This window comes from Ilumatobacter sp. (assembly GCF_039969435.1).
GTDB lineage: Bacteria > Actinomycetota > Acidimicrobiia > Acidimicrobiales > Ilumatobacteraceae > Ilumatobacter_A.
Genome location: NZ_JBDVNU010000021.1, coordinates 1 through 55,929 on the forward strand (window position 1 = coordinate 1; position 55,929 = coordinate 55,929).

General features: G+C 68.2%; 57 protein-coding genes, 1 tRNA gene and 2 pseudogenes (1 of these 60 only partly in view). 21 read left to right on the forward strand and 39 right to left on the reverse strand.

Annotated elements, in window-relative coordinates:
* Positions 1–5 precede the first annotated feature (5 nt).
* The 6 genes from queG to ABJK40_RS11785 all read right to left on the reverse strand — a co-directional run bounded on the left by queG (position 6) and on the right by ABJK40_RS11785 (position 7,398).
* Complete coding sequence (gene queG / locus ABJK40_RS11760; RefSeq protein ID WP_348481488.1) at positions 6–1,082, reverse strand: tRNA epoxyqueuosine(34) reductase QueG; 1,077 nt, start codon at positions 1,080–1,082, stop codon at positions 6–8.
* A gap of 3 nt (positions 1,083–1,085) precedes the next feature.
* The gene (locus ABJK40_RS11765) at positions 1,086–2,150 is read right to left on the reverse strand and encodes a hypothetical protein (RefSeq protein ID WP_348481486.1); all 1,065 of its coding nucleotides are present in this window, start codon (positions 2,148–2,150) and stop codon (positions 1,086–1,088) included.
* Positions 2,151–2,174: 24 nt separating this feature from the next.
* Entirely contained in the window at positions 2,175–2,438 is a 264-nt protein-coding gene (locus tag ABJK40_RS11770) for a hypothetical protein (RefSeq protein ID WP_348481484.1), read from the reverse strand.
* 48 nt (positions 2,439–2,486) lie between these two features.
* On the reverse strand, positions 2,487–3,791 hold the full coding sequence (gene rpoD, locus ABJK40_RS11775; RefSeq protein WP_348481483.1) for an RNA polymerase sigma factor RpoD: 1,305 nt from the start codon (positions 3,789–3,791) through the stop codon (positions 2,487–2,489).
* Positions 3,792–3,797: 6 nt separating this feature from the next.
* Positions 3,798–5,600 carry a DNA primase gene (dnaG, locus tag ABJK40_RS11780; protein WP_348481481.1) on the reverse strand — a complete coding sequence of 601 codons (1,803 nt, stop codon included), beginning with the start codon at positions 5,598–5,600 and terminating at the stop codon, positions 3,798–3,800.
* Between the two features lie 169 nt (positions 5,601–5,769).
* Positions 5,770–7,398, reverse strand: coding sequence for a putative PEP-binding protein (locus ABJK40_RS11785; protein ID WP_348481479.1), 1,629 nt, complete (start codon positions 7,396–7,398; stop codon positions 5,770–5,772).
* An 82-nt stretch (positions 7,399–7,480) separates the two neighbouring features.
* Between ABJK40_RS11785 and ABJK40_RS11790 the strand changes: the two genes are divergently transcribed.
* On the forward strand, positions 7,481–8,611 hold the full coding sequence (locus tag ABJK40_RS11790) for a site-2 protease family protein (protein WP_348481477.1): 1,131 nt from the start codon (positions 7,481–7,483) through the stop codon (positions 8,609–8,611).
* Here ABJK40_RS11790 and ABJK40_RS11795 read toward each other — a convergent pair.
* The gene (locus tag ABJK40_RS11795) at positions 8,565–9,257 is read right to left on the reverse strand and encodes a hypothetical protein (RefSeq protein WP_348481475.1); all 693 of its coding nucleotides are present in this window, start codon (positions 9,255–9,257) and stop codon (positions 8,565–8,567) included. The genes ABJK40_RS11790 and ABJK40_RS11795 overlap by 47 nt on opposite strands.
* A gap of 33 nt (positions 9,258–9,290) precedes the next feature.
* On the opposite strand from ABJK40_RS11795, the gene ABJK40_RS11800 reads away from it, so the two are divergent.
* Positions 9,291–9,998: a hypothetical protein gene (locus ABJK40_RS11800; protein WP_348481474.1), complete on the forward strand. Its 708-nt coding sequence runs from the start codon at positions 9,291–9,293 to the stop codon at positions 9,996–9,998.
* Between the two features lie 80 nt (positions 9,999–10,078).
* Here ABJK40_RS11800 and trpE read toward each other — a convergent pair whose 3' ends face one another.
* From trpE to ABJK40_RS11820, 4 genes are all read right to left on the reverse strand, one after another.
* Positions 10,079–11,605: an anthranilate synthase component I gene (gene trpE, locus ABJK40_RS11805; protein ID WP_348481472.1), complete on the reverse strand. Its 1,527-nt coding sequence runs from the start codon at positions 11,603–11,605 to the stop codon at positions 10,079–10,081.
* Between the two features lie 15 nt (positions 11,606–11,620).
* The gene (gene hisI, locus ABJK40_RS11810) at positions 11,621–11,977 is read right to left on the reverse strand and encodes a phosphoribosyl-AMP cyclohydrolase (protein ID WP_348481470.1); all 357 of its coding nucleotides are present in this window, start codon (positions 11,975–11,977) and stop codon (positions 11,621–11,623) included.
* A gap of 36 nt (positions 11,978–12,013) precedes the next feature.
* Positions 12,014–13,015 carry a glutathione S-transferase C-terminal domain-containing protein gene (locus tag ABJK40_RS11815; RefSeq protein WP_348481468.1) on the reverse strand — a complete coding sequence of 334 codons (1,002 nt, stop codon included), beginning with the start codon at positions 13,013–13,015 and terminating at the stop codon, positions 12,014–12,016.
* Between the two features lie 119 nt (positions 13,016–13,134).
* On the reverse strand, positions 13,135–13,455 hold the full coding sequence (locus ABJK40_RS11820) for a co-chaperone GroES (protein WP_348481466.1): 321 nt from the start codon (positions 13,453–13,455) through the stop codon (positions 13,135–13,137).
* A 124-nt stretch (positions 13,456–13,579) separates the two neighbouring features.
* On the opposite strand from ABJK40_RS11820, the gene ABJK40_RS11825 reads away from it, so the two are divergent.
* Positions 13,580–14,062 carry a hypothetical protein gene (locus ABJK40_RS11825; protein ID WP_348481464.1) on the forward strand — a complete coding sequence of 161 codons (483 nt, stop codon included), beginning with the start codon at positions 13,580–13,582 and terminating at the stop codon, positions 14,060–14,062.
* Between the two features lie 48 nt (positions 14,063–14,110).
* Here the strand turns inward: ABJK40_RS11825 and ABJK40_RS11830 are convergent, their stop codons facing one another.
* The 7 genes from ABJK40_RS11830 to hisC form a co-directional block, all read right to left on the reverse strand.
* Positions 14,111–15,076, reverse strand: a complete 966-nt coding sequence (locus tag ABJK40_RS11830) for an aldo/keto reductase (RefSeq protein WP_348481491.1) — start codon at positions 15,074–15,076, stop codon at positions 14,111–14,113.
* 96 nt (positions 15,077–15,172) lie between these two features.
* Positions 15,173–15,889, reverse strand: a complete 717-nt coding sequence (locus ABJK40_RS11835) for a crotonase/enoyl-CoA hydratase family protein (protein ID WP_348481463.1) — start codon at positions 15,887–15,889, stop codon at positions 15,173–15,175.
* A gap of 380 nt (positions 15,890–16,269) precedes the next feature.
* Positions 16,270–17,070, reverse strand: a complete 801-nt coding sequence (hisF, locus tag ABJK40_RS11840; RefSeq protein WP_348481461.1) for an imidazole glycerol phosphate synthase subunit HisF — start codon at positions 17,068–17,070, stop codon at positions 16,270–16,272.
* 61 nt (positions 17,071–17,131) lie between these two features.
* On the reverse strand, positions 17,132–17,848 hold the full coding sequence (locus tag ABJK40_RS11845) for a HisA/HisF-related TIM barrel protein (RefSeq protein ID WP_348481459.1): 717 nt from the start codon (positions 17,846–17,848) through the stop codon (positions 17,132–17,134).
* Entirely contained in the window at positions 17,845–18,486 is a 642-nt protein-coding gene (gene hisH / locus ABJK40_RS11850; protein WP_348481457.1) for an imidazole glycerol phosphate synthase subunit HisH, read from the reverse strand. The genes ABJK40_RS11845 and hisH overlap by 4 nt, the downstream gene beginning before the upstream one ends.
* Positions 18,487–18,511: 25 nt before the next feature.
* On the reverse strand, positions 18,512–19,111 hold the full coding sequence (gene hisB, locus ABJK40_RS11855) for an imidazoleglycerol-phosphate dehydratase HisB (protein WP_348481455.1): 600 nt from the start codon (positions 19,109–19,111) through the stop codon (positions 18,512–18,514).
* Between the two features lie 7 nt (positions 19,112–19,118).
* Positions 19,119–20,177: a histidinol-phosphate transaminase gene (hisC, locus tag ABJK40_RS11860; RefSeq protein ID WP_348481453.1), complete on the reverse strand. Its 1,059-nt coding sequence runs from the start codon at positions 20,175–20,177 to the stop codon at positions 19,119–19,121.
* Positions 20,178–20,233: 56 nt separating this feature from the next.
* Here hisC and ABJK40_RS11865 point away from each other — a divergent pair, with 56 nt between their 5' ends.
* The 4 genes from ABJK40_RS11865 (at position 20,234) to rlmN (ending at position 24,634) form a co-directional block, all read left to right on the forward strand.
* Entirely contained in the window at positions 20,234–20,434 is a 201-nt protein-coding gene (locus ABJK40_RS11865; RefSeq protein ID WP_348481451.1) for a hypothetical protein, read from the forward strand.
* 260 nt (positions 20,435–20,694) lie between these two features.
* A complete protein-coding gene (gene mshD / locus ABJK40_RS11870) occupies positions 20,695–21,690 on the forward strand; it encodes a mycothiol synthase (RefSeq protein WP_348481449.1) in 996 nt (331 codons plus the stop codon).
* Positions 21,690–23,540: a M3 family oligoendopeptidase gene (locus ABJK40_RS11875; protein WP_348481447.1), complete on the forward strand. Its 1,851-nt coding sequence runs from the start codon at positions 21,690–21,692 to the stop codon at positions 23,538–23,540. The genes mshD and ABJK40_RS11875 overlap by 1 nt, the downstream gene beginning before the upstream one ends.
* Positions 23,537–24,634 (forward strand): 23S rRNA (adenine(2503)-C(2))-methyltransferase RlmN, encoded by a 1,098-nt coding sequence (rlmN, locus tag ABJK40_RS11880; RefSeq protein WP_348481445.1) that lies wholly within the window; start codon positions 23,537–23,539, stop codon positions 24,632–24,634. The genes ABJK40_RS11875 and rlmN overlap by 4 nt, the downstream gene beginning before the upstream one ends.
* A gap of 95 nt (positions 24,635–24,729) precedes the next feature.
* Here the strand turns inward: rlmN and ABJK40_RS11885 are convergent, their stop codons facing one another.
* The 5 genes from ABJK40_RS11885 to ABJK40_RS11905 all read right to left on the reverse strand — a co-directional run bounded on the left by ABJK40_RS11885 (position 24,730) and on the right by ABJK40_RS11905 (position 28,793).
* Positions 24,730–25,068, reverse strand: a complete 339-nt coding sequence (locus tag ABJK40_RS11885) for a DUF6285 domain-containing protein (protein WP_348481443.1) — start codon at positions 25,066–25,068, stop codon at positions 24,730–24,732.
* Entirely contained in the window at positions 25,065–26,006 is a 942-nt protein-coding gene (locus tag ABJK40_RS11890) for a phosphotransferase family protein (RefSeq protein ID WP_348481441.1), read from the reverse strand. Before ABJK40_RS11890 ends, ABJK40_RS11885 begins: the two co-directional genes overlap by 4 nt.
* Positions 26,007–26,025: 19 nt before the next feature.
* The gene (locus tag ABJK40_RS11895) at positions 26,026–27,387 is read right to left on the reverse strand and encodes a peptidoglycan DD-metalloendopeptidase family protein (protein ID WP_348481440.1); all 1,362 of its coding nucleotides are present in this window, start codon (positions 27,385–27,387) and stop codon (positions 26,026–26,028) included.
* A 245-nt stretch (positions 27,388–27,632) separates the two neighbouring features.
* On the reverse strand, positions 27,633–28,076 hold the full coding sequence (locus ABJK40_RS11900; RefSeq protein ID WP_348481438.1) for an SRPBCC family protein: 444 nt from the start codon (positions 28,074–28,076) through the stop codon (positions 27,633–27,635).
* Positions 28,077–28,079: 3 nt separating this feature from the next.
* A complete protein-coding gene (locus ABJK40_RS11905) occupies positions 28,080–28,793 on the reverse strand; it encodes a hypothetical protein (RefSeq protein ID WP_348481436.1) in 714 nt (237 codons plus the stop codon).
* Between the two features lie 122 nt (positions 28,794–28,915).
* On the opposite strand from ABJK40_RS11905, the gene ABJK40_RS11910 reads away from it, so the two are divergent.
* Both ABJK40_RS11910 and ABJK40_RS11915 read left to right on the forward strand, forming a co-directional pair.
* Entirely contained in the window at positions 28,916–29,275 is a 360-nt protein-coding gene (locus ABJK40_RS11910) for a WhiB family transcriptional regulator (protein ID WP_348481434.1), read from the forward strand.
* Positions 29,276–29,338: 63 nt separating this feature from the next.
* Positions 29,339–29,412 (forward strand) — tRNA-Val (locus ABJK40_RS11915).
* A gap of 117 nt (positions 29,413–29,529) precedes the next feature.
* Here ABJK40_RS11915 and ABJK40_RS11920 read toward each other — a convergent pair.
* The 4 genes and pseudogenes from ABJK40_RS11920 to ABJK40_RS11935 all read right to left on the reverse strand — a co-directional run.
* Positions 29,530–29,676 (reverse strand): annotated as a pseudogene (locus ABJK40_RS11920) (nuclease); the annotation flags it as partial.
* Between the two features lie 320 nt (positions 29,677–29,996).
* Positions 29,997–31,451 (reverse strand): DUF222 domain-containing protein, encoded by a 1,455-nt coding sequence (locus ABJK40_RS11925; protein ID WP_348481433.1) that lies wholly within the window; start codon positions 31,449–31,451, stop codon positions 29,997–29,999.
* A 237-nt stretch (positions 31,452–31,688) separates the two neighbouring features.
* A complete protein-coding gene (locus ABJK40_RS11930; RefSeq protein WP_348481431.1) occupies positions 31,689–32,309 on the reverse strand; it encodes a J domain-containing protein in 621 nt (206 codons plus the stop codon).
* A 40-nt stretch (positions 32,310–32,349) separates the two neighbouring features.
* Positions 32,350–32,790: an Lrp/AsnC family transcriptional regulator gene (locus ABJK40_RS11935; protein ID WP_348481429.1), complete on the reverse strand. Its 441-nt coding sequence runs from the start codon at positions 32,788–32,790 to the stop codon at positions 32,350–32,352.
* Between the two features lie 67 nt (positions 32,791–32,857).
* Here ABJK40_RS11935 and ald point away from each other — a divergent pair, with 67 nt between their 5' ends.
* Both ald and ABJK40_RS11945 read left to right on the forward strand, forming a co-directional pair.
* On the forward strand, positions 32,858–33,988 hold the full coding sequence (ald, locus tag ABJK40_RS11940; RefSeq protein ID WP_348481427.1) for an alanine dehydrogenase: 1,131 nt from the start codon (positions 32,858–32,860) through the stop codon (positions 33,986–33,988).
* Positions 33,989–34,062: 74 nt separating this feature from the next.
* Complete coding sequence (locus tag ABJK40_RS11945) at positions 34,063–35,343, forward strand: cytochrome P450 (protein ID WP_348481426.1); 1,281 nt, start codon at positions 34,063–34,065, stop codon at positions 35,341–35,343.
* 39 nt (positions 35,344–35,382) lie between these two features.
* Here the strand turns inward: ABJK40_RS11945 and arfB are convergent, their stop codons facing one another.
* On the reverse strand, positions 35,383–35,805 hold the full coding sequence (arfB, locus tag ABJK40_RS11950) for an alternative ribosome rescue aminoacyl-tRNA hydrolase ArfB (protein ID WP_348481424.1): 423 nt from the start codon (positions 35,803–35,805) through the stop codon (positions 35,383–35,385).
* A gap of 53 nt (positions 35,806–35,858) precedes the next feature.
* Between arfB and ABJK40_RS11955 the strand changes: the two genes are divergently transcribed.
* Positions 35,859–36,887 carry an LLM class F420-dependent oxidoreductase gene (locus ABJK40_RS11955; RefSeq protein WP_348481490.1) on the forward strand — a complete coding sequence of 343 codons (1,029 nt, stop codon included), beginning with the start codon at positions 35,859–35,861 and terminating at the stop codon, positions 36,885–36,887.
* A 139-nt stretch (positions 36,888–37,026) separates the two neighbouring features.
* Here the strand turns inward: ABJK40_RS11955 and ABJK40_RS11960 are convergent, their stop codons facing one another.
* Complete coding sequence (locus tag ABJK40_RS11960) at positions 37,027–37,377, reverse strand: DUF971 domain-containing protein (protein ID WP_348481422.1); 351 nt, start codon at positions 37,375–37,377, stop codon at positions 37,027–37,029.
* Positions 37,378–37,406: 29 nt separating this feature from the next.
* On the opposite strand from ABJK40_RS11960, the gene ABJK40_RS11965 reads away from it, so the two are divergent.
* Positions 37,407–38,165, forward strand: a complete 759-nt coding sequence (locus ABJK40_RS11965) for a DUF2071 domain-containing protein (RefSeq protein ID WP_348481420.1) — start codon at positions 37,407–37,409, stop codon at positions 38,163–38,165.
* An 11-nt stretch (positions 38,166–38,176) separates the two neighbouring features.
* On the opposite strand, the gene ABJK40_RS11970 is transcribed toward ABJK40_RS11965, so the two are convergent.
* The 3 genes from ABJK40_RS11970 to ABJK40_RS11980 are packed head-to-tail and all read right to left on the reverse strand — an operon-like array spanning position 38,177 to position 43,672.
* Positions 38,177–40,006 carry an acyclic terpene utilization AtuA family protein gene (locus ABJK40_RS11970; protein ID WP_348481418.1) on the reverse strand — a complete coding sequence of 610 codons (1,830 nt, stop codon included), beginning with the start codon at positions 40,004–40,006 and terminating at the stop codon, positions 38,177–38,179.
* A complete protein-coding gene (locus tag ABJK40_RS11975) occupies positions 39,999–42,131 on the reverse strand; it encodes a biotin carboxylase N-terminal domain-containing protein (protein ID WP_348510273.1) in 2,133 nt (710 codons plus the stop codon). Before ABJK40_RS11975 ends, ABJK40_RS11970 begins: the two co-directional genes overlap by 8 nt.
* An 8-nt stretch (positions 42,132–42,139) precedes the next feature.
* On the reverse strand, positions 42,140–43,672 hold the full coding sequence (locus ABJK40_RS11980) for a carboxyl transferase domain-containing protein (protein WP_348478834.1): 1,533 nt from the start codon (positions 43,670–43,672) through the stop codon (positions 42,140–42,142).
* Between the two features lie 142 nt (positions 43,673–43,814).
* On the opposite strand from ABJK40_RS11980, the gene ABJK40_RS11985 reads away from it, so the two are divergent.
* The 6 genes and pseudogenes from ABJK40_RS11985 (at position 43,815) to ABJK40_RS12010 (ending at position 49,345) form a co-directional block, all read left to right on the forward strand.
* Positions 43,815–44,615, forward strand: a complete 801-nt coding sequence (locus ABJK40_RS11985; RefSeq protein ID WP_348478833.1) for a TIGR03084 family metal-binding protein — start codon at positions 43,815–43,817, stop codon at positions 44,613–44,615.
* A 102-nt stretch (positions 44,616–44,717) separates the two neighbouring features.
* On the forward strand, positions 44,718–45,014 hold the full coding sequence (locus ABJK40_RS11990) for a hypothetical protein (RefSeq protein ID WP_348478836.1): 297 nt from the start codon (positions 44,718–44,720) through the stop codon (positions 45,012–45,014).
* 82 nt (positions 45,015–45,096) lie between these two features.
* Positions 45,097–45,468, forward strand: a pseudogene (locus ABJK40_RS11995) (diguanylate cyclase); the annotation flags it as partial.
* Positions 45,465–46,658, forward strand: a complete 1,194-nt coding sequence (locus tag ABJK40_RS12000; RefSeq protein ID WP_348510274.1) for an epoxide hydrolase family protein — start codon at positions 45,465–45,467, stop codon at positions 46,656–46,658. The pseudogene ABJK40_RS11995 and the gene ABJK40_RS12000, both read left to right, overlap by 4 nt.
* Positions 46,659–46,751: 93 nt before the next feature.
* Positions 46,752–48,074: an MFS transporter gene (locus ABJK40_RS12005; protein WP_348480725.1), complete on the forward strand. Its 1,323-nt coding sequence runs from the start codon at positions 46,752–46,754 to the stop codon at positions 48,072–48,074.
* Positions 48,075–48,148: 74 nt separating this feature from the next.
* Positions 48,149–49,345 (forward strand): NAD(P)/FAD-dependent oxidoreductase, encoded by a 1,197-nt coding sequence (locus tag ABJK40_RS12010; protein WP_348480726.1) that lies wholly within the window; start codon positions 48,149–48,151, stop codon positions 49,343–49,345.
* 41 nt (positions 49,346–49,386) lie between these two features.
* Here the strand turns inward: ABJK40_RS12010 and ABJK40_RS12015 are convergent, their stop codons facing one another.
* The 3 genes from ABJK40_RS12015 to ABJK40_RS12025 are packed head-to-tail and all read right to left on the reverse strand — an operon-like array spanning position 49,387 to position 52,101.
* Positions 49,387–50,268, reverse strand: coding sequence for an ABC transporter permease (locus ABJK40_RS12015; RefSeq protein WP_348480727.1), 882 nt, complete (start codon positions 50,266–50,268; stop codon positions 49,387–49,389).
* The gene (locus ABJK40_RS12020) at positions 50,255–50,998 is read right to left on the reverse strand and encodes an ABC transporter ATP-binding protein (protein ID WP_348480728.1); all 744 of its coding nucleotides are present in this window, start codon (positions 50,996–50,998) and stop codon (positions 50,255–50,257) included. Before ABJK40_RS12020 ends, ABJK40_RS12015 begins: the two co-directional genes overlap by 14 nt.
* Positions 50,995–52,101 carry an ABC transporter substrate-binding protein gene (locus tag ABJK40_RS12025; RefSeq protein ID WP_348480729.1) on the reverse strand — a complete coding sequence of 369 codons (1,107 nt, stop codon included), beginning with the start codon at positions 52,099–52,101 and terminating at the stop codon, positions 50,995–50,997. The genes ABJK40_RS12020 and ABJK40_RS12025 overlap by 4 nt, the downstream gene beginning before the upstream one ends.
* 102 nt (positions 52,102–52,203) lie before the next feature.
* On the opposite strand from ABJK40_RS12025, the gene ABJK40_RS12030 reads away from it, so the two are divergent.
* Positions 52,204–52,983: an IclR family transcriptional regulator gene (locus ABJK40_RS12030; RefSeq protein ID WP_348480730.1), complete on the forward strand. Its 780-nt coding sequence runs from the start codon at positions 52,204–52,206 to the stop codon at positions 52,981–52,983.
* A 62-nt stretch (positions 52,984–53,045) separates the two neighbouring features.
* On the opposite strand, the gene ABJK40_RS12035 is transcribed toward ABJK40_RS12030, so the two are convergent.
* Entirely contained in the window at positions 53,046–53,438 is a 393-nt protein-coding gene (locus tag ABJK40_RS12035) for a VOC family protein (RefSeq protein ID WP_348480731.1), read from the reverse strand.
* Positions 53,439–53,552: 114 nt separating this feature from the next.
* Between ABJK40_RS12035 and ABJK40_RS12040 the strand changes: the two genes are divergently transcribed.
* Positions 53,553–54,476 carry a VOC family protein gene (locus ABJK40_RS12040; RefSeq protein ID WP_348480732.1) on the forward strand — a complete coding sequence of 308 codons (924 nt, stop codon included), beginning with the start codon at positions 53,553–53,555 and terminating at the stop codon, positions 54,474–54,476.
* On the opposite strand, the gene ABJK40_RS12045 is transcribed toward ABJK40_RS12040, so the two are convergent.
* The 3 genes in view from ABJK40_RS12045 to ABJK40_RS12055 are tightly spaced (at most 38 nt apart) and all read right to left on the reverse strand, a layout consistent with a single transcriptional unit that may run on beyond the window.
* Positions 54,368–55,033: a dihydrofolate reductase family protein gene (locus ABJK40_RS12045; protein ID WP_348480751.1), complete on the reverse strand. Its 666-nt coding sequence runs from the start codon at positions 55,031–55,033 to the stop codon at positions 54,368–54,370. The genes ABJK40_RS12040 and ABJK40_RS12045 overlap by 109 nt on opposite strands.
* Positions 55,034–55,071: 38 nt before the next feature.
* Positions 55,072–55,611: an SRPBCC domain-containing protein gene (locus tag ABJK40_RS12050; protein WP_348480733.1), complete on the reverse strand. Its 540-nt coding sequence runs from the start codon at positions 55,609–55,611 to the stop codon at positions 55,072–55,074.
* On the reverse strand, positions 55,608–55,929 hold the 3' portion of the coding sequence (locus ABJK40_RS12055; protein WP_348480734.1) for a metalloregulator ArsR/SmtB family transcription factor. 53 nt of this gene lie beyond the right edge of the window; the window shows 322 of its 375 coding nt (coding positions 54–375); the start codon falls outside the window, past its right edge; it ends in the stop codon at positions 55,608–55,610. Before ABJK40_RS12055 ends, ABJK40_RS12050 begins: the two co-directional genes overlap by 4 nt.

Here is a 55,929-nt window from a genome sequence, read left to right on the forward strand (position 1 = left end):
CGGGTTCAGGGGTGTCGGGTCGGGTGGCGGGTGTCGATGCGGTCCGCCGCCCAGGCGGCGTGCTCGGCGAGAATCGGGTCCGGGTCGGCACGGTACCGGTCGAGCGTCGCCCGGACACGTCGACCGACGGCGTCGGTGCCCGGGCCGGCCACGTTGCCGATCACGATCAGCGCATTGCGGCGCAGCCACCGCATCTCGCGTCCGGCGATCCACCACCGTCCGTACCGCGCCTCGATGGTCGCGTCGTCGGCGTCGAGCAGATCGAGCACGTCGACATGGCTCTGCACGTCCGCACCGGCGCCCACCTCGACGGTGTTGCGGTCGGGGTCGCGCCGGCCGAGTCGTACGGTGATCGGGCAGACGTCCTGGCAGTCGTCGCACCCGTAGATCCGGTCGCCCACCGCTTCACGGTGGGCCGGGTCGATCGACCCGGGCTTCTGGAGGATCCAGCTCAGGCAGCGGGCTCCGTCGATCACACCGGGCGCGATGATCGCCTGGGTCGGGCAGTCGTCGAGGCAACGCACGCACGAGCCGCACCCGTCGGGCGCCGGGCGTTGCGCCGGCTCGTACACGGCGTTCGTGACGATGCACCCGAGTACGAAGAAGCTGCCTGCACCGGGAAGCAGGAGGTTCGCGTTCTTGCCGAACCAGCCCAGGCCGGCGCGATGAGCCACGGCCCGGTCCACGATCGAGTTGTCGTCGGCGAACACCTGCGCTCGGTGACCGTGTCGCTTCAGTTCCTCCGCGATCGCTCGCAGCGCGACCCGCAGCGGCCCGTAGTGATCGACCCAGGCGTAGCGACCCACTCGGGCCGGGAGCCCCCCGATCGGCGGCGCCGGGTCGTCACGGAGCAGATACGGGCGGGCGGCGACGATCACCGACTGCGCATCGGGCACCGCACGTCGCGGATCCGTCGACCGATCCGGGTTGCGGTAGGTGAACTGCATCCCGTCGTTCAGCCCCGCATCCTTGCGTTCGTGCAGGATCTGCCGCGTCGTCTCGAGCACGTCGGCGTCGGTGACCCCGACGTGGTGGATGCCGTGGTCGGCGAGCATCGCTCGGATCTGCTCGATCGACGGCACGGTTCAGAGCCGGTCGGACGGCACGCAGGTGCGGGCATCGGCTTCGGTGACGTCGTTGCCGATGTCGATGGTGATGTCGAGGTCGTTCGCTCCCTCGCTCACCACACCGGAGGCCGAGGTGTTGTCGCCGTTGCGGATGATGAACGCCGGAGCGGCCGAGCGCATGGTCGATTCGTCGCGGTCCACGAACACGATCTCGCCCAGTTCACCGCCTGGCTGGAGGATCTCGAAGCGGGCGCCCTCCGATGTGAGCCCGACGATGGGTGTGCTGGTTCCGCTGGTCCGGTCGATGCAGACGTCGAGGATGATCCGGGTGTGCGTCTCGGTGAACTGGCCCGGTTCGTTCGTGACGAGGCGGTCGCCGCACTGCTCTGCGCTGTCGGTCGCCGGGTTGACGACCACCTCGAATCGATTGCCGTCGACGTCGTCGAAGGTGGCGGCGAACGCTCCGGCGTCCCCGATGTCGTCGAGTTCGACGAATGCCGAATCGTCGAGCAGCTGCGCCTGCTCCGACTCGCCGTCGAAGATCCGGTCGATCAGCATCCGTTCCCGGCCGGGGCCGAAGAAGAAGTAGCTGGACACCTGGTAGTCGGTGTCGGACGGGTCGAACGGCAACTGCACCTCGCACCGCGCCACGATGGGTGAGGCCACACCGTCGAACAGCAGCGTGCCCGCCGCGGGGAGGTCCTCGAGGCGAGGATCCAGCGTGACCGGAACGTCGACGTCGGTGGCGGACGCTGCCTGCGTCGTGTCGGCTGCCCCCGGCTCACGGCCGGCACCGTCAGTACCGTCGGCGTCGGCAGCGACGACCGACGCCGACGACGCGGATGCCGCGTCCTGCTCGGCCGCCAGGCGGTCCGACGTACGGTCCTGGTTGATGGTTGCCAGCAATCCGATGAAGAACACGGCCACGGCGCACAGACCCGGAACGAACCACCACGGCGTCTGATCACCGGGTCGTTCGATCTGGCCCGTCGACCCCGTCGACTCCGTCGGGTAGGCGAGCAACGGATCCACTCCGGCTCGCCCCGTCGGTACGGTCGGATCGTCCGCATCGGAGTGGGGCATGATCGCTCATCGTACGACGCAGGGTCAGGCGAGCTGCGGAATCACCCCCGATTCGAACTCGGACCAGGCGACGAACTGCGGGACCTCGTCGAGCAGGCCGGCCTTGTCGAACAGTTCGACCGCTCGGGCCGTTTCACTCACGATCGGCACCCGCTGCGGGTTCGGCAGGAATCGGATCGGCCCGGCGTCGTTGGCGAGCAGGTGGTGGACCACGCAATCACCACACGCCGTGGTGTTGGCCGCCACACAGGTGCTGCAGTCCAGGGCGAAATCGATGTCGTTCCTCATGTGGACCATTCAAGCGAAGGGGTACTCCAGGGTTTCCCGGATCCCTCGCTACTCGGCTTCGAGGAACTCGCGAAGACGCTGGCTGCGCTGGGGGTGACGCAGCTTGGCGAGGGTCTTGGCCTCGATCTGGCGGATCCGTTCGCGGGTCACACCGAACTCCTTGCCGACCTCCTCGAGCGTGCGGGCCTGGCCGCCGTCGAGACCGAAGCGGAGCCGCACGATGTCCTGCTCGCGTTCGGACAGTTCGCCGAGCACCTCGCCCACCGCATTCGACAGCATCGCCTTGGTGGCCGCATCCGCCGGACTGTCGGCCGATTCGTCCTGGATGAAGTCACCGAGGTTCGACTCGTCCTCCTCGCCCACCGGCGAGTCGAGCGACAACGGATCCTGTGAGTACCGGAGCAACTCACGGACCTTGTCGGGCTCCAGCTGCACACGCTGCGCGAGTTCGTCGATGGTGGGCTCGCGTTCGAGTTCCTGATGCATCGTGCGTTTCGCACGGGTGACCCGGTTCATGTGCTCGACCATGTGCACGGGGATGCGGATGGTGCGCGCCTGGTCCGCGATCGATCGGGTGATCGCCTGACGGATCCACCACGTCGCGTACGTCGAGAACTTGAAGCCCTTGGTGTAGTCGAACTTGTCGACCGCGCGCATCAACCCGAGGTTGCCCTCCTGCACGAGGTCGAGCAACTGCATGCCACGACCGGAGTACCGCTTCGCGATGCTCACCACGAGGCGCAGGTTGGCCTGCGTGAGCTCCGACTTCGCCCGTTCGCCGCGCTTGACCGCACGCAGCAGCATGCGTTCCTCGATGCTCTCGAGCGGCGACCCGGACTCGTCGGCCGTGTCGATCTTCGCCGCCGCGATCTTGCCCTCCTCGATCAACTGCGCGAGTCGCCGTTCGTCGTCGATCGTGAGCAGGTCGACCTGGCCGATCTCGCGCAGATACATCCGCACCGCGTCCGCCGAGCCGCCTTCGGCCTTCGGACCACCCTTCTTGGTGCGGCGCTGACGCCGACGGCTCAGCAGGGCCTCGTCGGCGTCGTCCTCTCCCGACGGCCCCGACTCGATGTTCTCCAGCAGCACTTCCCGGCGCGTCCCCACCGGAGTGTCGTCGTCGTCGCTGTCGTGGGAGTCCTCGTCGAGCTTGTCGTCGATCGCGATGCCCGCACCGGCCATGACCTCGTGGACGTCGGTGAGCACGGTCTCGCTCAGTTCCACGTGGCGCAACACGTGACTCACCTGATCGGCGTGGACCTCACCGGTGGTGCGACCACGCTCCACCAGCTTGTCCCACTCGGCTTCGTCGACACCTGGCACCGGCGACGCGATGGGTTGGTCGGTGCTCATGTTCCGTCAGCCGACCCGAGGTTGGTCGTGGGGCTGCGGCTCTCGGGAGCGTTCTTCGGTGCGTCGATGGAGCCAACCTAGCAACGACGCCGCGGCGCCGAGGGCACGCGTCTGGTCGGACTCCGACAGGGCCATCAGGTCCAGCCGGGCGGCACGGTCCTCCTCGAGCGACGCGGCGTCGACGAGGCCACCCGCGCGTCGCTGCGCATCTCGTTGGCGGATCTCCCGATTCGTCGCCGCAGCGATCAACGATCTGGCCTCGACCGCTGCGTCCAATTCGAGATCGGCCACGGCGGCGCGTTCGAGCACGTCGCGTGCGTCGGGCGCAGCGACCTCGAGTGCTCCGGTGAGTCCGCCGCCTTCCGCGAGCGCGAGGAACGCCATGCGGTTGGCGTCGTCCTCGAACAAGGCCTCGATCAACCACTCAGCGATCGAGTCCCACGCCTGGACGAGCAGCACCAGAGCACAGAACTCCGCGTTCTCCATGGGTGCCCGGCGACGCGCCTGCGTGGGGATCTCGATCGGGCGTTGCCTGCGTTCCCGGGCGCGCCGGGTGAACTCCTCGACCGACAGCCCGACGTGCGCTGCGATCTCGCCTGCGTAGATGGCGCGGACGTCGGGGTTCGGGTGCTCGTTCACCACTTCGAGCGCACGGTTCGCGTACCGCACCTTGTGCTCGGCGGAATCTCGCGGCAGGCGGCTGGTCTCCCGGTTCAGGCGGAAGCGCAGGAACGGCACGGGGTCGTCGACCGCGGCAGCCAGCGCCGCAGGGTTGGTGCGCGCCAGGTCGCCCGGATCCTTGCCCGGCGGGAGTCGTGCGACCGACACCTCGACCTGGTGCTTCTCCTCCCACTCGTAGAACCGCTCGGCGGCGCCCTGACCGGCGGCATCGGCATCGAAGGACAGCACGACCCGACTGGCGTAGCGCTTGAGCAGGCGCACGTGCTCCTCGGTGAGCGCCGTTCCACACGTGGCGACGGCTCGGGGAACTCCGGCCTGATGGAATCCGATCACGTCGGTGTATCCCTCGCACACGACGATCTGGTCGACCTTGGAGGCGTCGGCCTTCGCCCAGTTCAGCCCGTAGAGCGTGCGGGACTTCGTGTAGATCGGCGTCTCGGAGCTGTTCTTGTACTTCGCCGGATCGTCGGACCCGGGCAGGATCCGACCGCCGAACGCGAGGGCCTCACCCGCCTCGGACATGATCGGGAACATCACCCGGGCGCGAAACGCGTCCTGCATCCGGTTGCGCTTGTTGCGGAACGCCAGCCCGACGGCGTGCAGGACCTCGGCCGGCTGGCCGAGTTCACGCGAGAGACGGTCCCAGTCGTCGGGAGCCCACCCGAGCTTGAACTGGCGTGCGATGTCGCCGCCGAGGCCTCGCTCGCGCAGGTAGTCACGCGCCGCACGTGCGCCGGGGTCGGTGAGGAGCCGCTGGTGGTACCACTCGACGGCATCGCCCATGGCAGCGGTGAGGCGCTTGCGCTGCGCCCGCTCCTTGGACTGACCCGTCGACGTGTAGTTCAGCGAGATCCCGGCCTTGGCGGCCAAGAGCTCGACCGCCCCGGGGAAGTCGGTGTGTTCGATCTCCTGGATGAAGGTGAAGACGTCGCCGCCCTTGTCGCAGCCGAAGCACTTGAAGAACGCCATCTCCTCGCTCACGTTGAACGAGCCCGACTTCTCGGCGTGGAACGGGCACAGTCCGACCCAGTTCCGGCCCCGTTTCCTCAACGCCACGTACCCCTGCACGACGTCGACGATCGACACCGTCGAGCGGATCTTGTCGATGTCGTCGTCCGCGATCCCCATGGCCTGCTCACACTACGCCCTGGCCGCAGCGTCGCTCCCTGTGTCCGACACCAGCGAGGTGATCGGTGTCAGACGTCGTTCACCCGGCCCCGTCCTCGACGCATCGAGGCGGTGAACGACGTCTGACACCGATCACCTCCGTGATGCGGTGAACGACGTCTGACACCGATCACTGTGAGCCGTTCCGGATGATGGCCTGGGCGGCTGCCAGGCGTGCGATGGGCACCCGGTACGGGCTGCACGAGACGTAGTCGAGTCCGGCGCGGTGGAAGAAGTCGATCGACTCGGGGTCGCCACCCTGTTCACCGCACACGCCCAGCTTCAGACCCGGTCGGGTTTCGCGCCCGAGCCAGGCGCCCTGTTCGACGAGGCGACCGACGCCTTCGGTGTCGATCGTCTCGAACGGGTTACGTGCCAGGAGTCCCTGCGCGAGATAGGCGGGCATCATCTTCGCTTCGACGTCGTCGCGACTGAACCCGAACGTGAGCTGGGTGAGGTCGTTCGTGCCGAAGCTGAAGAAGTCGGCTTCCTCGGCGAGTTGACCGGCGCACAGTGCAGCCCGCGGCGTCTCGATCATCGTGCCGATCGTGATGGTCCCCGCCGGCACCGCCGACTCGTCGAGTTCGGCCTGTACCCACGACCGGGCGAGCGCGAGTTCCTCGCGGGTGACGGTGAGCGGCACCATGATCTCGACGATCGGACTCCCACCGTCGGCACGTCGGGCAGCGGCGGCATCGAGCAGAGCCCGCACCTGCATCGCGTACAGTCCCGGTTTGATCACACCGAGCCGCACGCCACGGGTGCCGATCATCGGGTTGTGTTCCGCCCACGTCTCGGCCGCTGCGAGTTCACGGGCACGCTCGTCGCTCAGACCCGTCGTCGCCGCTTCGATCCGGAGTTCGGTCACCGACGGGAGGAACTCGTGCAGCGGCGGGTCGAGCAGCCGCACCGTGACGGGCAACCCGTCCATCGCTGCGAGGACCGCCTCGAAATCGGACTGCTGAGCGACGCGCAGCTTCTCGAGGGCCACGCCTTCGGCATCGGCGGAGTCGGCGAGGATCATCTCCCGCACGATCGGGAGTCGGTCGGGCGCCAGGAACATGTGCTCGGTCCGACAGAGGCCGATCCCCTCGGCGCCCAACCGACGTGCGACCTCGGCGTCCTCGGCGGTGTCGGCGTTGGCGCGCACGCCGAGCACGCCGACGCGGACGTCGTCGGCCCACGCGAGCAGGGTGTCGAATGCTTCCGGCCGATGCGACGACGACGTCGTCAACTCACCGATCACCACGGTGCCGGTCGCACCGTCCATCGAGATGACGTCACCCTCGGCCACGATCACGTCGCCGACACGGAACGAACGGTCGCCGATCACGATCGCCTCGGCACCGACGATGGCGGGTGTTCCCCACCCCCGCGCCACGAGCGCGGCATGACTGGCCAGTCCTCCTCGCGTCGTGACGATCCCCTGGGACACCTGCATCCCCATCACGTCGGCGGGGGTGGTCTCGTTGCGCACGAGGATCACGTCCTCGCCCCGGTCGTCGGCATCGAGGGCGTCGTCCGACGTGAAGTACACGCGCCCGACCGCAGCGCCGGGCGACGCCGGGATGCCGGTCGTGAGGACCTCGCCACCCGCATCGAACTGGGCGTGCAGGACGGCGTCGAGATCCTGGGCCTCGGCCAGCATCAGCGCCTCCGCGCGGGTCAGCGACCCCGACTCGACGCGCGAGATCAGGGCGGTCAGCGCGTCCCGCGGCTTGGATGCCACGAGGTCGGATGTCGCTGGATCGCGTGTCACGCATGTCACACTATGGCCGGCGGGGCCGGCGCTTCGACCCAGGCGAACGGGCGGCCGACGGCATGGCCCCTAACCTGGAGAGATGTTCCGGTTGCTGGGTTTCGACGTCAGGGTCCAGTCCGGGTTCGTCGTCTTCATGGCCTTGATCGTGTTCCTCTACCGCGACGAGTTCGGACTGTGGCTCGCCGGTGCGATCGCCGTGCTCACGCTCGTCCACGAACTCGGCCACGCCCTTGCCGCACGCCGCACCGGTGCGCACGCCGAGATCTCGCTCGGCTTCCTCGCCGGGTACGCCTCGTACCGTCCCAGTCGCCCGTTGAAGCGGCGGGAGCAGGCATGGATCTCCTTCGCCGGACCGTTCGTCCACATCAGCACGGCGGTGGTCGTGCTGCTCGCGATCGGCGTGAACCCGCTCGACCTGGACCAGGTGCGGGACTCGCCCGCCTCCGCCGCCATCTTCTGGGCCGGACCGGTGATCGGAGCGATGAACCTGATCCCGGTGCTGCCACTCGACGGCGGGAACATCGTCACCTACGGCCTCGATGCGATCGTGCCGGGACGGGCCCGGCGGATCATGCTGTACGCATCGATCGGCATCACGGTCGCCTCGGCGCTCCTCCTGATCCTCACCGGCAACCGTGGTTTCGTGCTGTTCATCGGGTTCCTGTTGATCACCCAGATGCAGATGCTGAGTGCCGACAAGCCGGCGAGGCCGCGTTCGTCCGTGTGGGACGATGCGGCGGCGTCACTCGACGCCGGCAAGCACGGCAAGGCCCAACGCACGCTGCTCGCCGCCCTGAGTCACCCTCAGCCCACTCCCCCGGCGTCGGAGATCCGCATCACCGCGGCGCAGGCCGGAGCCCTGATCGACCTGCTCCCGAATCCCCTGCCCCACGGCGATCCTGGCAACGAGTTCGTACTCGCCAACCTGTTGCTGTCGACGCATCGCTACGACGAGGCCGCGCACTACGCCGCCGGTTCGTATCAGCGCCATCCGAACACCCTCAGTGCGCTGATCGTGGCGCGAGCCGCCGGGGCACTCCACGACCAGGCGACCGCGGTGGGCTGGCTACGGTCCGCGGCCGAGGCGAACACCTCACCGAACGCACTCGCCTCGGCGATCGACACCGCACCCGAACTGGGCGCCGTGCGCCATCACCCCGACGTCACTGCTGTGCGAGCGGGGATCGGCCCAGATCGACCCCGCGCTTGACGTAGGCGAGTCCGATCCCGCCGTCGCCGCTCACGCTGGTGATCGTGCCGACCTCGTTGCCGTCGTCGTCGTGGACCGCCGAACCGACCGAGGCGCCCTCGTCGAGATCGATGATCCGCAAGCTGCGGGGAGCGTCGGCGCCGCGTGAGTCCATCCGCTCCACCAGTTCCTGGCCCGGATAGCAGCCCTTCTGGAAGTTCACGGCGAGCGTCACCACACCCGTGGTCGCCGGGATCGTGGATCCGGGCTCGATCTCGGCACCCATCCGCGGCCAGCCCGCAGCGATGCGTGCGAGTTCGTGGTCGAGGTCGGGCGATGCGTTCGTCGCGAGGTCGAGGCGGGTCTGGGCGTCGACGCGGATCTTGAACCGGTCGATGCGGGCCAGCAGCGTCTCGCCGAACCCGGCATCGGTGTCGAGGACGAACACGTCGTCACCCGTGCGCTGGATGCGCGCGAGCACGTCGACCTTGCCACTCGGATCGAGGACGAACGTCCAGCGGGCGGCGCCGACCGCGAGGTCGCGGATCTCCTGTGCGATCTGACCCTGGAGATAGGTGGACGCGTCGGCGCCGGACACCGTCACGCGGTCGCGTGCAGCCTGGTCGATGAATGGTTCGGTGATGGCCACGGCGTCGTCGGTGTTCACCCGACCAGTCTGGCGTGGCACACTCGGACTCCCATGGCACGTGACGAGACCAACGCCGACGAGTCCGAGCCGACATCCGGGTCGCGCTCCGACTTCGACGAGGCGATCCTGCCCGACGACGTGATCCGGCCCGACGGTGCCACGGCCGGTGGGACGAGCGGTCGACACGCCCGGAGCACGGGCCGCGGCGCCGCCGCCCCCGGTCCGGACGACATCGCCGAGCGTGCGGTCGACGTGTTGCTCGGACTGCTCGGCCGGGCCAGTGCGCTCGCCAGGGGCGTCCTGGTCTTCGCGGTCCTGGCCTGCGTCACCGGGTACGTGCTCGGCATCGCTGCGCTGGGTGGCGGGCTCCGGACGCTGTGGATCGTGGTCGGCGGCGCGGCAGCGATCTGGGCGATCGGCTCGGTCGTCCTGGCGATGTGGCGTCTCCGTGTGGTTCGCACGGGAAGCGCGATGTTGGTCGACGAGGTCCGGTCACTGATCGGTGACCGCGACTCCGAACGGACGGTGATCGAGACCGTCGAGGCCACCGAGGGTTCCGACGGCGACGGGATCGTCGCACTGTCGCGTCAGTTCTTCTCGCTGCGCGGCGTCGTCGACGACCACCGCTCGAACTTCGCTCAACTGTCGAAGGCACTCGCCTCGATCACGACGTTGCCCGCGGCGATGGCCCTCGCCACGGTCATCGGCTTCGGCTTCGCGGGTCTCTCCGTGATCTTCGCCCTCGCCCTGTTGCTCTGAGGTGTGGCAGGGGTCTGACCCACTCCACACCCGTGAGGTGTGGCAGGGGTCTGACCCACTCCACACCCGTGACCGCCGGCTCAGGCGGTGGTGCCGGCGTCGCGGCGGGCTCTCGTCATGCGGCGAGCGGCGGGGATCGCGGCGAGGAGCGCGGCGGCCTTGTTCCGACACTCGAGGTCCTCGTCGTCGGGGACCGAGTCGGCCACGATGCCCGCCCCGGCCTGGAGGCTGGCGGTCTTCCCGTCGCCGGTGACGAACATCGTGCGGATCGCGATGGCGGTGTCGAGGTTGCCCGAGAAGTCGACGTATCCGACCACGCCGCCGTACGGGCCGCGTTTGACCGGTTCGAGATCGTCGATGATCTCCATCGCTCGAACCTTCGGGGCACCCGACAGCGTTCCGGCCGGGAGTGTCGCCCGGAGCACGTCGATCGGGCCGAGGTCGTCGTTCAGTTCGCCGGCGACCTGGGACGTGAGGTGCATCACGTGGCTGTACAACTCGAGGGTCATCAGTTCCTCGACCTCGACCGTGCCGAACTTCGACACGCGGCCCACGTCGTTGCGGGCGAGGTCGACGAGCATCACGTGCTCGGCGCGTTCCTTCGGATGTTCCGACAGTTCGGCGGCCATCCGACGGTCGTCCTCGGCCGTGCGACCGCGGCGGCGTGTGCCTGCGATCGGGCGTGAGACGATCCGGCGGCCCTGCAACTGCACCATCGGTTCGGGCGACGACCCGACGATCGTCAACTCCGGATGCTTCACGAAGTACATGTACGGCGACGGGTTCACCTGTCGCAACACGCGATAGACGTCGAACGGGTCGGCGTCGAGCTCGAGGTCGTAGCGCTGCGCGAGGACGACCTGGAAGACGTCGCCGGCCACGACGTGCTCCTTCGCGACCTCGACGGCGCGCTGGTACGAGCCACCGCCCATCGTCGACGCGAGGTGTGGCAGTTCGTCGTCGGACGACGGTGGGGTGACGGGTGTGTACCGGAGGGGCTGGGCGAGGTCGTCGACCGCCTGCTCGACCCGGACGACCGCTGCGTCGTACGCGGCATCGATCTCGTCGGCGCTGAGTCCGAGAGTGGCGACGCTCTCGATCAGGTACACCCGCTGGCGCCAGTGGTCGAACGCCGCGAGCGAGCCGATCACCGACATGACTGCGTCGGGGTACAGGCGATCGTCGGGTGGCGTGTTCGGCAGCTTCTCGACTTCGCGGACGACGTCGTAGCCGAGGTAGCCCATGATCCCGCCGTGCAACGGAGGCAGGTCCTCGAACGTCGGACTGGTGTACCGAGCGAGCAGGGCGTCCATCGCAGCGAGGATTCCGTCGCCGGTCGGGATGCCGTCGGGAAGGGCACCGTGCAACTCGACCTCGCCGTCGCGGAGGACGAGGGTGGCCGACGGGTTGCGTCCGACGAAGGAGAACCGCGCCCAGCGCTCGGCGCCCTCCACCGACTCGAGCAGGAACCCCGGGCCGTCACCGACCAGTTTGACGTACGCGGCGACCGGCGTCTCGAGGTCGGCGAGCAGTTCCGTCCAGACCGGGACGACCGTGTGTTCGGAGGCGTGCGCGTGGAACTCCTCGCGCGTGGGTTGGAACCTCATCGTCGGATCAGGTGCTCAACTGCCGAATGCGGAGAAGAAGCACGATCGGTTGCCGGTGTGGCATGCCCCGCCACCCTCCTGCTCGACCTTGAACAGCAGCGCGTCCCGGTCGCAGTCGAAGTACGCCTCACGGACGAACTGTCGGTCGCCCGAGGTGTCGCCCTTCCGCCACAGTTCCTGGCGGCTGCGCGACCAGTAGACCATCCGGCCTTCGTCGAACGTCATCTTCAACGACTCGGCGTTCATCCAGGCGAGCATCAGTACCTCGCCGTTCTCGACGTCCTGCGCGATGGCCGTGACGAGCCCGTCGCTGTTGTACTTGACGCCCGCCAACTGCTCGTCGGTGGCCTCGATGATCGTCGTGTCCGGCATGGTTCCTCCTTCAGAACAGGAGCATCCTACGGAACGTCAGGCAGCCCCGTCGGAGAGGTATCCGAAGCGCTCGCGCTCGCCGGGCAGGCCAGGTGGCGTCCCGTCGCCGAACGGTCGACCGCCGAGAGAATCCCGACCGTGTGGCGTCGCCAGGCCACGGAGATCGGGGCCGGCCGGGATCACCTGCGTCGGGTTGATCGACGTGTGAACCACGTAGTAGTGCTCCTTGGCCTGCTCGAAGTTGACCGTGTCGCCGAATCCCGGGGTCTGGAACAGGTCACGCAGGTACCCCCACAGCGCCGGCATCTCGCTGATCTTGTTGCGGTTGCACTTGAAGTGGTTGTGGTAGACCGCGTCGAAGCGGACGAGCGTGGTGAACAGGCGGACGTCGGCCTCGGTGATCGTCTCGCCGACCAGGAACCGCTGCGTCGAGAGTCGTTCCTCGAGCCAGTCGAGGCGGTCGAACAGAGCCGAGTAGGCCTCCTCGTACGCCCCCCGGTCGCCGGAGAACCCGGTGCGGTACACGCCGTTGTTCACGTCCTGGTAGACCAGTTCGGCGACCTCGTCGATCTCGTCGCGCAGACGATCCGGATACAGGTCCGGCGCGCCGTCGCGATGGTGGGCCACCCACTGCGTCGAGAAGTCGAGCGTGATCTGCGGGAAGTCGTTGGTCACGACCTCACCGGTCGGGATGTCGACGATCGCCGGAACGGTGATGCCCTTCGAGTAGTCCGGGAAACGCTTCAGGTAGGCCTCCTGGATGCGTTCGATCCCGAGCACCGGGTCGACGCCGCCCTCGTCCAGGTCGAACTGCCAACTCCGTTCATCGTGGGTGGGTCCGGCGAAGGCGAGTGAGATCGCGTCCTCGAGTCCGAGCAGTCGCCGGACGATCGTCGTCCGGTTCGCCCAGGGACACGCCGCGGCGGCTGCGAGCCGGTACCGCCCGGCTTCGACCGGCCACGCGGCGGACGGATCGTCCAGGATCCGGTCGGTGATGTAGTCGGTGTCGCGCTCGAATGCTCCGTCTGAAGTGGCCATGGTGCGGGCGTGCCCAGACCGGAGTGATTGTGAACGCAACTTCTCGAACGACTCGGGAGAGCGCGGTGCGAGAGTTCGGGATCCGGACGATCAGCGGCGGGCGACGAGACCTCGCGACGTCAGAGGTAGAGGCCGGTGGATCCCTCGACCCGGGCGGCGGCGACCGCGTGAAGTTCGCGTTCACGCAGCATGATGTAGTCGTTGCCCTGGACCTCGACCTCGTAGCGGTCGTCGGGGCTGAACAGGACCTTGTCGCCGACTTCGCACGATCGGACGTTCTGGCCCTGGGCGACGACGGTCGCCCACACGAGGCGCTTGGCCAACTCGGCGGTCGCCGGGATCAGGATCCCGCCCGACGACTTGCGTTCACCCTCGTCGGCCTCGACCAGCACGCGGTCGTTGAGCATCTTGATCGGCAACTTGTCGTCGAGCCCGGACATGCGCGGCAGGGTATCAACGGCGCGATCCTCCGTCGCCACGGCCGATGCGTACGGTGTGTGTCGTGGTCCTCCACCCTCCGCATCCGTCCGCACGAGCGTCGAGTACCGCCGGGGGCCGTCGATCGTGACGGGGCGCATCGGCAGATACCTGCGGTGGAAGGACCTGATGCCGTCCACCCGCTACTCGCGCTCGACCGATCGCACCGAGTCGGGCACCGTCGTACCACCGTGGCCGGCGACGATCGCACGTCCCGCCGCCGAGATCACGTGCGGGGCGCCGGCCGCCGACGTCGTGGCAGCGGTCGGTGCGGGCCTCCATCGTGCCGGCTTCAAGGTGCGTCACACCGCGGACGGCTTCCGGGCCACGTTCGTCCCCTGGCTGGACGTGGTGACACTCCAGACGTGGGGACGAACCATCGTGACGGCAGATGTCCGCCGAGCGGACACACCACCCGCGACCACCGTTGCGCTGACGGTCGTGCTGGGAGTCGAACACAGCGCGGCGAAGCACCGTTGCGTCGACGGTCTGAATCAGGCCGTCGGCGAACTCCGACGGAACGGCGTCGCGGTGTCGGTCACGGACTGGTCGCCGACGGCACGTCCCTGACCGCGCCGACGTCCGTCCGGCGAACCGGTGCGGGAGCGCTGCGGCCGGTCACTTGGCGATCGCAGCGTCGATCTCGTCCATCACTTCGTCGGTGAGGAGCGGGATCACGTCGAGCGCCTCGAAGTTCTGCACGACCTGCTCGACCTTGGACGCTCCCGTGATGACCGAGGAGACCATCTCGTGCTTGGTCGCCCACGCGAGGGAGAGTTGCGCCATCGAGCAGTCGAGACGTTCCGAGATCGGACGGAGCTTCTCGACCCGGGCGATCACCTCGTCGTCGGACAGTCGACCCTGGAGCCACTCGTAGCCGGACAGTGCGCCACGCGAGTCCTCGGGGATGCCGTCCTTGTACTTGCCGGTGAGCAGACCGGAGGCGAGCGGGCTCCAGATCGTGTTGCCGTACCCGAAGTCGGCGGTGATCCGTGCGAACTCCTTCTCGACCTTGCGGCGTTCGAGCAGGTTGTACTGGCTCTGCTCGGTGACGGGCTTGTGCAGGCCGTACCTGTCGGCGATGTCGATCGCCGAACGCACCTCGTCCGCCGTCCACTCGCTGGTGCCCCAGTAGTGCGCCTTCTTGTGCGAGATGATCTCGCTCATCGCGTGGACGATCTCCTCCATCGGGGTCTCCGGGTCGCAGCGGTGGCAGTACAGCACGTCGACGAAGTCGTCCTGGAACCGCTCGAGCGAACCGTCGATGGCCTGCATCAGGTACTTACGGTTGAGCGTGTTGCTCATGTTGGGCGTGTTGCCGTGGATGCCCCAGAAGATCTTGGTGGTGAGCACGTACGACCAGCGCGGCCAGGCCAACTCGCGAAAGGCGTTGCCCATGATCTCCTCCGACTTGCCGGCGGCGTACGCCTCGGCGTTGTCGAAGAAGTTGCAACCCGCGTCGCCGGCGGCGGCGATGCACTCGATCGCCATGTCGTTGTCGACCTGCGTGTCGAAGGTGACCCAACTCCCGAGGCTCAACACACTCACCTTGAGGCCCGAGTTGCCGAGGCGCCGGTATTCCATCTTGTCGTTGACTGCAGGTTGTGCCATGGCGGCGAACCTACCCGTTGGTTGCGTCGGCAAACGGTCCGAGCGAACGGCGGCGGGCGTCCCGAGGGGTCACGCCGTCGGGATCGCGCCGGAGGCTCGATCGGCGGCGACCTGTGCGTGCATCGCATCGAGTGTGTCGCCGCGCAGTGCGCGGACCGTTCCGCGGTACGCCTTCGGATCGAGCGCCGCCAGTTCAGCAGCCCGCGCCACGGCGACGTCGAGAACGTCGGCGACCGGGACCACTTCGTCGAGGTACCCGATGTCGGTTGCCTCGGACGCTCCCGTGACCCGTGCGTTCGCGACGGAGCGTTGGAGGTGGCGGTTGCTCAGGCGGGCGCGGGCGATCGTGAACGCCCAGTCGGGCAGCACCATGCCGATCGCCACCTCGTTGAGCCCGATCTTGCAGTCGACGTCGGCACCGATGCGCACGTCGCAACCGAGCAGGAGGAGCGCTCCGGCGGCGAGCGCATGACCGGTCGACGCCGCGACGACGGGGATGTCCGCGCCGTAGAGACGAGCGACGAGTTCGCCTCCGCTCGCGACGAGTTCGGACATCGCCGCGAGGTCGCCCGATCGCATGACCGTGAGGTCGAAACCGGCGGAGAACTTGCCCTCGCGGCCGTGCAGGACCATCGAGGTCACCTCGGCGTCCTGCTCGGCCTCGTCGACGGCCGCGCTCACCGCCGCGATGATGTCCATCGACAAGGCGTTGGCCTTGCCGTCGTCGATGTGGCAGACGAGCACCCCGCCGTCGCGTCGTTCGGTCGAGACTTGATCGGTGGTCATTCCCCGACCGTATTGCGACGGGGACCCCGCCTCGCAATGGGCGCGAGCGGACGTCGGCGAATCGTCTCACCCGATCACCTCGGCCACGTCGATGAATCGTCTCACCGGGTCATTCCGATCACGTCGGCGAATCGTCTCACCAGCACGCAGTCCGTGCGTTCCGAACCGTCACGCCGCGTCCGAACACGAGCGATCCGTTCCGTCCCGCCGGACCGGATCGCGCACGAAGCACGAGCTCACGGGCACTGTCACGCACGGTGCGACGATTCGGAACGCACGCCATCCCGAGACCCGAGACGATTCGGAACGGGCGCCATCTCGAGACCCGAGACGATTCGGAACGCACGCCCAGCCTTGGTGCGAGACGATTCGGCGACCCGTCAGGCCGGGCGGACGATGATGCCCGCCTCGGACATCACCTGCTTCGCCTCGGCGACCGTGTGCTCGCGGAAGTGGAAGATCGAAGCGGCCAGCACGGCGTCGGCACCCCCCTCGAGGATTCCGTCGACCAGGTGGCCGAGCGTGCCCACCCCGCCGCTCGCGATGACGGGAACCGACACGGCGTCGGCGACGGCGCGAGTCAACTCGTGGTCGAAGCCTTCGCGCGTCCCGTCTCGATCCATCGACGTGAGCAGGATCTCGCCGGCTCCGAGTTCGACCGCTCGTCCGGCCCACTCGACCGCATCGATCCCGGTCGGCGTGCGCCCACCGTGCAGGTAGACCTCCCACCCCTCGGCCGGGAACTCCGGCGCCGGGCCGCCGACCTCGCCGTCCGGACGCCGTCGACGAGCGTCGATCGCGCACACGACGCACTGGCTCCCGAAGACCGCGGCGATCTCGGCGATCAGCTCGGGGCGCTGGACGGCGGCGGTGTTGACGCTGACCTTGTCCGCACCGGCCTGCAACATCGTGCGGGCGTCCTCCAGCGTGCGGATGCCACCGCCGACCGTGAACGGGATGTACACCTGCTCGGCGACCGAGCGGACCATGTCGATCGTGGTCTCCCGGTTGTCGCTCGATGCGGTGATGTCGAGGAACACCAACTCGTCGGCACCTTCGAGGTCGTATCGGGCAGCGAGTTCGACGGGGTCGCCGGCATCGCGCAGATCGACGAAGTTGGTGCCCTTGACGACTCGACCCTCGGTCACGTCGAGACACGGGATGACACGGGCGACCCTCACGGCCGGCACCCCGGCACGAGTGACGTCGAGGGAGAAACCGCGCGACCGGAGCCGACGACGCTCATCGCAGCACCTCGAGTGCCTCTGCGACGGTGAAACGACCTTCGTAGAGCGCCTTGCCGGTGATCACCCCGCCGAGTCCGGGGATCTCGGCGAGCCGTGCGATGTCGGCCAGCGACGACACGCCGCCGCTGGCGATCACGGGATGTCCGGCGACCTCGGCCGAACGGGTCAGACCGTCGACGTCGGGCCCTTCGAGCATGCCGTCGCGTCCGATGTCGGTGATCACGAAGACGTCGGCGGTCGGGAAGAGCCCGTACGCGTCGTCGAGACGCAGGCCGCTGCCTCGGGTCCACCCGTGCACGGCGATCTCGCCGTCACGGTGGTCGAGGCCCACCGCCACCCTCACCACGTCGGAGGCGGCGGCGACCGAGGACGGGTCGGCGACGGCGGCCGACCCCATCACGACCCTGGCCACTCCGGCCTCGGCGAGTTGTCGTGCGTCGTCGACGGTCCGGACCCCTCCCCCGGTCTGCACGTGGGCGCGACCGGCAACGGACGCAGCGACGGCCTGGATGATCGGCCGGTTGACGGGGTCACCGGACTTCGCAGCGTCGAGGTCGACGATGTGAATCCAGGTGCTCCCGGCCGCGGCGAATCCCACCGCGACGGCGACCGGGTCGTCGCCGTACACCGTCTCGTCGGCGTAGTCACCCTGGCGGAGGCGCACCACCCGGCCTCCACGCAGGTCGATCGCCGGGTACAGCTCGGGTGTCATGCCGCACACTCCCGGACGAAGTTCGTGAGCAGTGCGAGACCCGGCTTGCTCGACTTCTCGGGGTGGAACTGGGCAGCGAACACGTTGCCACGCCGGAAGGCGGCGTTGACCGTGATCCCGTAGTCGACCGTGGCCGCGACCATCGAGGCGTCGTCGGGCACGCCGTGCAACGAGTGCACGAAGTACAGCCACGGCTCGTCACCCAGACCCACCAGCATCGGGTCGATCGCGCCGTCGTCGTCGGCGACGAGATCGAGCCGGTTCCACTGCATCTGGGGGATCTTGATGCCGGCGGTTCGTGGGATCCACCGGACGACGCCGGGGATCACGTCGAGTCCGCGTGACTCGGCGTTCTCCTCCGACGACGTGAACAACATCTGCATCCCGACGCAGATGCCGAGGAACGGGCGCCCGGACCCGACGGCATCGAGCGTCGGCTGTTCGACGCCCGTCGACCGCAGTGCGTCCATGCACGCTCCGAACGCTCCCACGCCGGGAAGGACCACACCGTCGGCGGAGGCGATCACGTCGGGGTCGGCGGTCAGTCGCGCATCGGCACCGCACACCTCGAGGGACTTCTGTGCCGAGTGGAGGTTGCCGATTCCGTAGTCGATGACCGCGATGACCGGTCGAGTCATCGCCGGCCCCTCGCGCGTCGGTCCCTCACAACACGCCCTTGGTCGACGGCACACCCGCCGAATCCTCGACCCGCACGGCGTCGCGCAGTGCCCGGGCCAGACCCTTGAAGGTCGCCTCGATCACGTGGTGGGTGTTGCGACCACGAACCATCTCGACGTGCAGCGTGATCCCCGCAGCCGTGGCGAACGAGGTCACGACGTGTTCGGCCAGCTGCGGGTCGAATGCCGGCGACCCCAGTGCGAGCGACTCGGGCATCTCCACGTGCCACTCGACGTGAGGTCGGCCCGACAGGTCGAGTGCGACGTCGATCAGGGCCTCGTCGAGCGGGTACCGACCGCTCGCGAAGCGGCGCACGCCGGCCTTGTCGCCCAGAGCCTCGGCGAACACCTCGCCGAGGGTGATGGCGACGTCCTCGACGGTGTGGTGGGTGTCGATGTGGAGGTCGCCCTCGGCCTTGACGGTGAGGTCGAAGCCACCGTGGCGTCCGATCTGATCGAGCATGTGGTCGTAGAACGGGATCCCGGTCGAGATGTCGGTCGTACCGCTCCCGTCGAGGTCGATCGAGATCTCGATCGAGGTCTCCTTGGTCGTGCGCGATCGGGATGCGGTGCGGGTCCGGGTCATGGGAACGTCAGGCTTTCAGGATGTCGGCGATGGCGGTGAGGAATCGGTCGTTCTCGTCGGGCGTCCCGATGGTGACTCGAAGGCAGTTCTCGAGTCGCGGCCAGCCGGAGCAGTCGCGCACGAGGATGCTGCGATCGACGAGCTGTTGCCAGACCGTGCCTCCTGCGACATCGGTCGGACGGAACAGCACGAAGTTGGCCCCGGAGTCGAACACGTCGATCGGCAGCGCACGGAGACCGGCGCTGATGCGATCGCGCTCGGAGACGAGCAACGCGACCCGTTCGTTCATGTCGTCGGCGAAGCGCAGGGCGATCCGGCCGGACAACTGCTTGACCGCGTCGAGGTGGTACGGCAGCACCACCTTGTCCAGTTCCGCGACGAGCCAGGTCGGCCCGACCAGGTATCCGAGGCGGGCTCCGGCCATCGACCACGTCTTGGAGAAGGTGCGCGTGACGACGAGGGGACGCGACTCGTCGACCATGTCGAGCGCCGACCAGTCGGAGAACTGCGCGTAGGCCTCGTCGACGACGACCAGACCCGGCGCCGATGCGAGGAGTTGCTCGACGCGCTCGCGTGGCTCGACCAGACCGGTGGGGTTGTTCGGCGAGGTGAGGAACACGACGTGCGGCCGGTGAACGGTGAGGACTCGGTCGACCTCGGCGGGGTCGAGTGTGAAGTCGAGTCCACGTTCGCCTTCGACCACGGTGGCACCGGTGACGCGGGCGATCTGAGCGTGCATCTGGTAGGTCGGCTCGAACGTCGCGACGGTCCGACCCGGGCCGGCGTAGGCGAGCAGGACGGTCTGGAGCACTTCGTTGGATCCGTTGGCGACGAAGACCTGTGCCGGGTCGACGCCGTGCATGTCGGCGATGTCGGTCCGCAGGGCCAGTGCGGCACGATCGGGGTACCGGTTCCAGTCGATCCGGCTGATCTCGGACGCGACGGCGTCGGCGAACCCGGCGGGAGGCGGGAACGGCGATTCGTTGGTGTTCAACCGCACCTCGACGTCGACCTGGGCGGAGTGGTACCCGTCGAGCGCTCGGAGGTCGTCGCGGACGGGGATCACGACGGACGATGCTAGCGATGGGGTGTGCCGGACCCGCGGGGCGTTACCGTCGCCCCATGGCCGCCTCGACGGAGTCCACCGCAGCCGAACTCGCCACGATCGCCGACAACATCGGCGAGTACCGCGCCCGGATCACCGCTCTCGCCGAGGCCCACATGGGGACGGACCGAGACGATCTGGTCGGGGCGATCCACGAAGCCGAGCGCCAGATCCGTGTGGCCGAGCGGGGCATCCTGCGGGCCGTGAAGCTGGCCTGACGCGGCAACGACCCTCCCGGAGGAGGGCCGTTGCACGGCGCGATGTCGGGCGGCGGATCCCAACAGTCGCGCATCACCAGGTTGGCGGGAACCTGGTGCGGGGAGGTTAGTGGCTCGAGCTCGACCACGCAATGTCGTACTTCGTCACGCAGTGCGACATATTTCGTGCTCGATCGGCGACCGTCGACAAGCTGCGGGAGTCGCAGCGCAGCGCACGTCGAAGGGCGCCCGCGATCGGTCGTGGGCGATACCGTGACGATGTGCGCAGCCTCGAGATCAAGCGCGACATGGGCGACGACGACATCGCCCAGGTGACCCATCTCCTCGACGCGGCGGCACGGGCGGACGGGCGCAGACCCCTGTCCGACCACCTCTACCTCGACCTGGTGAGCGGCGGGCTCGACGGGTTCGCCGGTCTGCTCGCCTTCGAACCCGGCCACGACCATCCCGTCGCCTACGCACAGGTCTCCAAGGGCAACGCGAGCCATGCCTTCGAACTCGTCGTGCACCCGCACCACCGCTACGAGATGGCCACGATCGGTCCCGAACTGATGGATGCCGCACTCGACGTGGTCCGCGGCGAGGGCGGTGGACTGGTGAACTGGTGGGTGTTCGAACCCACCTCAGCGCACAGCGAACTGGCTCGATCGGCGGCGATGGAACAGACCAGGACGCTCTACCAGATGCGCCGGACTCTGCCCTCGGAACGTCACGCCACGATCACGACCAGGGCCTTCGTGGCGGGTGCCGACGACGAGGCGTGGCTGCACGTGAACAATCGGGCGTTCGCCGACCACGACGAACAGGGCGGTTGGACCGCCGAGACGTTCGGGCAACGCCAGCACGAGGACTGGTTCGACCCCGCCGGCTTTCACATGTACGAGCGCGACGGTCGCCTCGCCGGCTTCTGTTGGACCAAGGTGCACCGTGCCGGACACAGCGCCTCCGATCCGTCCCGCGAGGGCGACGACGGCGAGATCTACGTGATCGCCGTGGATCCCGACTTCCATGGTCTCGGACTCGGCTCGGAACTCACGCTCGCCGGACTCGACCACCTCGCTGCGAGCGGCATCACGTCGGCGTTGCTCTACGTCGACGCCGCCAACGAGGGGGCCGTGGCGATGTACCGCAAGCTCGGCTTCGAGGTCGCCGCCACCAACGCCGCCTTCACCGCCGACGTCGCGCCACGCCCCGGCCTGACGGCAGCAGCGTCGACAACCGCAGCAGCAACCGCAACCGAACGAGGAGACACCTGATGACCGACATCGACCTGCCCCGCTGGAGCGTCTCGGACGTCCACGAAAGCCTCGACGCCCGATCGTTCCTCGACGCCCAGGAGCAGGCGGGTGCCGAGGTCGACCGGCTGATCGCACTGTTCGACGAACACGCGATCCGCGGGGCGAGTCGCCACGGCGACGACCGGACCGAGCAGCGCTCCGCCACCTCAGCCGACGGTGCCGCCGCCGATGCGGTGATCGCCGGGTTCAACCGGGTGTCGGCCGAACTCGACCTGCTCGGCGCCTACGTCTACTCCTCGGTGTCGACCGATTCGCGCAACGCCGCCGCCCAGGCCGCGATGAGTGAACTGGAGCCGGTGGAGTCGAAGCTCAGTCCGCTGCTGTCCCGGCTCGCCGACTGGGTCGCCTCGTTCGACCTGGACGAACTGGCCGCGGTCAGCTCCGAGGCGGCGGAGCACCTCGGTCCACTGCAACGGCTCCACGAGCGTGCCACGCATCAGATGTCGGAGAGCGAAGAGCATCTCTTCGCCGAGTTGTCGAACACCGGCTCGGGTGCCTGGGGGCGCCTGCAGCGCGAGATCACCTCGCAGCTGTCCGCCGACGTCGACCTTCCCGACGGCTCACAGCGCCTTCCGATCAATGCCGTGCGTGGCATGGCGACGGACCCCGACGCAGCCGTGCGGCGGGGCGCGTACGACGCCGAACTGGTGGCCTGGCCGACGATCGAGGTGCCCGTTGCGGCCGCGATGAACGCGATCAAGGGCGAGGCGAACGTCGTCAACCGACGCCGCAACTGGACATCGCCGCTCGATGCGTCACTGTTCGCCAACAGCGTCAGTCGAGCCACGTTCGATGCGATGCAGTCCGCGGTGTCGGCGTCGCTGCCCGACTTCCGTCGCTGGATGCAGGCCAAGGCCCGGCTCCACGGACACGACGTCGACGGCGGAGGAGTGCTCCCCTGGTGGGACCTCGTCGCCCCGGCACCCGTGTCGTCGGGAGGTGTCACGTGGGACGAGGGACTCGACGTCGTGCGCGGCGCCTTCGGGGCGTTCAGCGCGAACCTCGGTGGGCTCGTCGACCGAGCGGTGAACGAGCAGTGGATCGACGCCGAGCCGCGTGACGGCAAGACCGGTGGGGCGTTCTGCATGTCGTTCAAGGACGACCGCTCGCTCGTGCTGCTCAACTGGTCGGGCTCCGCGGAGTCGACGCAGACCACGGCCCACGAGCTGGGTCACGCCTACCACAACACCACGCTCGCTCAGCGCACGGCGCTGCAGAAGCGGTTGCCGATGGCGCTCGCCGAGACGGCGTCGATCTTCTGCGAGACGCTGGTCGTCGAGGCGGGCCTCGAGCGCCTGAGCGGGCCGGAGCACGATACCGAGCGCCTGGCGCTGCTCGACGTCGACCTGCAGGGCTCGAACCAGGTCGTGGTCGACATCCGGTCGCGCTTCACGTTCGAGACCGAGGTCTTCGCCCGCCGTCAGCGGCGCACGCTCTCGGCGTCGGAACTGTGCGAGATGATGACCGAGGCCCAGGCCGACGCCTACGGCACCGGGCTCGACCAGTCCACGGCACATCCCTACATGTGGCTGCTCAAGCCGCACTACTACGGCTCGCACTTCTACAACTGGCCCTACACGTACGGCCTACTGTTCGGCCTGGGCTTGTTCGCCCGCTACCGCGAGGATCCCGAGCACTTCCGCAGCGGCTACGACACGCTGCTGTCACGGGCGGGCATGGACTCCGCCGAGCAACTCGGAGCCGCATTCGACCTGGACGTGACCGACGAGGCGTTCTGGACCGCATCGCTCGACGTGATCCGCGACCGCATCGACCAGTACGAGACGCTCGCCGATCGGTTCCGATGACGGACACCGTCGATGTGACACCAGTGGAGAGCGCGTCGGGGCCGACGCGTTACGACCTGACGCGTGCGGAGTTCGGAGCGCTGCTCGACGGCGAACCGCGCTATCGCCTCGACCAGGTGTGGTCGGGGCTCTACGAGCAACTCGCCGACCCCGCCGACATCACCAATCTTCCCAAGAAGCTGCGCCAGCGTCTGGACGACGAGTTGCCCCTGGCACTCGAACTCGTGACCGAATCGGTGTCCGATGCGGGCGACACGGTCAAGTTCCTGTGGGAGATCGGTGGCCGCAGCGGCGGCGAGAGGAGCCGGATCGAGACGGTGCTGATGCTCTACCCGGACCGGGCGACGGTGTGTGTGAGCAGCCAGGCGGGCTGTGCGATGGGCTGCGGATTCTGCGCCACCGGGCAGGCCGGGTTCACCCGTCACCTCACGACCGGCGAGATCGTCGAACAGGTCGTGCGAGCGTCTCAGACTGCCAAGGCGTCGGGTCGACGGGTCAGCAACATCGTGTTCATGGGGATGGGCGAACCGATGGCGAACCTGGACAGGGTCTGGGGTGCGACGGAGCGGATCCACGGCGACATCGGCCTGTCGGCGCGTCACATCACGATCTCCACGGTCGGCGTCGTCCCGGGAATCCGTGCGCTCAAAGACCTGCCGTTGCCGGTGAACCTGGCGGTGTCGCTGCACGCCGCGAACGATGCGTTGCGCAACGAGATGGTGCCCATCAACAAGCGCTATCCGATCGACGATCTGCTCGACGCCTGCGCCGACTACCTCGAGGTGAAGAACCGGCGGGTCAGCTTCGAGTGGGCCATGATCGACGGAGTGAACGATCGCGACAGCGACGCTCGGGAACTCGCCGAGCTGTGCTGGAAGTTGCGCCCCAGCGCGCACGTCAACCTGATCCCGCTCAACCCGACGCCGGGGTATCCGACGAAGGGCACCGCGCTGAAGAAGGTGTACGCCTTCCGGGACCGCCTCGAGGAGTTGGGGGCCAACGCCACGGTTCGACGCAACCGAGGCACCGACATCGACGCAGCCTGCGGTCAACTCGCCGCCGGCCAGCCGGTGACCCTCTCCAAGAAGCGCTGAGTTGGTCCTTCTGGTTCTGAACCAGAAGGACCAACTGGGTTTCGATGTGGAACGGAGTTGGTCCGATCCGTTCAGAACCAGAAGGACCAACTGGGTCAGGTGAGGTACTTGGGGTTGGCGACGGCGAGCTTGGCGTCGATGTCGGCACGGAGCACGGCTCGGACGTCGTCGAGGCGGTCGTCGAGATCGCCGTTGCGGACGGCACGAGCGAACTCGGCGTCGTCGGCGAGTCCCAGCGAGGCCAGTCGGTCGGCGTGGTCGGCCTCCTGCCGCTCCCCCATCTCCAACTCACGCTCGACCATGGCGAGCACGTTGATCGCCACCCGGGAGTGGAACTTGAGCCGCCCTTCGGTGGACGTGAGCACGTCGCGTTCGATCCATTCGCGAACGGCCTCGATCAGTTCGGCCGACGTGGGGGCACCGTGCAGGCTCACCAGCGACCCTCCAGCGCGAGGAACAGGTCGTGTTCGTTCTCACAGACCCGGCGGCCGATCGCTGCGAGTTCGTGGCTCCGTGCCCGTCCGGAGAGATGGACGTCGGCCTGCAGGATGCACATGATCGCCCACTTCCAGGTGCCGAGCACCTCCCACCATCGCACGGCGTCCGGGTCGATCGACCGGCCACCGGCAGCTTCGTAGGCGGCGAACAGGTCGTCGTACTCTCCGAGTCCCGCCACGGGCGGCGCCTGGCCGAAGCGCCACGCCTTGACACACAGCCAGCCGAGGTCCTCCATCGGGTCGGCGAGGTGGGCGAGTTCCCAGTCGATCACGGAGCGCAGACCGTCGGGTCCGATGATCATGTTCCCGAGGCGGAAGTCGCCGTGCACCACGCACGGCTCACCGCTCGGTGGTGTGTGGTCGATCAGCCAGCGCCGGACGAGTTCGAGCATCGGGTAGGGCTTGTCGAGCGTGTCGAGCACGTCGGTGTAGTACGCGATCGGGTCGGGCTGCTCGAGCGCGGGGACGGCGTTCACATCGATCCGGTGGATCGCAGCAAGGGCTGCTCCGAACTGGCCGGCGAGCAGCGGTCGCGCCGCTGCGTACTCGTCGTCGCGTTGGATCTTGCGGGCGATCGTCTCACCCTCGATCGCCTCGACGATCATCGAGGCGATGCCATCGGTACCGGCGTCGCCGGGGTCGGCGCACAGGAGTGCGGGAACGGGCACCCCGGAAGCTGCGGCGGCGGCGAGGACGGCGGCCTCGACCATCATGTCCCGCTCGTCGCCCGCACGTTGGCACTGCACGATCCGATCGACCCCATCGGCTCGGAAGCGCCAGGTCTCGCGGGACGCTCCACCCGACAATCGGGTGAGGTCGGCGATGTCGGCTCCGTCGAGCAGGGAGCTCAGGCGTGCTTGCAGGTCGCTCGGCATCGATGCCGAGCCTGACAGATCAGCAGCCGGCAGCGCGAACCGTGGGGTACGGGTTGACGGCTTGTCCTCCGCCCGGGTGCACCTGGAAGTGCAGGTGCGGGGTGGAGAACTTCGCGTTCCCGGTGTCGCCGTTGTACCCGATGAGTTCGCCCTGGAAGACACGGCGGCTCCCGCCGACGTAGCTGTCGAGGTGTGCGTAGTAGTAGCGGTTGCCGTTGTCGCCGACGAGCGAGACGGCGTTGCCACCGAGCCGGTTCGACTTGAAGGTCACGACGCCACCGATCACCGCGTAGATCGGCAGACCGCGCGGGGCGATCATGTCGACCCCCTCGTGTCGACGGCCACCGGAGCGGGCCGCGCCCCACGTGTCTCCGTACGCGGAACCCGGCATCGGGCAGACGATCTGATCGACGTAGGTACCGCCGGTGTCGATCGCGCCGGGGCCGTTGCCACCTCCACCGCCGCCCGTGCGACCGCCGCTGGTGCCACCCGAGCCACCGGTGTTCTCGGGGATGGTGGTCTCGGGCGGAACGGTGACGGGCAGATCGGTCGACGGCGGCGGTGCGGGCTCGGTGACCGGAACCGCGTCACCGTTGGCGTCGGTGGGAACGGGAGCGTTCGGGTCGATCGTGGTGGTCGTGGTCTCCGCCGGTGCCTCGGTCGACGGCGGCACGACGAGGCCGGGGTTCGGTTGGGCGCGGGCGGCGGCTTCCGCATCGAGGCGCGCCCGTTCTTCGACCTCGGCGCGTTCCGCGGCGAGACGCGCCTCCAGCGCCCGTTGCACCGCTTCGTCCTGCAGGCGCTCCTGCTCGATCTCGCGCAGTCGCTCGACCTCGCCGAGCGCTGCCTCCTCGAGATCGGCGAACTCCTCGCGCTGGGCTTCCACCTCGTCCTGGCGATCGGCCACCTCGTCCTGCTTCTCGAGCAGGGCCTTCTCGGCCGCGTCGTACTCGTCGAGCGCGTCGGCACCGGTGTTGGTGAGGACGTCGGTGAACACGTCGGCCTGGATCTGGTCCTGAGGCTCCGACACGTCGGTCAGGAGCGGGATCCCCTCGGTGCCACTGGCGATGTAGCGACCGAGCGCAACGACTTCGACCTGAGCGCGCAGTTCGTCGACCGTCTCCTGCAACCGACCTTCCTCCACGATCAACGAGGCCAGATCGTCCTCGAGTTGATCGAGCGTGGATTCCGCCTGGAAATAGGCGTCGGCAGCGGCGTTGGCCTGGTCGCGCGCCTCCTGGATCTCACGGGCGGCCCTGTCGGCGGGACTCTCGTCCTGAGCGGCGACGGAACCTGGGAGAACGGTGCTCGCCGTGGCGATCACGAGCAGCATCGCCGTCACCAACCGCATGCGGGGGCCCTGGTTCCCAACGATGCGCATCGGGGAGAACCTAGCTCTCGTTGCAGTTTGGTGACGGTCAACCATCGACTGTTTCTCGGCACGTTCGCGCCACGCTTGAGGGTCCCATGACACACCCGATCCCGGCGCAGGAAATCAGCGACATCGTCCTGCGCCGTGACGCGCCGAGAATCTGCGTGGGGTGTCGTTGCGCATCGAGGCCACCGGACGAACCCCGAGACGACGGACGGTTCTCCGCCTGGGGACGCTGACCACCGAGACGGTGGTCAGGTGACGAGTTCGAGGAGTCGGTCGCTGCCGCGACGGACCTGGTCGTCGAGTACACGCTCCAGGATCGGTCCGGCCCACAGCGACCCGTCGTAGGACATGGTCATCGTCAACACGGTCCTGCCGGATTCTTCGACGGCGAGGTCGGCACGCAGGATCCACTCCGAGTGCTGGCGGCCGTCGGCCTCGCGTCGCTCGAACACCGCGACCCGGTCCTGCACCAGTTCGGTTCGCTCCATGCGGAGCCGTTTGGACCGGGCGAACGGACCGACCTGTGCACGCAGTTCCACCAGCCACGCCGGTGAGTCGCTCGTCGGATCGTCCGGGAGGCGCTCGACGTCGTGGACCAGCGGCATCCATGCCCGGTAGTCGGCGATGTCTTCGACGTGGACGAACAGGTCGTGCGGTTCCACGTCAGCCGTGAGGCTGCGGACGATCTCCACCGCTCAACCCCGCCCGCCGCGGAAGGCGCGGGACAACAGCGGGCTGCTGGCGGCGAGCAGCCCGTCGAGGTCGTCGCCGTCGTCGAACGCCGGCTTCCAGTTCAATTCCACGGGCAGTTCGCGCTCCTCGCCGCCGGCGGCATCGGGCGGTACCTCCGCCACATCGATCCCCTCCGCGGGTTCGCTCACCGGGTCGAGCTCGGTCGGGACGGCGACCTCGGTCGGGACGGCGGACTCGGTCGGAACAGCGGGCTCGGTCGGGACGGCGGACTCGGTCGGGGGCGAGACCGCCGCCGACGGCTCGACGGGGTCGCTCGACTCAACGGACACCGATCCCGCATCACCGACGGGTTCGGGCACACCGACGGTGTCGGCACCTTCGGTGGACTCGGGTTCGTCGATCTCCTCGACGAGGCCTCCGAGTGCCAACTGGCCGGTGTCGTCGTTGGTGCGGCGGCGCGGCCGGTTGCGTCGAGTGGCCGGACCGTCGGGTCGAGGTGGCGGGCGGAAGAGGTGCAGATCGGGATCGCGGAGATCGTCGAGGGTCCATCCACGAGGCACGGTCATCGTGTCGCCGTGACGCAGGCAGAGGACCCCGACCTCGGCCGCCACGCCCTCGCGGAGCAGGTCGATCCAGAAGACGAGATCTTCGGGACGCATGCCGTAGGTGAGGGCGGCGTTCTCGGAACAACCCGGTCGCTCGCACAGCCTGCCCATCGGCACCGATGGTAGTTCGCGTTCCCCCGTCACGCAGGGACGATGGCGGTGTTCGGGCCGCGAGCAAACGGGGCGTGCCCGTGAATCACGCCTGGCTCACGCGCCATCCGTACGTTGACATCGTGCTCACCGAACCTCACACAACGAGCTGCACCGACCACGTCCACCACCAGACCCCGGCGTTCACCCCGCTGATCGGTCGGGCCCGATGTTCCGACGGTCGGGGCACCCTCGCCCACCTCTTCTTCTCCGACGAGGACCTCGACATCGCCCGGGCCAAGGCGATCTGCCGGACGTGTTCTCTCCAGGTCACCTGCCTCGAACGCGCCATCACATTCCACGAGGCCTATGGCGTGTGGGGTGGGACGCTGTTGATCGACGGCGAGCCGGCACGATTCCCCCAGCGACGGGGCCGCCCACCATCGGAGCGCATCGAGACCGTGGCCGACGAGGTCCCGATTCCCGATCATCTCGTCGCCTGATTCCCACGTGGAAGCCCGCTCGACCCGTTATCCTCGGGCGTCCCGACCGGCAAGCGCCGTCACGGGCGCATAGCTCAGTTGGTTAGAGCGCTGCCTTCACACGGCAGAGGTCAGGGGTTCGAATCCCTTTGCGCCCACTGGTGACCGAGAGGAAACCAACGGGCGGGTGCACTTCGTCGAGGGCCGACGCGCCTCTCCACACTCGATGAGACAGACACCTGTTGATTCTCGGAGATCGGCGGCGCTGCAACCGATCAACTCTCGCAGCCGACGCCGTCCCGGTCGGAGTCGAATCGATGTGGGTCGGGCTGGAGCACGGTGAACCTGCGGAATGGAATGTCGTCGCAGTCGAGGTCCGGTGGAGGCGGAGGAAGGCACACCGTCGGATAGGACCGATCGCAGTTCGCGGGCGGCGGCTGGGTCGTCGGTGGTTGAGTCGTGGGCGGCTGAGTCGATGGTGGTTGCGGTGCGGTGGGCGGTGGCGGTGGCTGCTGCGTCGCGGTCTGGTTGCCGATGCGGGTGGCTGTTTGGCCGGCCCTGCCTGGCTCACCGAGTGTGTCGACGACTGCCCCGACCGAGGCGTCGACGACGAAGGTCGAACTGATGACGACGCATGTGAACGCCAGGGTCTTGATCAAACGCATGAAACGTGAACAGTAGTGTCGCAGCTCGGCCAGCAGTGCGAATCGAGAAACTCGCGGAATGCCTCGAACGAATCGGGTCAGGAGTATTCGATCATGTCGGTCAGGCCTTGGCGCTCGAGCTCCGCGACGAGTTCGTCCCATTCCAGGTCTTCGAGACATCGTCGACCTGCCTCGAGCGGCGGGTCGTCGTCGAACACCGGTTGTCGGGCGCCGATCGGCAGCATGACCGTGCCGTCCTCGCGGATCGTGTAGGTCTTGCCGTTGGTGGCTCGTTTGGTTCGCCATTTGTGTCGCGTCTTGGCACGGTTGTCCGGGTTGCACCGGATGCCACTGTTGGCCTGGTCGGTCGGACCATCGTCACGATCCCACTCCTCGGCGTGATCGACATCGCAGAACTTCGTGGGCAGCAGGCACCCCGGATGCTCGCACCGTTTGACCAACAACTTCGCCGCATCACGCGCCGAACCGGTGTACAGCCGGCTCTTTCGACCCTTGTCGATCACCACGCCCTTCGAGTCGACCACGACCCGACGAACGTGACCCGAGAGGGCCGCCTGGAGTACATCGTGAGCGTGGACCGGAACCCCGGCGTCGGTCTCGCAACGCCGATCGAGCAGCGACGCCGGGTCGCTCAGCAGTTCGTCGATCAGGTCGGCGGGGCGGGTGAGTCCGGTGAACGGGTCGACCGGCTCACCAGCGAGATTCGTATCGGTCGCCAGCCCGGCGGCGTGGGAGACCTTGGCGAATGTCTTGGCGTCGACGACGATGTTCAGCACCAACCGAGCCGCCCTGGCCGATCCGTCCGACGCCGCTGCGGCCCGGAACATCGCCATCAGCGCATCGAAACGGCGTTGCCGGGCGGTGCGGGCCAGATCGTGGAACTCGGCGTTGACCCCATGACGCTCGGCGCGAGCGGCGACGTCCCTGCGGAACTCCGCTTCGACGAAGCCGTCGAAGATCTCGATCATCTCGGCAGCTTCGAGGGGCGAACCACCCGACGCGTTGATCACCACGCCGTCACCCACGGCCGACACGTGCGCGTTCCGGTGCTCGATGGAATCGTCACGACCATCGTGCGCGCCGTCCTCGTCGAGGCACCGGATGGTCTCGTCGATCAGCTCTGCGAAGGAGGGTGAGTCACACACCTCGGCCTGTTCGACCAGCATCGGCACGAGCGGCCCGAGCCGATCGCTGATCCGACGGTTGGCACGGGCACGATCCAGTTGCTTCACCTGGGACCGCCCGATCCGACCCGACATCCACGCCTCGCCGACCCCTGCCAACTGGTCGACCGTTCGCCCCAGCGCCCGCACCTCTGCCGCCTCGTTCTTCGAGCAGTTCAGCTCGGCACGCAGGAAACCGTTGATCGTGCGGTGGCCCTCGCACTGGGCGATCGACCGCGCATCGATCGCCGCCACCAGGATCGCCTGCTCGGCGTCGATGTGACGACGACGCAGTTCGAGGTCACGGAACCGCTCGAGGATCTGGTCGGCGGTCATCTCGACCAGTCCGTCGATCACCTCGGAGAACATGTGACCATCGTATCGAACACGCGCGCGGTTGCAAGCCGCTGACCAGGCACTCCGCAACGAACGCACCGCGGACGTGACCACTCGAGCAGGGGCAGCACACACCGCATCACCGCACGTTCTGGGGCCCGATTTCCTCAACGACTCGATCGATCCAGCGGCCTCCGCGACCACTGCGCACGCGAGCACCCAGCGGGGTCTCAGGGCAACGAGAAATCCCGAAAATTCTTTCCGAGGCGATCAGGAACCGAGTGTCGGGTCGACGGGTTCCTGCTCCAGGCAGACACCGACCATGCCCTGGCGATCCCGGTAGAACTCGAACCCGTTCGGGCAGGAATCCTGGTCGCGTGCGGTCACCTGGCGAACCACCAGGTCGCCGCTCCCCGTACACACGACCTCGCCGGCCATGCCATTGGGCAGGATCTCGACGCACTCCCCGGTGCGCAGGATGTTGTCCGGCGCCGGGGGGCCGGACGGCTCGCCGAACTGGGCGAGCGCAACGATCACGACGATGGCGATCAGCGAGCAGAAGAGCAGACCCCGCCATGGGATGCGAGCCGGGCCCGGCGGATGCTGGAACGTGTAGACGGGAGCGTCGACCTCGGCCCCGCCGCCGCTCGACGTCGCCTCGGGCGACCTCGGTGTTCCTCGACGTTCGGCGTCGTACACGGCACGCCGACCCGGGTCGGACAGCACCCGGTAGGCCTCGTTGATCTGGGGCATCTTGTCGCCACCCGCAGCAGAGCCCATCGTCCGATCGGGGTGGTACTCACGGGCGAGTCGTCGGTAGGACTCCCGGATCGTCGTGGCCGATGCCGTCGTGGGCACCGCCAGGACGTCGTAGTGGGACCGACCGTTCACTCCCAGCAAGTTAACGGGGCGAGCTCACGGTGAACCCGGTTCAGCCGATGACGGACCGCAACATCAACTTCGTCTCGGTTCGTGCCACGGCTTCGTCGGCCCGGACCCACCGGACGAACGCATCGAGCCCCTCGGCACCCGCACACTCGGCGACGATCGTGTAGTCCGCCGAGCCGGTCACGTACGAGGCCATGATGATCTCGTCGCGCTCGACGAGACGGGCCTCGAACGCATCGGCCTCGTCGCCGGGCACCAGGCTCACGTCGACGACCGCTCGCACGGTGCGCCCCACCGCCGCCGGGTCGATGCGTGCCGAGTACCCGGTGATCACGCCGCGCTCCTCCAACCTCCGGACACGATCGGCGACAGAACTGGGTGCCAGATGCACTCGATCCGCCAGCTCTTTCCAACTGATTCGACCGTTGAAGCGCAGGATGCCGACGATTCGAGCGTCGACGGGGTCGCCAGCCGGAGAATCCACGGAGTGATCGTAGTGGTGCCACGGACTTCCGTTCCACCCGCGGACGAGCGCACGCGAACATGGTCACATGACCAACGCCAACTCCCCCGCCATCTCCACCGTCGGTGTCCCCAGGGAAGTCAAGACCGCGGAGCACCGGGTGGCGATGACGCCCGACGGCGTGCGCGAACTCGCCCGTGGCGGCGTGTCGGTGTTCGTCGAGGACGGCGCGGGCGTGGGTGCCTCGATCATGAACGAGGACTACGAGGCGGCTGGCGCGACCATCGTCCCCACGGCCGCCGACGCGTGGTCGCAGCAGATGGTCGTGAAGGTCAAGGAGCCCAAGGCCGAGGAGTTCCAGTACCTGCGCGAGGACCTGACGCTGTTCACCTACCTCCACCTGGCCGCGTACCCTGCGGTGGCCGAGGCGCTGCTCGCGGCGAAGACCACGGGTGTCGCCTACGAGACGGTGCAGACCGCCGACGGCGGACTGCCGCTGCTCGCACCGATGAGCGAGGTCGCTGGCCGACTCGCCCCCCAGATGGGCGCCCATTTCCTCGAACGCCACAAGGGCGGCCGCGGCGTGCTGATGGGTGGCGTCCCCGGCGTCAGCCCCGCCAAGGTCGTGGTGCTCGGAGCCGGCAACGTCGGTTGGAGCAGTGCGGTGATCGCTGCCGGGATGGAGGCCGAGGTGACCGTGCTCGACAAGAACCTCGACAGGCTGCGCTACGTCGACCAGATCCACAAGGGCCGCATCTCCACTCTCGCCTCGAACCAGGGTTCGATCGAGCGGACGGTCATGGAAGCGGACCTCGTGATCGGTGCGGTGCTCGTCGCCGGCGGCCGCGCACCCGTCGTGGTGACCGAGGACCTCGTGAAACAGATGAAGCCCCGAGCCGTGATCGTCGATGTCGCAGTGGACCAGGGTGGATGCATCGAGACCACCCGCGAGACCACCCACGACGAGCCCGTCTACGAGATGCACGGGGTGGTCCACTACGCCGTGGGCAACATGCCCGGCGCCGTGCCCCACACGAGCACCTATGCGCTCACCAACGCCACACTCCCCTACCAGTTCGAGGTGGCCGTGTACGGAGCGATCGGTGCCGCCCGACGCAACCCGGCCATCGCCCACGGTCTGAACACCGTGAACGGCTCGCACGCCAACGCCATCGTGGCCGCCTCCCTCGGCGCCACGGCCGTCGACGCGCTCGGTTGAGACGCTTCGGGCGCACACGCAGCGCCATCGACCCGTCTGGGCCGCCCACCGCGGGCAGTCCTAGTGTCGACTCCATGAGCGACATCGGCACCAGGACACCCGCCACACCGTCCGCACCGGTCAGCGTCCACGACCTCGACCTCCCCGTGGTGCCTCTCGACGCCCGCGACGGCACGCGGGACGAGACCGCCGAGATCTACCACTCGCTGTCCGCCGAGAGCTGGATCGCCCGCAGCCAGATCGGCTTCTCGATCCTGCACTACGACGACGTCACGGCGATCCTGCGCGACAAGCGGTGGCACAACGCCGTCGCGAAGCTTCCCGAGCTCCGGGGCATCACCGACCCGGCGTTCATCGACCGACCACCGTCGATCCTCGCCGCCGAAGGCGACCTCCACGTGCGCCTGCGCCGACTCGTCGCCAAGGCGTTCTCACCGCGTGAGGCCGATCGTCTCCGTCCGTTCATGCGCGACGTGGTGCACGATCTCGTCGACGACGTCGCCGCAGCAGGTCGCGCCGATGTCGCCGTCGACATCTGCGAGCCGTATCCCATCCCGATCATCTGCGAACTGCTGGGTGCGCCGCGCGAGGACTGGCAGCTGTTCTCACGCTGGGCCGAGGACGTGCTGCGCATCTTCAACGGCACGGCGCTCGACGAACTCGACGTCATCAAGCAGGCGCAGCTCGAGCTGAACGACTACGTCCGGGAGATGATCGCACGCCGGCGGAGCGATCCGCGCGAGGACCTGATCACCCAGTTGATCGCGGCGGAGGAGGAGGGAGACCGGCTGTCCACCGAGGAACTCGTCTCGATGGTGAACGCGGTCATCGTCGGCGGGACCGACACGACCCGCAACCAACTCGGGTGTGCCGTCGGCGTCTTCTGCGATCACCCCGAACAGTGGGCCCTGCTCGCCGAGCGTCCCGAACTGGCACCGCAGGCCGTCGAGGAGGTGATGCGCTACTTCGGCGCCGTCCGAGGGACCGGGCGATTCGCGAGCGAGGACATCGTCTACCGCGACATCCTGTTCCCCGCCGGCACGTTCGTGTTCCCGTCCCTCGCATCGGCCAACTTCGATGCCGACGTCGTCGCCGACGAAGGCGGAGTGAACACCTTCGACATCACCCGTGAGCCGGTCAAGGGCCGCACCCAGATGACCTTCGGCTCCGGCATCCACTACTGCCTCGGCGCCTCGCTCGCGCGCGCCGAACTCCAGGAGGCGCTGCCGATCCTGGCCCGACGGATGCCGGATCTGGCGGTCGACGGCGAGATCGAGTGGAAGCCACAGACCGTTGCGATCTTCGGCGCCGAGCAGCTTCCCGTCACCTTCACGCCCTCCGTCCCCAGGTCCTGACGACCGGACGCCGACCCACCCGTCAGGAGCAGGGGTCGGTCAGGACTCGTCGGCGCGAGGGCGTCGGCGCTGCTGCTTCACTTCGCTGCGCTGCGCCTTCGACGCCAACCGTCGCCGTTGCGAACCGCGCGTCGGCGTGGTCGCTCGGCGCCGCTTCGGAACGGACAACGCCGCACGCAACCTCTCCACCAGTCGCTGCTCGGCGATGACCCGGTTCCGCAACTGCGAACGCTCGTCGTCGACGACCACCCGGATCGGCGAGCCCAGCTTGTCGATCACGCGCTCGCGTTGCGCCTCGGAGCGGAATGCCGACGACGTCTCCACGTCGAACGTCAACTCGACGCGCGTGGCCGCCTTGTTCGCGTGTTGCCCGCCGGGCCCGCCCGACGCCGAGAACGTCTCCGTCAACTCGAATCGCGCGATGCGCACGGCATCGGTCACCACGAGTCGGTCATCGGCCATGCCTCCATGATGCCTGATCGGGAGCGTGCGAATACGGTGCGTTCATGGCAGACATCAAGCTCGGATACAACACCGGTTACTGGTCGGCGGGTCCGCCGTCGGGGGCGCTCGAAGGGATCCTCGAAGCCGAGAAGCTCGGGTTCAACTCGATCTGGACCGCCGAGGCCTACGGCTCCGACGCACTCACCCCTCTCTCCTGGTGGGGTGCGCAGACCGAGAAGGTCCAGCTGGGGACGGGCATCATGCAGATGTCGGCACGCACGCCTGCTGCCACCGCCATGGCTGCGCTCACCCTCGACCACCTCTCCAACGGCCGCTTCATCTGCGGCATCGGTGCATCCGGCCCCCAGGTCGTCGAAGGCTGGTACGGACAGCCGTACCCACGCCCGCTCGAACGCACTCGCGAGTACGTCGACATCATGCGCCAGGTGTGGGCACGTGAAGCCCCGGTCGAGTTCCACGGCGCTCACTACGACATGCCCTACGACGGCGGGATGAACCTCGGCAAGGCCCTCAAGCCGACCGTGCACCCGCTGCGCGCGGACATCCCGATCTACCTCGCCGCCGAGGGCCCGAAGAACGTCTCGCTCTCCGCCGAGATCGCCGACGGTTGGCTCCCCCTCTTCTTCTCGCCGAAGGAGGACGCCTGGTATCGCGAGCAACTCGCCTCGGGTTTCGCCGCATCGGGCGACGACGGCAAGGTCGACCGCTTCGAAGTGTCCTCCGGCGTGATGATCATCCCCGGCGACGACGTCCAGAAGTGCGCCGACATGGTCCGTCCCTTCCTCGCCCTCTACGCAGGCGGGATGGGAGCGAAGGGTGCGAACTTCCACTACGAGGTGTTCGAGCGGATGGGCTACGGCGACGTGGCCGACAAGGTCCAGAACCTGTACCTCGACGGGAAGAAGGACGAGGCCGCGGCGTCGATCCCCCTCGAGATGGTCGAGGACGTGGCGCTCGTCGGACCCGCCGACAAGATCAAGGGTGAACTCGACAAGTGGCGCGAGACCTGCATCACCGAGTTCCTCCTGTCCGGTCCGGCGATGATGCTGCCGATCTACGCCGAACTCATCAACGGCTGACCCAGCCGCCACGCACACCCAGCGGTGAGTCTCGGTCGCCCCCACACCGACGCAGACTCACCGACCAGCCGCCACCACACCGAGCGGTGCGTCTCGGTCGACGCCACACCGACGCAGACTCACCGGCAGGTTTGGGTCGTCAGGTCCGGGGGCCGTCGGGGCGGGTGACGTGGGCTTCGACGATGTATTCGTCGATCCACCTCCGCATGTTCTCGAACGCATAGATGCCCGTGGAGTGACCGTCGTTCCAGTCGAGGTTGAGACCCCAGTTGCCCGCCATCGTCGCCGTGGTGATGGCCACTTCGTCGGGCTTCGTCTCGGCCATGATGGACACCGACGTGCCCTTCTGACGACGCGAGTTGCACTCGGCGCACGGACAGGCCAGACGCAGCGGCGCCAGATCGAAGGTGGCGGTGACCCCGTCGGCGAACTCGAGGTACACGTGCTTGGTGCGATCGACTTCGATCGATTCGATGTCGTGGTCGGCCATGCACGTGCGAGGGTACCGTCACCCTCTCGATGACTGTTCCGATCGACGCCGACCCGATCGCCATCTCGGCGACCCGACCTTCACCGATGGGTCGATGGTGGCTCCGCAACCGATGGGACAACCTCACGTTCGTCCACTGGCGGTACGACCCCGACGTCATCCAGGCGCTGCTGCCCGACGGCGTCCGCGTCGACACGTTCGACGGCCACGCCTACGTGTCACTCGTCCCGTTCGAGATGATGCATGCGACACCGCGGTTCGTGCGACCGCTGCCGTGGATCTCGCACTTCGCCGAGACCAACGTGCGCACCTACATCGTCGACTCGGCCGGCAACCGTGCGGTCTGGTTCTTCTCACTCGAAGCCAACCGGCTGGCGATCGTCGCATTCGCACGGCTGCTGCTCGGGTTTCCATACATCTGGTGTGATCTCACCGTCGAGGTCGAGGACACCTGGCGTCGGTACGAGACGTGGAAGCGGCGATGGCCACACCGGCCCCGCTCCACGACGGCGGTCGCCGTCGAGATCGGCGACGAGATCGACGACCCCGACGAGCTCGACCAGTTCCTCACCGCCCGCTGGGGAACCGTCGCGCGCTGGCCGATGCTTCGCGGTCGACTTCGCCACCATCCCGTCGACCACCCGCGCTGGCGCGTCCACGACGCGACACTCCTCGAGTACCACGACGAGTCGTTCGAGGCCGCGGGCCTCCCGGCGCCGACGGGCGATCCGATCGTGCGATGGGTCGAGGGAATCGACGCCTGGTTCGGTCGCCCCACCCGCGTCTGACGAGCGAGCGGTCAGAGCAGGTCGGACGGGACGTCGACGATGCGTGCCCGCAACCACTCCCCCAGTGCCTTGGCCTGCGCGTCCTGACGTGTGGACGCGGCCACACCCTCCTGGAGCAGGTCGTGCACGACGAAGTTCAGCGCCCGGATCCTCGGGAAGCGGTGACGGTCGATCCGCAACGACTCGGTCTCGGGCAACAGGGCACGCAGTCGGTCGACCGTGAGCCAGGCATCGACCCAGGCCCAGGAGTCGTCAGATCGCGTGAACACACCGAGGTTGGCGTTGCCGCCCTTGTCCCCCGAGCGCGTCCCGATGATGCGCCCCAACGGGACCCGCTCCACGTCGCCGATCGCTCCCTGCTCGCCCGGCTCCCACTGATCCGATTCGGACGGGGCGATGTCCGCGGTGTCGCCACGCGACGAACGGTCTTGCGGAGGAACATCGACATCGGCGAGTGTGCTCTCGATCGCTCTCGAGGCGCCACCGAGCAGGTGGACGTACTGAGGGACCTCGGACCGGTCGACCGTCGCCGGGCGGTACACGCCGAACGGGCTCGCGGCGCCGGGACCCCCACCGAGGCCGTACATGCCGGGGATGCCGGCGAGGGCGGTGTGCACGTTGGCGTCGGCGAACGCCCTGCCGACCTTGCGTTCGTCCGCATCCTTCACCGTGACCCGCCAGATCGCCGTGGCTTCCTCCTGAGTCATCGGATCGACCTTGTCGGTGCGGATCACCCTGCTGTCGATCTGGTCGAAGTCGTCGGGTCCGGAGGGGCACGCATCCCAGAAGGCCGCCTGTGCGAACGCGGCCTTGGCCTCGATGTCGAGCCCGGTCAACGCCACCGTGAACGAGTTGCGGAAGCCTCCCAACTCGTTCATCGCGACCTTCAGCGTCGCGGGAGGCGGCTCCCCGACGGTGCCCGACACGCGCACCCGATCGGGCGCGATCTGTTCGAGTTCCACGGTGTCGAACCGAGCGGTCACGTCGGGGCCGAGGTACTCGGGGCCACCGATCTCGTAGAGCAGCTGGCTGGTGACCGTGCCCACCGTGACCGCACCGCCGGTACCGTCGTGCTTGCCGATCACGCACGATCCGTCGGCTGCGACCTCGGCCCACGGGAACCCGAAACGAGCGCGACCGCCCACCTCGGTCCGGCCGTCGATCTCGTCGAAGAACGAGTAGTTCCCGCCGGTCACCTGGCCGCTGCACTCGATGAGGTGCCCCGCCACGACCGCTCCCGCCAAGCGGTCCAGATCGGTCGGTGACCAACCGTGATGCCACGCGGCCGGCCCGCACACCACTGCGGCATCGGTGACCCGCCCGGTGATGACGATGTCGGCTCCCTGGGTGAGCGCATCGACGATGCCGAAGCACCCGAGATACGCGTTCGCGCTCACGAACCGGGACACGTCGCCCCAGCCGTCCTCCATGGAGTCGTCGGTGAACGACCGGACCGATCCGGCGCCGACGAGGTCCGCCAGGCGCGGCAGGAGGTCGTCGCCGTCCACGTAGGCGATCGTCGGGTTCAGTCCGAGCTTCTGGGCCACGTCGTGGACCGCCTCGGCACACCCGTCGGGATCGAGGCCACCGGCGTTCGACACGACCTTGATGCCGCGATCGAGGCACGTGCCCATGACCTGCTCCATCTGGGTCACGAAGGTGCGGGCGTACCCCTGCCCCGGTCGCTTGGCCCGGATCCGGCTGAGGATCAGCATCGTCAGTTCGGCCAGCCAGTCTCCGGTCAGGACGTCGATCGGTCCGCCCTCGACCATCTCGACGGCGCCGGACGGCCGGTCCCCGAAGAACCCGGAACAGTTGGCGATGCGGATCGGATCAGCCATCGGCGGCGCCGCCGGACTCGACGTCGGCCGCCGCATCGAGGCTGACGAGCAGGTCTCCCTGGTCGACGCGGGAGCCGACCTCGAAGTGCACCTCGGTCACCGTCGATGCCACCGCGGCGGTGATCTTGTGTTCCATCTTCATCGCCTCCACGACCATCAGCACGGCGCCCTCGGCGACGTCGTCCCCGACGGCGACGTGGACGGCGATCACGGTGCCAGGGAGCGGGCAGATCGGCCCGCCACCTGCGGCCTCGGCGTCGTGGTCGACGAATCGTGGACGCTGCATCCACGTCAGGGCGCCGGCGGCACTGCGCGTCCGCACGGCGTCGCCCTCGACGGTCACGTCGATCACCCGCCGCACTCCGTCCACCTCCACCGCCATGACCAGCGCCGCCGGGCGGCCGGAGTGGGTCTGACCCGATCCGGCCGTGTCGTCGAGCGAGAGGAGGCGGACCGCGCACCGGGGACGTTCGTCACGGGGCAGCGCACCGTCGTCGTCGGCCACGGGCCAGGCGCCGAGCCGGACGTCGGCGGCGTCGACGCACATGGTGAACTCCACCGGTTCGCCGACGTCGGAACCCGCAACCGACCAGATCTGGCGCTGCCCCTGCGTGCGCAGGTTGCGCCAACCCGACGGGGCGAACCCGGTGACCCTGTCGTTGCGACGATCGGCTCGCTCGGTGGCGAACACCGCTGCGATCAGCAACGCCGTACGGTCCGCACCCGTCGGCCCCGTTGCCGACACGACGTCGGGATGTTCGTCGAGGTACGCCGTGGGCGTCTTCGCGTTCAGGTAGTCGGGCTCGCCGAGGATCGACACGAGCGTCGCCAGGTTGGTCCGGACGCCGTCGATCTCCGACGCGCGGAGCGCCCGGCGCAGCTTCGCTGCCGCCTCGGCGCGGGTGGCACCGTGGGAGATCACCTTCGCGAGCATCGAGTCGTAGTCCGAGCTGACCACCGAGCCGGCGCGGAACCCCGTGTCGATCCGCACGAGGTCGTGTTCCCCGACCAGGTCGAAGGACGCGATCGGCCCCGTGGACGGCAGCCACCCCGCGGCGGGGTCCTCGGCCACGACACGCACTTCGATCGCGTGACCGTCTGTCGTGACCGACTCCTGGCGCAGCGGGAGTTCCTCGCCGGCGGCGACTCGCAACTGCAACTCGACGAGGTCGACGCCGGTGACCGCTTCGGTGACCGGATGCTCCACCTGGAGGCGCGTGTTGACCTCGAGGAAGTTGATCGAACCGACGCTCCCGGCCTCGTCGACGAGGAACTCGACGGTGCCGGCGCCGTGGTATCCGACCGACTTCGCCAGTGCGACCGCACCGTCGCAGATCGCGGCGCGTGTCTCGGGCGTGATCCCTGCGGACGGCGACTCCTCGACGATCTTCTGGTTGCGTCGCTGGATCGAGCACTCGCGCTCGCCCAGGTGGACGACGTTGCCGTGCATGTCGCCGATGATCTGCACCTCGACGTGTCGGGCACGCTCGATGTAGGGCTCGACGAAGACGGTGCCGTCACCGAACGACGACATCGCCTCCCGCGAACCAGCGGCGACCGCCTCGGCGAGTTCCTCCGCGGACCGCACGATGCGCATGCCCCTCCCGCCGCCTCCTGCGGCCGCCTTGACGAGCGCGGGCATCGGGATGCCGTCGGGGATCGCTCCGATCGTGCCGTCGTCCATCGGGATCTCGAACAGTGGGGCGGTGGGCACCCCCGACTCGATGGCGAGCTTCTTCGCCGCGACCTTGTCGCCGAGCATGCGGATCTGGTCGGGGGTCGGCCCGACCCAGATCAACCCGGCCGCGGCGACCCGTTCGGCGACGTCGGCGTTCTCGGCGAGGAACCCGTAGCCGGGGTGGATCGCATCGCAGTCGTGGGCACGTGCGATCTCGATGATCGCGTCCGCCCGCAGGTACGACTCCGCCGGAGTCGACCCGCCGAGCGCCACGGCGACGTCGACTGCGTCGACGTGCATCGCATCGGCGTCCGGTTCGGAGTACACGCCGACCGTGGAGATCCCGAGCCGATGAGCGGTCCGGGCGATCCGGCACGCGATCTCGCCCCGGTTCGCGATCAGGAGCCTCGTGATGCGTCGCGACATCGACCCTGCAGGTGTTGCCATGAAACTCATCAGTGCCTCCACACGCCGTACTCGGATGTTCCCTGGACGACATTGCTGTGGGCCGCGGAGAGTGCGAGGCCCATCACCGTCCTGGAGTCGCCGGGGTGGATGATCCCGTCGTCCCACAGGCGACCCGTCGAGTACAGCGCGGTCGACTCGGTCTCGATCTGCTGCTCCAGCGCACTCGTCTGTGCGACCAGCGCTTCCTCGTCGACCTCGATCCCGCGACCCGCGGCCGAGTTGCGGGCGATGATGTCCATCACGCCGGCGAGCTGCTTCGGACCCATCACCGCGATGCGATGGTTCGGCCACGTGAAGATGAAGCGGGGGTCGTAGGACTTGCCGGCCATGCCGTAGTTTCCCGCTCCGTAGCTGGCCCCGACCATCAGGTTGAAGTGCGGCACCTCGGAGTTGGAGACGGCGTTGATCATCTTCGCGCCGTTGCGGATGATGCCCCCCTGCTCGGCTTTCGAGCCGACCATGAAGCCGGTGATGTTGTGCATGAACACGATCGGCACCGACATCTTGTTGCACAACTGGATGAACTGGGCGCCCTTCTTGGCCTCCTCGGAGAACAGGATCCCGTTGTTGCCGATCACGCCGACGGGGAACCCGTGGATCGACGCCCACCCGCACACGAGCGTCGCACCGATCAACGACTTGAACTCCTCGAAGCGGCTGCCGTCGAACATCCGAGCGTAGATCTCGCGGATGTCGAAGGGGATCCGCACGTCGGCCGACGCACAGCCCAGCAGTTCCATCGGGTCGTAGAGCGGGTCGTCGGCCGGCATGGTCGGGCCGGGGCCCAGCTTCTTCCACTGCAGATGCCGAACGATCTGGCGGATGATCCGCAGCGCGTCCATCTCGTCCTGGGCCAGATAGTCGCTCAGTCCGCTGGTGCGGGAGTGCATGTCGGCACCGCCGAGCGATTCCTCGTCGACGATCTCGTCGATCGCCATCTTTACCAAGGGCGGCCCGCCGAGATACGCCGTGCCTGCGTCCTTGACGAAGATCGTGTAGTCGCTCATGCCCGGCGTGTAGGCACCGCCCGCCGTGTTCGGGCCGAACGCCGCGGTGATGGTGGGGATGCCGAGCTTCGACAGGCGGGTGAGCGCCTTGAAGCTCGCACCACCCTGGATGAACAGGTCGGCCTGGCGCGGCAGGTCGGCACCCGCCGACTCGTTCAGGTTGATCAGCGGCAACCGGTTCTCGCGAGCGATCTCGTGGAACCGCTGACTCTTCTTCCACGTGGTCGGGTTCGCCGCACCACCCTTGACGCTCATGTCGGTCCCGGTGATCGCACACTCGACGCCTTCGATCACGCCGATGCCCTGCACGACGCCCACGCCGATCGGATCCTGTGTGCCCCAGGCCGCCAGGGCGGACAGTTCGAGGAACGGCGTGTTCGGGTCGATGAGCGCCTCGATGCGCTCGCGCACGAGCATCTTGCCGCGCGCTCGGTGGCGGTCGACGTAGCGCTGCCCCCCGATGGTGGGCACCGTCTCCATCAGCGCTGCGACCTCGTCCCACATCGCCTGCATCTCGGCGAGGTTGGCCAGGTAGTCGTCGGACTTCGTGTCCAGCTTCGAGCGAAGCGGTGTTCCGATGCTCATGGCGCCGACCGTAGCCGCCGTCCCGTCGCCGATCCTGAACGGGACCCGGCCCCGACGTATCGTCGCCTGCATGACGACTGCATCCGGTGTGCGAGACGACCTGTTGGCCGAACAGGAGGCACTGGACGTGCTCGTCGCCGGCCTGGACGACGAGCAGTGGGAGTTGCCGACACCGAGCGAACGGTGGTCCGTCCGTGACCAGATCGGCCACCTCGCGTTCTTCGACGGCACGGCGGCGCTCGCGATCGTCGACGAGGACGGCTTCCGTGCGTCACTCGCCTCCCTGTCGCCCGTGTTCGCACCGGACGCCACCCCCGACACGATGGACGACTTGACGCTCGCCACGTTCCGAGCGATGACCCCCGCTGAACTCCTCGCGGCGTGGCGTGCCAACCGCGCCGTGCTCGCCGACGCGTCGGCCGGCCTCGACGACGACACCCGGGTCATCTGGTACGGCCCCTCGATGGGAGCGAAGTCGTTCCTCACGGCGCGGTTGATGGAGTGCTGGGCGCACGGACAACACGTCGCCGACGCCATCGGCGCGGTGCGCGAACCGACCGAGCGCCTCGCGCACATCGCGCAGCTCGGTGTGATCACCCGCAAGTGGACCTACGTCAACCGCGGACTCGACGTGCCCGACGCCGACATCCGCGTCGAGTTGACCGCGCCCTCGGGCGACGTGTGGCGATACGGATCCGACGACGCCGAGCAGTCGGTCACCGGCACCGCCGAGGACTTCTGCCTCGTGGTCACCCAGTGTCGACACGTGGACGCCACCGGCCTCGACGTCGTGGGTGACGATGCCGTCGACTGGATGAACAAGGCGCAGGCGTTCGCCGGCCAGGCGACCGACGGGCCGGCCGTGGCCTGACCGCCTCGACCTGCCGTTCCGACGATCCACCTCGATCCCGCGATCCGGTGGTCCGTCCGATCCCGTCCTTCAGTCCGCAGCCAGCGCTGCCGATGCGGCCACATGGCACTCCTCGATTCCGCACGCACCCAGCGTCGCCTCGTGGAGTGGCAGGCGCGCCGTGGCACGGTCCATGTCGTCGTCGGAGTGAGCGTGGTGTCGGTCGTGATCTCGGTGATCATCGCCTACCCGCTCCTGATCCTCGGCTACGGCACGTTTGCCGCGGTCGGCACCGTCGGGATGCTCCTGCCGGTGGTGGTTCCCGCCGCGGTCGCACGATCGCCACCCACCAAGTGGTCGCGGTCCTGCGCGGCGCGAACGACCTCGTCGCCGAACTCACCGAGACACGAGAACGACTGAGTGCCGAGATCGATCGCCGAGCCGTCGTGCAGGCCGAACTCGAGGCGCTCAGCAGGCACGATCCTCTGACCGGTCGCTCGGTCACGCCGTCGGTGACCTCGTCCTCGTCGAGATGGCGAACCGACTGTCCGACATCCCCGGGCAGCTGGTGGTCGCTCGTCTCGGAGTCGACGAGTTCGTGGCGGTCCACCGATCGACGCTTCCCGTCGAGGCACAGTTCCCGGACCATGATCGACGGATCGGGATCGACACGGACGGAACCGTGGTCACGGCACGGTTCTCGGTCGGCACCGCTCGTCACCACCGCGACCGTCCGGTCGACGCGACCCTGCTCGATGCGGACCGTCGGCTCTACGACGACAAGCAGCGACGGCGCGCCGTTCACGATTCACCGTCGATCGAGATGCTCCGCTCCGACTCGCCGCCGGTCGAGCCCGTACCGTCTCCTCGATGAGCGACGACGTCCGATCATTCTCCATCGACGTGCCCGACGGCGTGATCGATGACCTCCGCTCGCGGCTGCGAGCGACGCGCTGGCCCGAGAAGGAGACGGTGAGTGACTGGTCGCAGGGCACCCCGCTGAGCTACGTGCGGGAGTTCTGCGCGTACTGGGCCGACACCTACGACTGGCGCACACGGGAGGCGTCGCTGAACCGGTTCGACCAGTTCGTCACCCGACTGGGCCACGATCCCGACGGCGCACCCGGAGCCGACGGTGTCGACGTCCACTTCGTCCACCAGCGTTCGCCCCACGACGACGCGATGCCACTGATCCTGAGCCACGGATGGCCCGGATCGATCGTCGAGTTCCACAAGGTGATCGAGCCGCTCACGAACCCGACGGCGTTCGGGGGCGACGCGTCCGACGCATTCCACGTCGTGGCGCCGTCGCTGCCCGGATACGGGTTCTCGGGCAAGCCGACCGGAACGGGTTGGGGTGTCGAGAAGATCGGCGAGGCCTTCACACAGTTGATGGCTCGCCTCGGGTACGACCGGTACGTCGCCCAGGGGGGCGACTGGGGAGCCGCCATCACCCACTCGATCGGAGCCCTCGACCCGGAGCACTGCTCTGCGATCCACATGACCCTCGCGATGGGCGCTCGCCCGAAGGACCTCGACGACCCCTCCCCCGCCGAACTGCGCGCGCTCGAGCGAGCCGGCTACTACGCCGAGTGGGACTCCGGATACTCCAAGCAGCAGTCGACCCGCCCACAGTCGGTCGGCTACGGGCTCGTCGACTCGCCGGCGGCCCAGGCGGCATGGATCCTCGAGAAGTTCTGGGCGTGGACCGACAACGCCGACGACACCGGGTCGGAGGAGTCACGCCACCCCGAGAACGTGCTGACGCGCGACGAACTGCTCGACAACATCATGCTCTACTGGGTCAACGGCAACGGCGCTTCCTCGGCCCGTCTCTACTGGGAGAGCTTCGGGAAGCGGCGGCCCCGCGAGGTCGGTGACGTCCCCGTCGGCTTCGCGTCGTTCCCACGCGAGGTCGTCCCACCCGTGCGCGAGTGGGTCGAGCCGTTGTATCCGGGACTGTGCCACTGGGCCGAGTACGACCGGGGCGGCCACTTCGCTGCGTTCGAGGTCCCGACCGTGTACGTCGACGAGGTCCGCACGTTCTTCCGTCGATTCCGCTGATCGACCGATCCGTCCGCTGGCACGGTGTTCCAATTCGCTTGGCATCGCTTGCGCTCGCACGGGTAGCGTCGCCCGGAGTCCCGACACCTCGACATGACCACCGCCGCCTCCCCCACTTCGCCGCCCGCGGAGCCTCCACGCCACGGCCTCACGCCGGGAACCGCTCGCGCCGCACTCGCCTACCCGAAGTTCCGTCTCGTGTTCGTCGGCCTGGCGCTCAGCCAGATCGGCACGTGGATGCAGAACGTCACGTTGCCCGCCTACGTGCAGGACCGCACGTCGAGTCCTGCCCTGGTCGGTGTCACGATCGCCGTGCAACTCGGCCCGCTCCTCCTGCTGTCGATTCCCGGCGGCGCACTGGCCGACAAGGTCTCCAAGCAGAAGCTGATGCTGGCGATGCAGATCGTCTCGGCGATCCTCACGCTCGGCACCGCGTTCCTCGTCGCCCGCGACTCCAGCCTGCTCTGGATCTTCCTCGTCCAGGCCGGCATCGGCTCGGCGAACGCGCTGAACGCACCGGCGTTCCAGGCATCGATGCCGCTCCTCGTGCACCGGTCCGACCTGGCCGGTGCGATCAGCCTCAACTCGGCCATGATCAACGGGACGCGCGTCATGGGCCCCGTCCTGGCGGCGATCCTCGCGGCGTTCGGTCTGTCGGTGTCGTTGATCTTCGTCATCAACGCGGTGACCTACCTGTTCTTCATCGCCGCGCTCGTCCTGGTGCAGATGCCCGATGTCAAGGCCGACACCGTCGTCCGTGGCTGGCGTCAACTCGGGGTCGGGCTGACGATCGCCCGGAACCGACTCGTGCTGCACCGCCTCCTGATCGGGATGTTCTCGTTCTCGCTGATCAGCCTGATCTACGTCGGCCTCTTCCCATCGGTCGCCGAGCTCAACTTCGACATCGCCGCCAAGTCGTCGACCTACCGCTGGCTGTATGCCACGTGGGGGTTCGGTGCGTTCTTCGGGGCGATCTCGGTGGGCACGTTCCTCTCACGTTTCCATCGACGCGTGCTCATCGTGCGCGGGTTCACCGGCTTCGGCATCGCCCTGGCGATCTTCTCCCAGTTGCGCGATCCCGTCACCCCGTTCGCCGTCGGCTTCGTGTTGGGCTTCTTCTACTTCATGACGGCCACGGCGATCACCACGTCGCTGCAGCTGAACATGAAGGACGGCGAGCGGGCCTCGGTGATGCCGCTCTGGTTCATGGTGTTCGGCGGAACCGTTCCGATCGGCAACCTCATCGGCGGGGTGCTGTTCGAGGTGGTCGGCGCCCGCGCGGTGCTGGGAGTGGGCGCCGTGTGGGCCCTGTTCCTCGCCTGGTGGCTCGATCTGCGTCGTCAACCGCCCGAGTCGTTCCTCACCGAGGCCGAAGGCGGCGAGGCACCCCTCGTCGTCGGCGATCCCGCCGAGTAGCGCCGCCCAGGCACTCACGATCGTCGGGTCGGGGCGGCCGAACGCTGGTGACCGTCACCTCTACCCTGTGGAGCGTGGACATCGATGGCGCACGGCGACGTCGGCCTCGGGGGTCGGTCACGATCGTGGGTGCCGGGCCGATCGGGCTGACGACGGCGCTGCTGCTGCGCCGCCACGGCGTCGACGTGTCGATCATCGATCGTTCGACGGAACCGGTCTCGCAGTCGCGTGCCACCGATCTGCACCCGGCGACGCTCGAACGGCTCGATGCGTACGGCGTGACCAGCCGACTGGTCGACATCGGTCAGACGATCGAGCGGATCAACGTCGTGTGCGGCGGCCGCTCCGTGGGGACCTACCGACTGGGACGCAGAGCGTCGCCGTATCCGTTCGCCCTCACGGTGCCGCAGTGCACCACCGAGGGTGTGCTCCAGATGTTGCTGGCCGACGAAGGCGTTGCGATCGAGCGCGGCGTCGAGTGCGTCGACGTGCAACCCGATGCGAACGGCGTCACGATCGGCACCGCCGACGCGAGCCTCCCGAACGGCGCACCCGGATCGGTGACCCGACGCCGTACCGACTGGCTGATCGCCTGCGACGGTGCCGCCAGTTCCGTTCGCTCCGGGCTCGGCATCGAGTTCGACGGCTCGACGTCGACCGAGAGTTTCGCGGTCACCGACATGCTCGCCGACCTTCCGTTCGACCGCAGCGAGATGCATCTCCACCTCCGAGGTCGAGGAGGCGTCCACGTCCTGCCGATGCCGGTCGACGGCTACGTCCGGCTGTTCCTCGATCGGTGGCCAGGGCCTCCCGGCACCTCGCCCGACCCTGCCGCTCTCGCCGACGTCGCTGCGGAGCGCCTGGGGATCGAACCCTTCGTTGCCGAGCACACGCGATGGTCCTCGTCCTTCGTCGTGCACCGGCGAGTGGCCCGCAGGTTCCGCATCGGTCATGTGCTCCTCGTCGGCGACGCTGCCCATGCGTGTACGCCGATCGGCGGCCAGGGCCTCAACCTCGGGGTGGCCGATGCGGTGGCGTGGGTGGGCGTACTCGCATCGGTGATGAGCGGTCACACCGGGTGCGCTGCGCTCGACGAGGTGGCCGAGGTCCGACGGCGAGCCGCGATCCGGACCACGTGGGCGTCGTGGGCGGCGATGCGGGTGAACTGTCTCGACGGCCGCGCCGCCACTGCACGAGACGTCCTGGCTCGACACACCTTCGGTGTCAGCCGCCGACCGGTCACGGCTTGGCTCGCCGGCGCACTCGACTGACACCGCGGTGCGCCCGCAGACGCAACTGCTCCTCTCGACCGTCAGTCCTCGATGAGACCGTGACGGCGTCGCACCCTGCGATCGAGTGAGCCGAAGAGTGCGGTGTCGACGACGATGCCGATGACGAGGATGACGATCATCATGGCGATCAGACCGGTGGCGTCGGCGAGGTTGCGGTACTGCTGGAGGAGGAACCCGACCGATACGCCGAGCACCACGATGAGTTCACCGGCCATGAGGCTTCGCCAGGCGAAGGCCCAGCCCTGTTTGAGTCCGCCGACGAAGGACGGCATCGAGGCGGGCAGGACGACGTGGCGGAACCTGGCGTAGCCGGTGGCGCCCATCATGCGTCCGGCGCGGAGCAGGACGGGGGGGACGTGGTCGACGCCGGTGATCAGCCCGTTGGCGATCGAGGGCGCTGCGCCGAGGACCACGACGAAGGTGATCGCCCGTTCGGAGAGCCCGAACAGCAGGATCGCGAGCGGGAACCATGCGATGGACGGCATGGTCTGCAGGCCGGTGATCAACGATCCCACCGCTGATCGGATGATCCGTGACGACGACACGAGACCGCCGGTGACGACGCCGATCGCGAGGGCCATCGTGAATCCGTAGCCGGCCCGTTCCGCGGTGGTCGTGAGCGCCGTCGCGACGGTGCCGTCGGCGATGAGTTCGCCCAGACGCTGGAACACCGTCGCTGGGGCGGGGAGGACGTATTCGGGTCGCCAACCGGACCACACGATCAGTTGCCAGGCACCGACGCCGATGGCGATGGCGGCCATCTTGGGCCAGACGGCGAACCACGCTCGGCGGGCGAGCGCTCCTCGGTTCGCCGGAGGGTGTCCGTCGGCCATCGCACGCTCGGGACCGACGTCGTCGGGCGTCGTGTCGATGGTGAGGGTGGGGGCGTCAGCGGTGTGCATGGGCGAGGGCCTCGTCGCGGAGTTGGTCGGTCACGGTGCGGGCGAGCGTCGACACGGCGGGGGTGTCGATGCGGCGGGGACGTTCGATGTCGACCATGAACTCGGCGGTGACGCGTCCGGGGCGCGGTGACATGACGACGATCCGATCGGCGAGCCGAGCTGCTTCTCGGACGTTGTGGGTGACGAACAGCACCGTGAGTCCTCGGGCTCGCACGAGTTCGTCGAGTTCTTCGTGGAGGATGTCACGGGTCATCGCGTCGAGGGCTCCGAACGGTTCGTCCATCAGCAGGACGTCGGAGTCCTGGGCGAAGGCGCGGGCGAGGGCGGCGCGTTGGCGCATCCCGCCGGACAGCTGATGCGGGCGCTTCGCCGCGAAGCCGTCGAGTTTCACCGTGGCGATCAACTCGCGTGAGCGTGCGGAGCGTTGCGCCTTGTCGATGCCCGCGAGCCGCATGGGGAGTTGGATGTTCTCCGCGACCGTCAGCCAGGGGAAGAGTGCCGACTCCTGGAACATCATCGCAACCCGTCCGTCGACCGACACCGTTCCGGCGCTCGGCGATTCGAGCCCGGCGACGAGGTTGAGGATCGTGGACTTGCCGCAACCGGAGGCGCCGATGAGGCAGACGAACTCGCCTCTCTCCACGTGGAGGTCGACCGAGGAGAGGGCGGTGATCGCCGCGACGCCGGTGCCGAAGGTCTTGTCGACCCCGGACAGTCGGACGATGCTCACAGGCCGTCCACAGCGGGCAGGTCACGTTCGGCGAGTACTTCGTCGAGCAGGGTGAGGTCGTAGATGCCCGGTGTGGTGAGGTCGACCGGTTCGAGCAAGCCGACCTCGACGGCGTCGTCGGCTGAGCCCTGCAGAGATCCCGAGACCGGATCGAGGGTGAACTCGAGGTTCTCCCAGGCGCCGGTGATCGTCTCCTCGCCGAGGGCGGTGGTCGTGATGCGTTCGATGCCGTCGTTCGTGGTCTGCTGCGCCGCCGTCGGGTCGGCGTTGGCGATGTCGATCGAGTCGGCGAGGCCGGCGATCAGGTCACGGACCACGTCGGGATGCTCCTCGAGGAACGATGTCGCGACGATCAGGTGAGTGGTGACGAACTGACCGTCTGGCCACACCTCGGCCTCGTTCAGCAACACCTGTCCGCCGCCTTCGAGCACGAGGCGGGTCGCCCACGGCTCGGGCACCCAGGCGCCGTCCAGCTCGCCGGCCTGGAATGCGGCCAGGGTGTCGGCATTGTCCTGCGGGGTGATGGAGACGTCGCCGCCTCCGCTCGTGTCGGTCTCGTACCCCTGCTCGAGCAGCCATGCCCGCAGCGCGACGTCCTGGGTGTTGCCCAACGACGGTGTCGCGATCCTCGTGCCGGCGAGGTCGGCCGGTGACTCGATGCCCTCGCGGACGACGAGCGACGCGCCACCCGAGGTGGTGCCCGCCACGATGCGCAGCGCATCGCCGTTGGAGCGTGCGTAGCCGTTGATGGCCGGGTTCGGTCCGATGAAGCTCGCGTCCAGGGCCCCGGAGAAGATCGCCTCGGTCACCTCGGTACCGGAGTTGAACGTCGCGAGTTCGAGATCCACGTCCTCGCCCAGCGCTTCGACGAACACGCCGTCCTCCACACCGATGATCGCCGGGGCGTGGGTCACGTTCGGGAAGTAGCCCAGGCGCAGCGTCACGTCACCGGCGTCGCTCCCCGCTTCCCGTGACGACGACGTCGCGGCGCCGTCGCCGGGCGTCGCCGCGCCCGCACCGTCGTCGCTGCCGCCGCACGCAGCGGCAGCGGCGACCAGGGCGACGAGCGCAAGGGGGCGGAGGACACGTTGAGGGAACGACATGGCCGCTGAAGATACAATGTGAAACATGAAACCACAATATGGAATTGATGATTGATCTGATCACCTTTACGCGTGGCGACGTCCACCTGCAAGACTCCGTGCATGTCAGCCAGCGACGGACGTCCTCTGCGCTCGGGAACGCAGTCGATCGAACGCGCCATCGCGATCCTCGAATGTCTTCGGCTCTCGGACCGGCCACTCGGGCTCTCCGACATCGCCAGCGAGGTCCAGCTCACGGCGAGCACCACCCACCGGGTCCTGCGAGCGTTCGTCAGGGCGGGCTACATCGAGCAGGACCAGGCCACCGAGCAGTACCGGCTCGGAATCGGCATCGCCGTGCTCGGCCAACGAGCCATCGAGAACTCGGGCTACCAACTGGCACGACCCGTCCTCGACGACCTCTCGCAGCGATCGGGAGAATCAGCGAGCCTCGCGGTCCGACGGGGCACCGAGGTCGTCGTCATCGACCGCGCAACGGGCCCGGCCCCCCTTCGATTCGACCACCCGACCGGATCGGAACTCGCCGCCTACGCCTCCGCCATGGGCAAGGCGCTGCTCGCCTTCTCGGCCTCGTCGATCGATGCGGAGGTCGCTCGGATCCCGACCCTGGAACGTTTCACCGATCGCACCATCACCGAACGTGACGCACTCGAAGCCGAGCTGTCCGTAACGGCGTCGCGCGGCTACGCCATCAACATCGAGGAGCGCTACGACGGCGTCTCCGCGGTCGCCGCTCCCGTGCTCTCCACGCGCGGCCGAGCCCATGCCGCCATCGGCCTCCAGGGCCCGAGCGTCCGACTTCCCGCCGCACGACTCGACGAACTCGCCCCGCTCGTGCGAGATGCCGCCACCGAGATCGCCGCCCTGGTCATCCGACACTGACCACCGACCGGGAACGACACGGCCGAACCGGGAGTGGACCTAGCCGCCATCGTCGGATCGGTCTACTGCGGTGCCGGTGTGCCGTACGGGGTGGTGATCAGTTCCATGGTGTTGCCGGTCGGGTCGAGGAAGTACACGCCGCGTCCGCCGTCGTTGTGGTTGATCTCGCCCGGCGGGTCCATCCACGGTGTCGGGAAGTAGGTCACGCCGAGGGCTTCGAGACGTTCCATCCCATGGTCGAACTCCTCGTCGGACACCAGGAACGCGTCGTGGGCGACCTCCTCGTGGTGGCCTTCACGGGTGAAGAAGTCGAGGGTGACGGCGTTCGACATCTCGATCGGCAGGAAGGGGCCCATCGCCGGCCCGACCTCGAGGCCGAGGATGTCGGCCATGAAGGTGGCGCCCTCACGGTTGTCACGCGTGACGATCACCAGGTGGTTCAGTTCGACGGCCACGATCCGAGACGGTACCCGACCCGTCTCGAGGGGTCTCCGCACGCACCACGCCACCTGCGGCAGCACGGCAGATCGTGCTGGCGTCGTGAGGCCCGGGCGTGGGATCCTCGTGCCGTGCCCGAGGCCACGTCTCGCATCATCTCGTTGTGTCTCGACGCCGACGATCCGACGCGCATGGCGACGTTCTGGGCCGAGGCACTCGGCTGGGAGATCGGAGGACCCGACGGCGAGTCCTCGCTGCGCCCGACCGACGACACCGGCTTCGACATCCTCTTCGAGCCGACCACGGAGACGAAGGTGGGTCGGAACAACATCCATCTCGACCTGACCACGACGTCGATCGAGGATCGACGCGACACGGTCGACCGCCTGATCGAAGCCGGCGCCCGCCACGTGGACGTCGGCCAACGTGGCGACGAGGGCCACGTGGTACTCGCCGATCCCGAGGGCAACGAGTTCTGCGTCATCGCGCCGGACAGCACGTTTCTCGCCGGGTGCCCGCGTCTCGGCGCGATCAACGCCGACGGCACACGCAGGGTCGGCCTCTTCTGGAGCGCGGTGCTCGGGTGGCCGTTGATCTGGGATCAGGACGACGAGACGGCGATCCGTGCTCCCGACGGCACCGGCCCGATCATCCAGTGGAGCGGACCGCCGTTGATGACCAAGACCGGCAAGAACCGTCTCCATCTCGACATCGCTCCGCCCGCCCACGTCCGCCAGCAGGACGAGGTGGACCGTCTGGTCGGACTCGGCGCGAGTCGCATCGACATCGGGCAGGGCGACACCGACTGGATCGTCATGGCCGACCCCGACGGCAACGAGTTCTGCGTGCTGACTCCCCGAGAGCCGAGCGGCCCTCCGACGTGGCGGCGATCGGTCGCGCCGTCCACTCGCACCGCGGTCCGGGTCGGCGACCGGCGGTCGAGACGTCAGCCGCGTGAGCTGCTCGCCGCCGTTCCGGGGTCGTCGGCGGGGTGCGGCTCCCGGCGCCAGAACAGGTGGTGGGTGATGCCGCTGGGGCTCGGGACGCGCTCGTGATGGAAACGGTCGAGCAGCTCGTCGGGTGACTCCCAGAGTCGGCCCCCACGTCCGATCTCGACCGGGGCCACGGCGACGTGCATGGTGTCGACGAGGTCGGCGTCGAGGAACTCGCGCACGGTGGAGACGCCACCGCCGAGGCGGACGTCCTTGCCGTCGGCGGCGATCCACGCCTGTCGGAGCGCTTCAGCCGGGTCGGCGTCGATGAAGTGGAAGGTCGTGTCGGACAGCGAGATCGTCGGTCGCTCGTGGTGGGTCAACACGAACACCGGCGTCCGGAACGGTGGGTCCTCGCCCCACCATCCCTCCCACTCCAGGTCCTCCCACGGTCCTTGCTGCGGACCGAACTTGCCGCGCCCCATGATCTCGGCGCCGATGTTGTGGGTGAAGTCGCGGGTGAAGTAGTCGTCGAGGCCGCGGGTGCCGCCGGGCTCGGTGCGGTTCGGCCAGCTCGCCGTGGCCCCCGCCCACGCGGCGAGCGCCGACGGGTCGGCGTGACCGAACGGCCGCTCGAAGCTCTGGCCCTCGCCGGTGCCGTAGCCATCGGTCGAGAGCATGAAGTTCTGCACCCGGAGGAGTTGTCCCGTCGCGCTGCTCACGACGGCTCCACCGGGGCGGCGAGACCGAGGTCGGCGTAGTGCTCCTGGCCGGCCGCGAAGGCGTCCCAGTCCCACGCTTCCGGCCTCGACGCGAGGCTGGGTTCGAGACGGTCGAGCGATGTCTGGAGTCCGACCACGTAGCAGTTGTCGATCGCATCCTGGACGTCGGTGACCGTGTGGGTGAGACGGAGGATGCTGCCGGTGTCGACCGCTCGGAGTTCCCAGCGCATCGTCGAGTCCGCAGCCGGGTGGGTGTGTTCGAACAGCACCGGACGCTCGATGCGCAGAATCGTGCAGGTGAGGGTGATCGCTTCGCCGTCGGATGACCCGGCGAACACCATCTCGCCGCCCTCGCGCAGGTCGACGGTGATGTCGGCCTCGAACGGCAGCCACCAGTCGGCGAGTCGTTCCGGGGTCGTGATGGCGTCCCAGACGTCGTGGATGTCGTAGCCGAGGTGTCGCTCGAAGCGGATCACCCCTCCGGCGGCGGTGCGTTCGACCACACCGTCGTAGCGGGTGGTGAGATCATCGGTCATGCGGTGTGCTCTTTCAGGTCGGTGGGTTTCGGGTCGGTGGGTTTCGGGTCGATGCGTTGCGACGTGCGCTCGAGGTGGCGTTCGAGTGAGTCGAGGCGGTCGACCATCTCGACCCGGTACGGCTCGAGCCACTCGTGGAGGTCGCGAAGCGCTTCGGCGCGCAAGCGGTACATCCGGCGCTGAGCGTCGCGACGGACGTCGACGAGTCCGGCGTCGCGCAACACCTTGAGATGGCGGGACACGCCGGGCTGGTCCACTCCGACGGCGTCGACGAGTTCGGTGACGGAGTGCTCGCCGCCCCGGACGACGTCGAGGATC

Excerpts from the sequence above, each read along its gene's own strand:
- ABJK40_RS11845 (WP_348481459.1), bottom strand. The coding sequence starts at position 17,848 with ATGACACCCGAGCTGTACCCGGCGATCGACCTGCGTGGAGGCCGGGTG.
- ABJK40_RS12015 (WP_348480727.1), bottom strand. The coding sequence starts at position 50,268 with ATGCACACCGCTGACGCCCCCACCCTCACCATCGACACGACGCCCGAC.
- ABJK40_RS11890 (WP_348481441.1), bottom strand. The coding sequence starts at position 26,006 with ATGCCGAGCGACCTGCAAGCACGCCTGAGCTCCCTGCTCGACGGAGCC.
- rlmN (WP_348481445.1), top strand. The coding sequence starts at position 23,537 with ATGACGGACACCGTCGATGTGACACCAGTGGAGAGCGCGTCGGGGCCG.
- ABJK40_RS11990 (WP_348478836.1), top strand. The coding sequence starts at position 44,718 with ATGGCACTCCTCGATTCCGCACGCACCCAGCGTCGCCTCGTGGAGTGG.
- hisH (WP_348481457.1), bottom strand. The coding sequence starts at position 18,486 with ATGACTCGACCGGTCATCGCGGTCATCGACTACGGAATCGGCAACCTC.
- trpE (WP_348481472.1), bottom strand. The coding sequence starts at position 11,605 with ATGAGGTTCCAACCCACGCGCGAGGAGTTCCACGCGCACGCCTCCGAA.
- ABJK40_RS11835 (WP_348481463.1), bottom strand. The coding sequence starts at position 15,889 with ATGACCACCGATCAAGTCTCGACCGAACGACGCGACGGCGGGGTGCTC.
- ABJK40_RS11820 (WP_348481466.1), bottom strand. The coding sequence starts at position 13,455 with ATGTCCGGGCTCGACGACAAGTTGCCGATCAAGATGCTCAACGACCGC.
- ABJK40_RS11790 (WP_348481477.1), top strand. The coding sequence starts at position 7,481 with ATGTTCCGGTTGCTGGGTTTCGACGTCAGGGTCCAGTCCGGGTTCGTC.
- ABJK40_RS11925 (WP_348481433.1), bottom strand. The coding sequence starts at position 31,451 with ATGTTCTCCGAGGTGATCGACGGACTGGTCGAGATGACCGCCGACCAG.
- hisB (WP_348481455.1), bottom strand. The coding sequence starts at position 19,111 with ATGACCCGGACCCGCACCGCATCCCGATCGCGCACGACCAAGGAGACC.
- ABJK40_RS12045 (WP_348480751.1), bottom strand. The coding sequence starts at position 55,033 with ATGCTCTCGACCGATGGCTACGGCACCGGCGAGGGCCAGAGCTTCGAG.
- dnaG (WP_348481481.1), bottom strand. The coding sequence starts at position 5,600 with ATGGGGATCGCGGACGACGACATCGACAAGATCCGCTCGACGGTGTCG.
- ABJK40_RS12000 (WP_348510274.1), top strand. The coding sequence starts at position 45,465 with ATGAGCGACGACGTCCGATCATTCTCCATCGACGTGCCCGACGGCGTG.
- ABJK40_RS12050 (WP_348480733.1), bottom strand. The coding sequence starts at position 55,611 with ATGACCGATGATCTCACCACCCGCTACGACGGTGTGGTCGAACGCACC.
- ABJK40_RS11965 (WP_348481420.1), top strand. The coding sequence starts at position 37,407 with ATGACTGTTCCGATCGACGCCGACCCGATCGCCATCTCGGCGACCCGA.
- ABJK40_RS12005 (WP_348480725.1), top strand. The coding sequence starts at position 46,752 with ATGACCACCGCCGCCTCCCCCACTTCGCCGCCCGCGGAGCCTCCACGC.
- ABJK40_RS12025 (WP_348480729.1), bottom strand. The coding sequence starts at position 52,101 with ATGTCGTTCCCTCAACGTGTCCTCCGCCCCCTTGCGCTCGTCGCCCTG.
- ABJK40_RS12030 (WP_348480730.1), top strand. The coding sequence starts at position 52,204 with ATGTCAGCCAGCGACGGACGTCCTCTGCGCTCGGGAACGCAGTCGATC.
- ABJK40_RS11865 (WP_348481451.1), top strand. The coding sequence starts at position 20,234 with ATGGCCGCCTCGACGGAGTCCACCGCAGCCGAACTCGCCACGATCGCC.
- ABJK40_RS11975 (WP_348510273.1), bottom strand. The coding sequence starts at position 42,131 with ATGGCAACACCTGCAGGGTCGATGTCGCGACGCATCACGAGGCTCCTG.
- ABJK40_RS11815 (WP_348481468.1), bottom strand. The coding sequence starts at position 13,015 with ATGGCCACTTCAGACGGAGCATTCGAGCGCGACACCGACTACATCACC.
- ABJK40_RS11765 (WP_348481486.1), bottom strand. The coding sequence starts at position 2,150 with ATGCCCCACTCCGATGCGGACGATCCGACCGTACCGACGGGGCGAGCC.
- hisI (WP_348481470.1), bottom strand. The coding sequence starts at position 11,977 with ATGCCGGACACGACGATCATCGAGGCCACCGACGAGCAGTTGGCGGGC.
- ABJK40_RS11970 (WP_348481418.1), bottom strand. The coding sequence starts at position 40,006 with ATGGCTGATCCGATCCGCATCGCCAACTGTTCCGGGTTCTTCGGGGAC.
- ABJK40_RS11960 (WP_348481422.1), bottom strand. The coding sequence starts at position 37,377 with ATGGCCGACCACGACATCGAATCGATCGAAGTCGATCGCACCAAGCAC.
- ABJK40_RS11905 (WP_348481436.1), bottom strand. The coding sequence starts at position 28,793 with ATGGGCAGGCTGTGCGAGCGACCGGGTTGTTCCGAGAACGCCGCCCTC.
- ABJK40_RS11980 (WP_348478834.1), bottom strand. The coding sequence starts at position 43,672 with ATGCAGGCGATGTGGGACGAGGTCGCAGCGCTGATGGAGACGGTGCCC.
- ABJK40_RS11895 (WP_348481440.1), bottom strand. The coding sequence starts at position 27,387 with ATGCGCATCGTTGGGAACCAGGGCCCCCGCATGCGGTTGGTGACGGCG.
- ABJK40_RS11830 (WP_348481491.1), bottom strand. The coding sequence starts at position 15,076 with ATGGAATACCGGCGCCTCGGCAACTCGGGCCTCAAGGTGAGTGTGTTG.
- ABJK40_RS11800 (WP_348481474.1), top strand. The coding sequence starts at position 9,291 with ATGGCACGTGACGAGACCAACGCCGACGAGTCCGAGCCGACATCCGGG.
- ABJK40_RS11985 (WP_348478833.1), top strand. The coding sequence starts at position 43,815 with ATGACGACTGCATCCGGTGTGCGAGACGACCTGTTGGCCGAACAGGAG.
- ald (WP_348481427.1), top strand. The coding sequence starts at position 32,858 with ATGACCAACGCCAACTCCCCCGCCATCTCCACCGTCGGTGTCCCCAGG.
- ABJK40_RS11945 (WP_348481426.1), top strand. The coding sequence starts at position 34,063 with ATGAGCGACATCGGCACCAGGACACCCGCCACACCGTCCGCACCGGTC.
- ABJK40_RS11875 (WP_348481447.1), top strand. The coding sequence starts at position 21,690 with ATGACCGACATCGACCTGCCCCGCTGGAGCGTCTCGGACGTCCACGAA.
- ABJK40_RS11770 (WP_348481484.1), bottom strand. The coding sequence starts at position 2,438 with ATGAGGAACGACATCGATTTCGCCCTGGACTGCAGCACCTGTGTGGCG.
- arfB (WP_348481424.1), bottom strand. The coding sequence starts at position 35,805 with ATGGCCGATGACCGACTCGTGGTGACCGATGCCGTGCGCATCGCGCGA.
- rpoD (WP_348481483.1), bottom strand. The coding sequence starts at position 3,791 with ATGAGCACCGACCAACCCATCGCGTCGCCGGTGCCAGGTGTCGACGAA.